This window comes from Cyclobacteriaceae bacterium (assembly GCA_030584025.1).
In the GTDB taxonomy this organism is placed as follows: domain Bacteria; phylum Bacteroidota; class Bacteroidia; order Cytophagales; family Cyclobacteriaceae; genus UBA2336.
In genome coordinates this window covers 1038086-1095756 of sequence record CP129487.1, presented here as the reverse complement: position 1 = coordinate 1095756, position 57671 = coordinate 1038086, and the positions used below count along the sequence as shown (strand labels likewise).

Below are 57671 nucleotides of genomic sequence, written 5' to 3'. Positions count from 1 at the left end.
AAAATGGATATAAGGTATTGATGCCTGCATTTGAAGGCGAACTGCTTGACCTTCGCCAAAAGCACATCAACAACCTGCGCAACTTTGATACAGCCATTATCTATAAAGGAAAAGTGAACGATCAATGGGTGCGGATGAAGGTGTTGGACTTATTAAAGGCACCGGGTTTTGGAAGAAAGAAACCCATTAAAGGAAAAGCCGTACTGACCAGCATCAACTCAGGCTTAAACCTGGATGCCTTCAAGAATCAAAACCTGCGCGTGGTTCAGGCAGATCCACGCGATGTTGCTGATAAAATAAAATCGTTGTTGGAAGAATTTAATAACTAAAATATACGCTACACGCTTGAAGCCTGAGGTTTAAAGCGTGTAGCGAAAAAGATCCTTAATCAAAACGTCTATGCCACAATACGTTGACGAAAAGGTGTCGGTGCTAAACCCGTTTCCGGGTTTGCGCCCCTTCAAAATTGAAGAGAGCCACCTGTTCTTTGGCCGGGAAGGCCAAAGCGATGAAGTGCTCCTGAAACTTTCCAAAAACCGGTTTGTAGGTGTGATCGGTCCTTCTGGAAGCGGTAAGTCATCCTTTATATATTGTGGTGTGCTGCCTATTTTATATGGCGGCTTTTTAACTGATGCCAGTCCGAATTGGGAAGTTGTGGTAACCCGCCCGGGTGCCGGCCCCATTGATAACCTGGCGGAGTCTTTATTAAAGAGCAATCCAGAATATCAGGAGGCTGAAGTTGAGGAACAAAAAATCAAGCGTACCATTTTCTCTACACTGTTGCGAAGCAGCTCATTGGGATTGGTGGAAGCTGTTGAACAATCACGAAGATCAGCCGATGTTAATTATTTAATCCTGGTCGATCAGTTTGAAGAACTCTTTCGCTTTAAGGACAGCACCGATCCGAATTCGGTAAACGAAACGCTGGCCTTTGTAAACCTGTTGATGGAGGCGGTGAATTATCCGGATGCACCGATTTATGTGGCCATTACCATGCGTTCGGATTTCATTGGCGACTGTGCACAATTTCCAGAGCTGACCCGTAAAATCAACGACAGCCACTACCTGATTCCACAACTTACGCGTGACCAGAAACGCAGGGCCATTGAAGGACCTGTAGCTGTAGGTAGCGCTACCATCACACCCCGATTGGTTCAGCAACTGTTGAATGATCTGGGCGACAACCCCGATCAGTTACCCATTCTGCAACACGCGCTTATGCGTACGTGGAGTTACTGGGCCAACTACCGCGATTACGAAGAAGAACCGCTCGACTTAAAACATTACGAAGCCATCGGTACCATGTCGGAGGCGTTGAGTATGCACGCCAACGAAGCCTATGACGAACTCACGGAATCACAAAAACACATTTGCGAAGTACTCTTTAAAGCGATTACCGAAAAGAGAGGTGAGAACTTTGGCATACGCAGGCCAACACGCTTAAATGAAATTGCCGCCATTGCCGATTGCTCGGAAGAAGAAGTGGCCGAAGTGATTGAAAAATTCCGGGAGCCCGGCCGCTCTTTATTAACACCGGCACATGGCACGCCCCTCTCCTCCAAATCCATGGTGGATATTTCGCATGAAAGCCTCATGCGCATTTGGGTGCGGTTGAAAAACTGGGTGGACGATGAAGCTGATGCCGTACAAATGTATTCGCGTTTGGCCGAAGCAGCAGCTATGTACCAGGTGGGCAAAGCCGGTTTATGGCGCCCACCCGATTTGCAATTGGCGTTAAACTGGTTAGCGAAACACAAGCCTACCTTGGTGTGGGGCCAGCGTTACAACCCCGCATTTGAACGAACGATGATCTTTCTCGAATACTCGAGAAAAGAATTTGAAACCGAACAGCGCATACGCGAACTGGAGCAGAAGCGTAAACTGCAACGCGCGAGGATTACGGCTTTGGTGTTTGGTACGCTTACTGTAATTGCGCTACTATTTTTGGTTTATGCGTTTATTCAGAAAGCTGAGGCTGAGGATCAACGCAACAGAGCTGATGATGAAAGACAGCGCGCAGAAGATAACTATTTAGAAGCTGAAAAAGCTCGTGCAGTTGCAGCAGAAGAACGCGACAAGGCTATTGCTGCTCAGAAAGCTGCTGAGGACGCAAAACTAGCGGAAGAACAACAGCGTATAAAAGCTGAAGAAAACGAACGAATCGCTAGAGAGCAAGAAGCTGAAGCTCAGAAACAAAGATTACGGGCACTAACAAATGAAAAATTAGCAAAAGACAATGAACAGATTGCTTTAACAGAAAAAGAACGTGCCGAACGTAATGCTGCAGAGGCTTTACGCCAACGCTACATCGCACAAGCAAAGGCTATGGCGCTTAAATCGGTTGAATTGAGTAACGACCTCCAGCTTGAAGGCCTGATGGCGCAGCAAGCCTATCTGTTCAACACCAAATATGGTGGTGAAGCGTACGATAACGATATCTACAACGGACTATTCTTTGCGTTACGCAATAACGAACATCCCTTAACCAACAGTCTGGCTGGCCATGACTATGGAAATGCCCGTACGATGGTTACCCATCGTGGTGATTCACATATCTATACAGGCGGAAGCGATGGCAAAATCATTCGCTGGAATAACGAAGGAGGCATATGGAGGCCTTCGGAAATGGTTCCTGCTCGCAATACGTACCAGGTCTATAGTATGGATATCAACGCAGACGAAACGTTACTAGCTGCAGCCGGATTGCATACACCCAATGAGTTGGAAAACTACATTGAGTTGTATTCGTTCGATAACATGAAGGCTGCCCCACGCAAGATTACCGGGTTCCGCTATAGTATTGAAAACATTCACTTCACGCCTGATGGCAAGGGCTTATATGCACGCGACAACGGTGGGCACAGCATCAAGTTCTCTGATTTTACCACTACAAAAGAAGTGATCAAGCCAACTGTAAAAATTAACTCCACTGATTTAAGAGCCGATGGATTAAAACTGGCAGGCGCAGGAAATGACGGCATATTATACATCTGGGATGTCCGCGATAACTACAAGGCCACTGAAATCAAATTAGGGGGAAGCCTCACTTCGGTAACATGGCATCCAACCGAAGATTTGCTTGTGGTTGGTGATAACCTGGGATTGATCAGGCTTATCAAAAACGGAATTGTGGTGCGTACACTATCAGGTCACCGTGGACCGATTGAACAAATCAAATACAACCACAGTGCTACCTTCTTTGCTTCAGCCAGTAAAGACCGCACCGTACGCCTGTGGAACGTAAGTAAACTCACTATACCTCCCATTGAATTAAAAGATCACCTCGATTGGGTGTGGACACTTACCTTTTCACCTGACGATGAACAAATCATGGTGGGCTTGCAGAGTTCACAACAAACCATCGATCGGGATAAACTACGCAATGAAGCGAGTATCCGTGCGTATCCCACAAAAATTGCAACCATGTCGGATATTTTGTGTGAGAAGTACATAAAAGAAAATATGACGAAAGAAGATTGGGAAACTTACGTACCCGGTCTTGACTATGAATCTACTTGTCCGAATTATCCACCCAACAATAAGTAATTGAACGCATGAAAAGACTTCTACCCCTCACACTCTTACTTACTGCTGTTGGATTTGGATATGTCCACGCACAGGATTGTGCCCAAACGTTACGCCTGGCACGGGCTACGTATGAGCAGGGCCGCTTACGTGAAATTGAAGGGCAATTAAAAACTTGTTTGGAGGGCGGCTTTAAAAAAACAGAGAAGCAACTAAAAGTTGAAGCCTATAAGCTGCTAACCTTAAGCTACATCTACCTGGAAGAACCTGAGAAAGCCGATCAGGCGATGCTGAACCTAAAACTTACCGACCCGTATTACGAACCCAACCCTGCTGTTGATCCGGCAGAGTTTGTAGCATTGTATAATTCGTTCAGAAAAGATCCGATCTATAGAATTGGTGTTCGACTTGGCGGCAATTTCAGCAGGCCAAATGTTCGTGAATTAAATACCGCGATTGTATTAGGTCCCGATAGCGAATATAAATCGCAGTTTGCCTTGCATGTAGGCGCAGCTATCGATCTCCCCATAAAAGAACGGCTTACGCTTCACGGAGAAATTTTATTTGCTCCACATAAATTTGAAATTGATCAAAAAGTAATCCGGGGAACTGATCCCGATACCGGAGAGGAATTAACCAATGGATTTGAAGGCATTGAAACACAAAACTGGCTGGAAGTACCGTTAGGGATCGAATATAACTTTCTTAAAAGTACATCAAGAATTGATGAACGATACCACCCGTATGTAGGTGCAGGAGTTGTTATTGGCTACTTGCTTCCAACGCCCTCCATAACCGCAGTGCGAACCCGCGATGATGAAGCGTCCATTCCTGAGTCTGGGATTGATCTTGATCGGGAATCGATAAATATCAGCGCGTATGTCTCAGCCGGAATCAAAAGCAAGATTGCATCCGGCAGGCTGGTGATTGAAGTTCGGTATCAGCAGGGACTAACCAACATCAGTTCACCCGAAACCGCTTATAGCAATCAAAAGCTAATATGGGAGTACGGTTATGCTGACTCCATTTTTAATCTAAATGCATTTTCAATCAATGCGTCCTACATGCAGGATATCTTCAAACCCAAAAAAATCAGACATAAATGAGATCCTACTTTTTAAATACGATTTTATTCATTGGGTTAATGGTTAGTGTGGTGACCTGTACCAACCTGGAGGATGCCAAACCGTCCGGGCGATCAACGTATGTTAAATTTTTTGAGTTTGCTGAAAGTGCATTTGCCGCAGATATTGAACCCATACCCGGAGGAAGTTTTGTGGTACTCATTAATACAACTATTGAATTTACGGATAGTACAGCGCAACTCGCACAGGTCCTTGAAGTAGATGCAAACGGAAACCTGATTGCCACCCGAAGTACCATCCCCAACTTTATCGGAAAATCCATTAAACCAATCATCATCAATAACCAGGTTACCAACTACATTGTGGTGAGCGACAGTACTTCTGTAGATCCCTCCGCTGAAATAGCGGCCAACGTAGTTACATCAGCCCTACGCCTTCAGGTTTACGACAATCAGTTTTCAATCATTAACGATACCATCATTTTCAATAACAATGAAGCCATTAAGCCCGACTTTTTTGGTGGTCCTGTTGCTGCCAATGAAAATGGAGACTTTGTTGTATTAACTTCTTTTAAAGGAAGTGTGCAAAATCAGGTAAATGCGCCTGAGCAGCAACGCTTAATCGGCTTTAACAGCCAAACACAAACGTTTTGGGTAAAAGATATTCCCTTGCTGGATCAAACCTTCCAACTTTCAAAAAGTATCCATTACTACAGGGACACTATTATTTGGGCAAGTGCGGTATCAGATATTGTAGGTGATTTTAATACCAGCTATGTGGCTATACCAGTAGTTGAACCCAACACAGACCCCATCAACTTTGACCGTATCGGAGAAAATAGCCTTCAGTTATTTGTTCCGACAGACATTGCTCAATCTAAATTTCCTGAATTAGGATATGGCATTATCGGAACCTATAGCGAAACAACCAATGGCCAAAAAGGGAACCTTTTTTTTCTGCGCGTCCGTCCGAACGGAAATATCTACCCTCAAAGCGATCGGTACTTTGATGCCATTGAATCCTTTAAACCCGATTCAACAGACATTTTCAAAAACCTATCCTCCATTGTAGATGAAGGCAGCGCCATCTGCAGCACCACGGATGGCGGCTTCTTATTGGCTGGAAGTTTCTCGACCACTCCACAAAAAGGTAATGGCGGAAAAGACATGCTCTTGATAAAAGTAGATGCCTTTGGAAACATGATTTGGCGAAAAACATTAGGGGGTACAGGTGATGAAACCGTTACAGCTGTGTTGGAAAGAGAGAACGAAAACTTGATTGTGTTTGGAACAAATACACAAGGCAATTATAGCTCCATCTTTATGATGCGCATGGATAAAAATGGTGAATTGAATAAGTAACAGACTATGAAGAAGGCTTTATCGATACTCACATACAGCATACTCTTACTCCCGCTAATGGCATGGGCTCAACCGGAGCCTACAAACCATGTTACCGGGTTTACAGCCACAGCCACCAGCCCAACGGCAATTTCCTTGTCGTGGACGGACGCTGTCCCTGGTAGTAATGCTCCTGAATTCTATTTGATTCTGGGAAGGAAATTACCAGGTGGTGTTTTTGCAACCGTTCCCGATCAAGACACAGAAGTACCGGCTGATGCAGACTGGAGTGATGATAATTTTGCCGCCATTGTTGCTTATGGAGACCCTGATGCATTGAATGTGACAGGACTCGACCCCGAATCAGAATATGAATTTGCCATTTATCCGTATCAACGAACAGGCGGTTCGGGAGGTAGTTCAGACTATAAGGAAACAGGAGCTCCCACTGCAAGTGATTTTACGTTTTCAACAGCACCTTCCGGACATTCCACAACCTTCACAGCAACGCTTGATGGAAACACCACCATTGACCTTGCCTTTGATGCTGCGAACACACTGACCGATGCGGATGGCTATGTGATTTACCGAAGACCGGGCAGTTCGGCAACGCTTACCGGGTTAAATGATGGGACTGCTGCACCCGGTACTTTAGGCGGAACCACAACCCTGGTATACACCACCAATAATTCAGAAACTACATACTCCGATACCGGACTTGACGGAGGCGTAACCTATCACTATGTATTGGTGCCCTTCAATTACAATGGTGCAGATGATGATACCTATAATTATTTAACTGATGGCTCGGAACCGCGCGCCAATGCCACCACAGTTTTGGTCATCACCATGGCGCAGATTTCCGGTGGCGGAAGTAACATCGCTGTCAGTCCATTGAACAGTGGTGCCACTGACCAGGCTATTCTGGGTTTTTCCATTACTACCAACGGCCCGACAACATTTAACGCCATTAATATCGATGTATCTACAACACCGGTTGGCAAATTTACCAACCCCCGTTTGTTCAAATCTGCTAATGCATCCTTTGGTGGTGATATAAGCATCCGTACGGGTGCATTATCGGGCTCTCAAATCAATTATGCGGCATCCATCAACGATAACTTAACCGCTGGAACAACCAACTATTTTGTAGTAGTGGATGTTGCGGCATCTGTAAACGGTGCTACACCCAGCATTCAACCTTCCTTCTCGGAGAGTGATGTCACGTTTACATCCGGTAGTACAGCAGCCATAACGGTGACCGGTATTGATTATTCCTTTGCTGATGTCAGTCCACCAATCATTGTATCAGAAACCCCAGCCGACAATGCCACCAATGTACCTGTTGGCCTGAATACATTAACCATCACCTTCAACGAAGATGTGGTGTATGATGGCGACAACGCAGATGCAGATGAAATGATAAGGATTCGCGATATTGATAATACTACTTTCATCGATACCATCGAAGTGGCCAATGTAAGTGTTGCTGGTAATGTGGTAACCATAACATTTAGCGCAGCATTAGACCCCGATACCGATTACGCAATTCGGATAGGCAGTTCGGTGTTTAGGGACGCAAATAATAATTATTTTCCAGGCATTACCAATAACTCTGATTGGAACTTTGAAACAGAGCCACCACCATCCATTTCTGGTTACTCTGCGGACCCGACCTGTATGGGTGAAACGATTACCATAAATGGTACGGGTTTCGGTGGTACAACACCGACCGTTACGGTTAATGGTATTAATGTAGTTCCACTTGGTAGTACCGCAACTACAATTACCATTGTTGTACCTACGACAACATCTGGTAATGCGACCGTGGTTGTTACCAATACCGGTAATGGCTTAAATGACTCAGACAATACCTTAACCTTGAAAGAAGCTGTTGCCGCCAACCTGCCACTTTCCACAAATCCAGCTACACCAGTTGTTTCTCAAAATTACTCCATTGTGGTTTCCAATAGCCAACCAACGGTGAACTACCGCGTTCGTGAATTACCGGCAGGTTTTGCCGGTGGTACAACCCCGGGTAATGGTGGTGATTTAAGTTTAGGGAACTTTAATAAAGGAGCACCGGGAACCTTTCAATATGAAGTTCAGGCGCAATCAACGGGTTGTACTACGCGTACTTACGGACCGTTAGCTGTAGTAATTGCAAGTTTACTTGCTGATGCAGGACCAGACAAGACAATTTGCGCTGGGGATACAGTTTCTATTGGTGGAAATCCTACAGCGTCAGGCGGAACGGGCTTTCATCAAATAACATGGACTGCTCTTGATCCTGACCCTAGTCTTTCCGGTCAAAATGCATTTTCGAACCCTCGGGTTGCACCCTCGGCTACTACGAGATACAGGGTTGTTGTCGATGACAGTTCTCCCGCAACTCCAAGCGTAGATACTGTAGTAATTACCGTTAATCAGCCTACTCCACAAAACCTTCTTGAAATTCAATTAAATCCTACTAAGCCTAATGATATATATCAAAAAGATGATGAACCAGTTCAGTTGAACTATACTTTAAATGGCATACCAGGTGGATTTGCAGGTAATACAAGATTTGAAGGCCCTGGTGTCAACAGTACTTCGAATCCAAAATACTTTTATCCAAATGCTGGAAATGTTGGAAACAATGAGATTGTACTTTTTTTTGAGAATAACCAACAATGCATAACTACTGATACTGTAATTGTATTTGTACGAGATAACAATGTTTTTCTGACAGGATTAGACCCTCAGTATTGTGAAGGTGATATCGATAATAATTTAACAATCCAAACACCAGTAACATATCTTCCATTCAAATTTGATTTCGGTATTTTTGGAGGAGTCTTCTACATCCCTGGAATTAGATACATATATCAACCACCAAATGTCCGACTTCGGAATACTGACAATGGTACTCTCATCACTGCTCCAGGCGCATTTACGGTTTCAGGAGCTGGATCTCGAGATGTCGACCTAAACACAGAATTAACAGGTGCCGGATCGAGAGCTTTCGAAATTAAATACTTAATTCAAAGATTAGCATATAATGATCTTGATCCTGCAAATCCGATTGTTACTGATACTTCTTCCCAATTCATTCAAATACCATTCTTTGTTATTCCTAAACCAGTCATTACAAATAGAATAGAATCTTCCTATTGTGTCGATCAAACCCCATTTATATTAAACGTAAGTCCGGTGGGTGGATCTTTTACAATAAATGGAAACCCAGGAGGCGCAACATTCGATCCCGCTACCACTGGCTATCCTGATAATGTACCAATTTCCTATACCTATCAAGACCCTGAAACAACATGTGAGAACACTATTAACCACGTTATTACAATTAATCGATTGCCAGGTTTGGATATAGATTTTGAAAACGGATGTGAGGATGAACCAATTGCATTTACACCGGTATTTGACAACCCAAATGGAATTAATTTTCGGTATGATTTAGATGTTGGATCAAGTAGAGTGTTTAAAGTGGATAATAATACACCTCAAACATTCTTTAATTCCTACTCAGTTCCTTCAAATTATGAAATAGTATTGACTGTTACTACTGCCGCTGGTTGTGATACTGAAGTTGATGAAACGCTTATCATTGGTGAAACACCTGATGTTTCATTAAACTGGTCGAACGTTTGTGATGGTGATCAAACACGTTTTGCCTTAGCTTCTAATTTCTTTGATACCAAATTAAGTGATCTTGACAGTGTACTGTGGTTCTTTGGGGACACAGATGAACTTAAAGTTAAAAGCCCAGCCTTTTCAGATTCTGTCACCTCTCACTTATATTCTCAGACTGGAAATTATATAGGTGTTGTAGGTCTTAAAACAGATTTAGGTTGCGCGCAATACGATACTGTTTCAGTTTACAAAGTCAAAAAACAACTCGTGAATCAAGCGAGTGAATACCTCGAAAATTTTGACACAACGTTTGTGGCACAAGGTTGGCTAACGGGTGGAGAAAATACATCTTGGGCCTGGGGCATACCAAGTGACAGTTTAATCAATGATGATTCAGGAGGAGGTGGTGCTGCCTGGGTTACTGATCTTGGTGGTGTCTACAATACCAACGAAGACTCCTGGGTGCATAGCCCGTGTTTTGACTTGACCGAAATTAAACGTCCATACCTGCAATTTGATTTCCGTTCGCTCACGCGGGCCCTGGCCGATGGAGCCGTGTTGCAATACAATTATCAAAATACCACGGATGATGAAACCGATTGGATTCGCGTGGATGCCCCCAACGATACCGAAAACTGGTATAATGGTTCGGGTATCGCCAGCAATCCAGGTAACCAAAGTGTATTGCAACGGGGGTGGACAGGCTTGATAGACACCACAGCGTGGCGTACCACGGTTATCGCGTTGGATAATGTGGTGCAATCCATTCCCGCAAACCGCAGAGACCGCGTTCGATTCCGGTTTGCCTTTTCCTCACTGGCACAACAGAACACCATCCAACCACAGTTTGAAGGATTTGCCTTTGATAATTTTGAAATTGGTGAGCGCGACCGCGTGGTGCTGATCGAACAGTTTACCAACAACGGCTCTATCAATAATAGCCCCGCTGAACCAAACCGTGCAAGCAACACAGCCTTGAACACCTTTATAAACTCAGGAAATGGAGAAGCGGTGAAACTGGAGTATCACGTTGGCTTCCCAGGCCCGAATATGGATCCCTTGTACCTGAATAACGAGCAGGATATGAATGCGCGTGCGGCATTCTATGGTGTAGTGAATACACCCACTACCTTTGTAAATGCCAATACCGGCAACCTGGCCAGCATTTTCCAGAATGAAACCCTGCGTGCGGCACAAGTTACCATTGACACCATTTATACAACCAACACTCCGGCAGATCAGTTGAATGTAACGGTCAGGTTCACGGCCAACCGTCCGTTGCCCGCCAATACCCGGTTACATATTGCCGCCATTGAAACGCTTATCGATACGACCGCTGCACACGGCACCAATGGGGAAACTTCCTACCAATACGTGGTGCGCAAGTTAATTCCCAATGCGTTGGGTACCGTTTTCACCCAACCCATACCCCGCGATTCATCACGCACCGTAAGCGTATCGTGGACGCCAAAAGCGTATCGGTTAAATCGCTTAGGGATCATTGCCTTTGTCCAGAATGGCAGGGAAATCTACCAGGCACGCATGGATACTACGTTGCAGTACATACCACCAGCCAATTTGATTACCGGTATTGAATATCCTGCCTTTGCCGAAAAAATCCTCATCTACCCCAACCCCGCCAACCGCGAGGTTAATGTGGTGTTGCCGGAAAGAACCCTCACCCCTATTGCCCTTAACCTGATAGATGCCCATGGCCGCACGGTACATACCAATGGCTTCGCAACCGGGGAGCAACAGAAAACCCTTGATACCAGCGAGCTGGCTTCGGGGCTTTACATTTTGCAATTCAACACCCAACAGGGTGTGGTGCGCAAAAAGGTGATGGTGGTGCATGAGAAATAACCATGCAACAACCTTACAAATCCGGAATCCAATTCCGGATTTGTAAACCCGGTTGGTAGTCAGGCTTTTACATTAAACATTATCGGGTTAAAACACCGTTCGCCCATTGCAGGTGTACCCTACTTCCCCTATTTTTAACCCTCCAAAATCCCCTTGAATGGAAATTTTCTTACATGCCGAAACCTGGCTTGCCCTGCTCACCCTCACCTTCTTTGAAATTATACTAGGCGTTGATAACATCATCTTCATCTCCATTATCTCCAACCGGCTCCCGGTGGAAATGCGTGCAAAAACACGCAATATGGGCCTTATGCTGGCCATGGGGGTGCGCATTGTACTGTTGCTGGGCATTACCTGGGTAATTGGCTTTGTTGAACCCCTGTTTACCGTAGGTGATATTTTACCCCAATTCTTACATCGCTTTGTAGACCCTGAACATGGATTCAGCGGCCGGGATATGATCCTTGGTTTTGGCGGACTTTTCCTCATTGCCAAGAGTACCCGCGAAATCAATCATGAAATTGAAGGCGAAGAAGATGAGGTTAACCCATCTATGAAACCCAAGGTGAATGTTTCAGGTATCATCCTCCAGATCATTCTTATCGACATCATCTTCTCTTTCGATTCTATTCTCACTGCCGTGGGCCTAACCAAGCAGGTAACGCTGATGATCATTGCCGTTATTATTTCCATTGGTATTATGATGGTTTTTGCCGGTAGAATCAGCGAGTTCATCAACAAGCATCCATCCATGGAAGTGTTGGCGCTCGGCTTTTTAATTTTGATCGGTTTTATGTTGTTCCTGGAAGGATTACACTACGAAATTCCGAAAGGGTACATCTACTTTGCGGTAGCGTTTTCCTTGCTGATTGAGATGGTGAACATTCGCATTCGAAACCGGGAAAAACGAAAACGGGAAAAAGCGCGGGAGGAACGAAAAGCGAAAGAAGAAAAAATTAAAGAAACACATGCCTGATATCGATCGCCAATACCCGATTGGAAAATTTACACCCAAGGAAACGTACACCACAGACGAATTAACATCGCTGATCAACACCCTTGAAGCACTGCCAGAAAAACTGGACGCAGTCTATAAATCGTTAACCCTTCAACAATTGGATCAACCCTATCGCACGGGTGGGTGGACAGCCAGGCAGGTTATTCATCATCTTGCGGATAGCCACATGAATGCCTACATCCGTTGCAAATGGATGCTCACGGAAGAAACGCCACTCATCAAAGCGTACCATGAAAAAGCATGGGCCGAAACACCCGAAACAAAAGCAGACCCCAAACTTTCGATTGACCTGATCAAAGTACTTCACAAAAAATGGGTGGTTTTACTTCGCGCCTTAACTGAATCTGATTTAAAAAAATCATTCATTCACCCGGAAACACAAAAACACGTTCGCTTCGACAGACTTGTTGCACTGTATGCATGGCATGGCGAGCACCATCTGGGGCATTTGAAGTTGATTTAGGATTTAGGATTTAGGATTTTAGATTCCAGATTGAAGATTTTATGACAACTGAAATTGCCTCGGGTCAAACTCCAAAATCGACAATCCAAAATCCAAAATTGAACTACACTCCTCCCTTTCTCCTATTCAATCCCCACCTGGAAACCATATACCCGGCCCTGGTTAGAAGGGTGTCGCTTCAACCGTATATACGTGAACGGATCACAACACCGGACAACGATTTTCTTGACCTCGATTGGTTGAGACAAAATTCATCCAAGCTGGTCATCATTTCACATGGACTGGAGGGCAACACACAGCGTGCTTATATAAAAGGAATGGCCCGGATTTTTTTTCAAAACGGTTTTGATGTGCTCACCTGGAACTATCGCGGTTGCAGTGAGGAAATGAACAGGCAATTGCGGTTTTATCATAGTGGCGCTACGGATGACTTGAACACAGTTGTTGAACATGCCTTAAGTCAACAAATGCATCAGGAGATTTACCTGGTGGGCTTTAGCCTGGGTGGAAACCTGACGCTTAAATACCTTGGCGAAAGTCGTGCACGCACACCACTGATTAAAAAAGCCGTTGCGTTTTCTGTTCCGGTTGATCTGCACACAAGCTGTTTGCAAATCTCCAAACCCGGCAACTGGGTATACTCCAATCGCTTCCTTAAAAGTTTAAAGAAGAAGGTACTTCAGAAAGCGCAATCGATAAAAGAACTGGATACACAAGGGATTGATCGCGTAAAAACACTGATGGAATTTGATGACCATTTCACCGGGCCGGTACACGGTTTTAAAAATGCACTCGACTACTACGAAAAATCCAGTGCGATAAAATACATGGCCGGCATTTCTGTGCCAACCCTGATGGTCAACGCTAAAAATGATCCCTTTCTGAGTCCGGAGTGTTTTCCCGTTGAGCAATTCAGGCAGCATAGCTTCATTCAAATCGAAACTCCAAAACATGGCGGACATGTGGGCTTCGCACGATTTAATAGTGATAATATTTATTGGTCGGAGGAGCGTGCGTTGAGGTTTATTGCGGACAATCAAACATGACCGTTCCCTAGTCAGACTTCGACTTGCTCAGACTGACATAGAGGTTAATTGTCATGCTGAGCCCAGTCGAAGCATGACGAACTCCTCACCAACCTGCTTCGTATCACAGAACTGATCAAAAAGTATTAACTTGGAACATCTGTTTCTAATTCCCCATGCTTGAACGCTACAGTTTAACCGCAACCGCAGATGAAGTAGCCGAGCGATTCGCTGCTGATGTACCCGAGTTTTATAAACCCCGGTATAATGCAGCGCCTACCCAACTGTTACCGGTTATTACCAGTGCTGATCCGCATGGTCTATCGTTATTCTATTGGGGCCGGCCTCCGCAATTCGCCAAGAACAGATCACTAAGCGAAAAAATCATAAACCTGAGGCAGGAAAACATCATGGAACGTCCGGTAGTTAAAAAGGCTTTGATGAAATACCGTTGTATTGTTCCGGCCGATGGATTTTATGCATGGAAAAAGTTGGGGAAAAAAACAGCCATACCCTACCGGTTTACCGCTACTGAAAAGTTATTTTCATTTGCGGGCATGTGGGAGGAATTTGAAGATGAAGGAGGCGCCATGGTACACACCTTCACGATTATTACTCTTCCCGCCAATGATGCCGTAAATAAAATTACTGATCGCATGCCCATGATCCTCGATAAAAGACTGGAAGCTATCTGGCTGAACCCAGCAGCATCAGAGTCAACTATACTGAATGCCTTAATCCCCTACCCGTCTGATAAACTTGAATTGTACCCGGTTTCTCCACGCATTAATGAAACCAAGCTGGATGTACCTTCCTTGATCATCCCCACTCCGCCTGCCGATCAACATGGCAACCTGACCTTGTTTGATTAATTTGTTTTGTCAACTGTCAATTGATGCTCATCAATTGATTAAAAACCATCATCCTCCTCTTCATCTTTTTTGGCAGGCTCTTCTTCGGGTTGAGGGGTTGTCTTTTTCTTTTTTGCAGCTTTATCTTTTTTCTTGAATAAGTTCAACCCTAAACCTTTCTTCTTTTTGGCAGGCGCCTCTTCGGCTACGGTCGTATCCCGAGGCGCATCATCGAATTCATCAAAATTAAATTCATCCATATCGGCTGATTGCTGGCGGGTAGAATCTGCTTCAACTGGCTTAGGCTTCTTCTTGAAAATATTTTTGAAAAATCCTTTCAACCCTTTCTTCTCTTTCTTCTTAGCCGCACGCGCTTTCTCTTCACCAATCTTCTTGGCCAGTTGTACATCCGGCAATACCAATACATCGCGTAAGTACCACATGTAGTTATCCTGCTCTACATTAAATCCAATTTCCTGAACATGATACTGTGGCTTTGCCGGAACACCCGGAACATATACCCGATCATATCTTCCCGTTGTGGAGTCATACGCAATGCTATCGCGATACGCATATTTCAATACACGCACTTCTCGATCTACGCTGATTACATATTCCGTTGGTTGTGCTTCAACAGTATCAGCAGGTTGAGTATCCACCACATACGTACTGTCGATAATGGATCGTGCAGCCGCATCCAATTCAGATGCAAGTGCTTCATCCCCCATCAGGATTGAATCCGGAACAACCGGGTTAACCGGTTTCATCACCACGGTTTGAAGGCTGCGGTTCTTTTTCTTGTAGGAGGTCGGTTCCGCAATAAGGAATTTGTTCTTACTGGCCGTTAAAACCTTTGGCGTTGAATCAGGGTTGAAATAGCTGTATTTCTGCCGTAAGGATTCCTTATCGTATATATACGCACTTTGATAGGCAGGGCAAATTACCTTTTGTGTGCAGGCACTCAAAAGCAGGGTAACTCCAACTACGACAAGAAAAGCCCTGACCATTTTATAGGTAATCTGACAAAAATAACGATTTTAAGCAGAAGTAATCCCAATTCGGGTTGAAATGTAACCTGCTGATTATCAAATTATTCGAGCCAAAACCCTGCTATGTGGGTTCCGGCTGGTAACTCAATAACCAAAGAAATAACGCTTAAGGATGATCAACAGACATACCAAAAACATAAGAATGGAGATTTTATTGATGGTATGCATGGCCCGTATGTTGAAACTGCTGGGGCGTGAGGGATCCTTCTTGCGGAAGAAGTAACCCAAGACTTCATTCATTTGAAAAAACTCCTTCAAGCGATTACCGGTTTTAGGAGGTGTATTTGGGGTGGTCTCGTTTGTCTTATCCATCTCAGTCATGTTCAACAGTTTCGGGTTGAAACCAGTTTCCGTCTTCTTTAATTAATCCAATCAGTTCATCTACTGCATGTACAGAAGGTACATTTCGCTTCACCACTTCTTTACCACGATACAACGTTATGCGTCCTGGTCCAGAGCCAACATAACCGTAATCTGCATCAGCCATTTCGCCTGGGCCATTCACAATGCAGCCCATGATCCCGATCTTCACGCCTTTCAGGTGATCGGTACGCTTGCGAATCATGGCGGTAGTCTCTTGTAAATCAAATAGTGTTCGACCACATGATGGACAAGAAATGTATTCCGTCTTCGACATGCGGTTGCGTGTTGCCTGTAAAATTCCAAATGAGGTTTTGTTGGCGATATCAGCCCAACGCAATTGTTCATCTTTACCTGAAATCCCTGTAACACTTGTCATGATACCATCACCAAAGCCATCGATGAACAAGCCTCCGGCATCGGTGGCAGCATATATACGGAAATTATCTTCCGAAACTGCAGGATACGTTCGCTGAATAACTACAGGCACATCAATGTCCTGCTGCACAAGTTCAAAAAATATTCTTCGAAGCTCGGCCATCGCGTGTTGGTTTTCACTGTACACGACTGCAACAAGCTTTGGAGTATTTTTCAACAATGCAATAAGTGATTCATTCATGTGCTGAATGGAGAATCGAACAAAATTTATTTCAGCATGTAGCGTTTCTGCTGTCAACAACTCATCTGGTTTGAACAGGGGCAGTTTATTAATCTTGTCTTCTGATTTTATCCATGCTGCGTAGTCACGAATCTCTTTCAGTCCATTGGGCAACATGAAATCAATAGGACGATTTCCGGTATAGACATAATCTGCACCTTGGTCATTCATGCGCCATTTGTCAGGCTCCGGAAGATAGAAATGCCCGATGCACTTTAAATCCTTATAATCGTTGATGTGTATCTCACTTAAATCAGCAATTACCCGAGGCACATGATGACCTCCGCCAAAATTACTTACCTCGCGTGTTGCTCTTCTGTTATACACAAACGGATTAATGGGAGATTCAGCAACCTCGGGTATGGGTTCGTGATTTGAACGGTGCGCATACCTGTCCACCATAATCTTTGCCACAGGCGCTTCCACTTCTGGCTCTTCGGTTAACGAAACACGCACCGTATCACCCAAGCCATCTTCCAGCAACGTGCCAATGCCCACAGCAGATTTAATTCGACCATCTTCACCATCGCCCGCTTCGGTTACACCCAAATGTAATGGATAAGGTTTCAGTCCTTCTTCATCCAGCTTTTGCACCAATAAGCGATAGGCCTGCACCATCACTTGTGGATTGCTGGCCTTCATGGAAAGCACAATGTTGTAGTATTGCAAATCTTCGCAAATGCGCAAAAACTCAAGCGCTGACTCCACCATACCGAGTGGTGTATCGCCATAACGGCTCATAATTCTGTCAGACAGTGAACCGTGATTGGTACCGATTCGCATAGCGGTACCGTACTCTTTACAAATCTTTACAAGTGGCGTAAATTTCTTTCGGATGCGATCCAACTCTTCCTGATAAGCAGAGTCGGTATACTCAATTGTCTCGAACCGTTTTTTATCGGCATAGTTACCCGGATTAACGCGCACTTTCTCAACAATTCTGGCGGCTAGCTCTGCTGCGTTGGGTGTAAAATGAATATCGGCAATAAGCGGCACGGTGTATCCGCGCTTACGCAATTCCTTTTTTATCTCATCCAGGTTTTGCGCCTCTTTTATGCTTGGTGCCGTTATCCGAACGTATTCGCATCCTGCCTCAACCATACGGATGGTTTGCTCCACAGAACCTTTTGTATCCATGGTGTCTATAGTGGTCATGGATTGAATGCGAATCGGGTGATTTGCACCCATGGGCACATCGCCTATCGTAACTTCAATAGACTTTCTGCGGCTATACTTTACCAGGCTGTTGCAATATTGCTTAATGGTGGCTATTTCAGGGCTCACGGAATGAATTTTAATGCAAATTTAACCCTAAACCGGGGGATTTTGTTTCGAATACCGGAAAATCAAATATCGCCCAATTGGGGGCGGATAATCAGCTCCTCCACCACACTTCGGCTGGAAAGGGCATGCGAGGCATAGATCATATCCGCCACATCCTCCACCTTCATAAAACGATCATCAGGCAGATCAACCCCTTCCCAGCTGGCCGTTAATGTAGCCCCGGGCATCACGGCCGTAACCCGTATTCCATGCGGCTTCAATTCTTCGCGCAGGCATTTGGTCATACCCAGCATGGCAAATTTGGTAATGGCATACGACCCCCCATTTGGATAGGCCTTTATGCTGGCAATGGAGCAAATATTGAAAATGTGCCCCATGCGGTTTTCTTTCATAGCAGGCAGTAATCCACGTGTAACGTGATACGCGCTATACAGATTTGCCTCTATCATGGCCTCCAGGGCCCCTTCGGCTTCCGTGGAGATTTCTCCCGGGATAAAATAGCCTGCATTATTTACCAATACATCAACCGGTCTGTTCAATGTGTTTACAAAATCACAGAAAGCGGTTACCTGTTTGCGCTGCGATACATCGGCTTGTAAGATATGAACCTCTCCCTTTGAAGATTGCGCATCCTTTAGTTGCTCAAGGTCACTCAGTTTGCGCGCACAGGTGGCTACATCAAAGCCCTGATCCATGAATTTTTCAATCACGGCCCTTCCAATACCTTTTGTACCGCCTGTAATCACCAATAGTTTACGCATATCAATAGGAGTATTATATTTGGTATCTTTGGCAAGATAGTGATAAGACTGTAAGAATGCTGATTTACTCACCTGATACTGCATGGGCTTTCTAAAGGAAATCGGGAAATATTTCATGTTTCTCGGGAATCTGTTTGTTAACCGGGAATCGTTCAAAACGCACTATAAGCTGGTTGTTGATGAATGCCTGTTGATTGGTGTCGACTCTATTCTGCTCTTCGTTCTTGTATCCACCTTTATTGGTGCGGTGTCAACTGTGCAAACGGCCTTTAACCTGGTGGCTCCATACATTCCGAAATACGTAATATCACAAGTAGTACGTGAAATGACGGTGCTTGAATTAGCCCCTACCGTAATGGCTATTGTATATGCCGGAAAAGTTGGATCCAGCATGTCGGGTAACCTAGGTACCATGCGCATTACCGAGCAAATAGATGCGCTGGAAGTAATGGGTATCAACTCAATAAACTATTTGGTACTTCCAAAAATTATTGCTTCCCTGCTGATGTACCCTATGCTGGTAATTGTTTCAGGAGTTTGCGCACTAACTGGAGGTTACCTGGTTGGGGTAATAACCGGTATTCTTGCACCTACGGAATACATTTATGGTATTCGTTATTTATTCAACGAATTCACTGTCACATTTGCACTCATCAAAGCCATCACCTTCGGGTTTTTGGTGGCGTCCATTTCCTCATACAAAGGTTACTACACAACGGGCGGTGCACTTGAAGTCGGCATTTCAAGTACAAAAGCAGTAACCACCAGCGTTATCGCCATTCTGTTAGCTGATTATGTTCTAGCACAACTCTTACTTTCTCCGGCATGATCGAGATTCAGCATATATCAAAATCATTTGGCGATAAACGAATACTCAAAGACATCAGTGGCGTATTCGAAAAAGGTAAACCCAATTTGATCATTGGAGCTTCCGGAACAGGTAAAAGTGTTTTACTGAAGTGCATTGTTGAATTGGTTAAACCCGATGAAGGTTACGTATTTTTTGATAATCGAAATTTTACAGAAGCAAGCCGTAGTCAGAAGATTGACATCAGGCGTGAAATCGGTATGCTGTTTCAGGGAGGGGCACTATTTGATTCCAAAACGGTAGAAGAAAACGTTCGGTTTCCGTTAGACATGTTGGCCGTTATGCCAAAAGATGAAAAAACAGATAGGGTTAACCTGGTGCTAAACCGTGTGGGGCTAAAAAATGCAAATAAAAAAATGCCTTCCGAACTTAGCGGTGGCATGCGAAAGCGGGTGGGAATTGCACGGGCTATTGTAAACAGTCCTAAATATTTGTTTTGTGATGAACCAAACTCCGGATTAGATCCTCAAACCTCCATTCTGATCGATGAACTGATTCACTCCATCACCTCCGATTACGAAACAACCACCATTGTTGTGACACACGACATGAACTCCGTGATGGGCATTGGAGAAAACATCACGTTCTTGTATCAGGGAGATAAGCTTTGGGAAGGCGGTAAGGATGATATTACGCACTCAGGAGTAAAAGAGCTGGATGATTTCGTGTTTGCCAACAAAGTCATGATCGCCATGCGTGATCAAAATGCCAACCCCTAAAATTTAAACCAGGCATAGCCCTTCAATTGGTGTGTAGTTAATACCGTAAGCATGGAAGTCGCAATTTGTATTTCCGGAGTGATGTCCTTCCGATCTATGTTCCGCGCAATCAATGACTGTCCGCAAACAAAAAGTTTAACACCAGCACGCTGCAATTCCTGATATAACCCAAGGTTTGGATTCTTGGTTTTATACTTTTCTTTATAGGCCGAGTTGTTTAAAATGGTATAGGCAGCCTCATTGTGCACGGCCACTACAACATGAATCTTTTCTTTCGGAACACCGGCAGAGGCATGCAGGTTGATCATCCGGGCAATATTGTTCAGGCCCAGGTTTAATTCTGAAGGATCAGCGCTGCCACCTGCCAGGTCAATTACAATTTTATACTCAAGGGTTGGGTCTGGCTTCTCAACGGCATCGGGTATCTCAAAAATTCCACCGTAGCTGGGGATTACCGGGAACACTCGTTCCTGTGCGGATGCACAAACGGATATCATCATCAGGCATGTTGAGATCAATAACTTCAACTTCATAGCTTATTCATTAATGGGTAATTCAATATAAAACACGGTGCCTCTTCCCTGGCTTGATTCAAAATAAATACTGCCGCCCATCTGCTCTATGCCCTGCTTGGCAATGGCCAGTCCCAATCCCGAACCAGATTTTTTTGTACTGAAGTGCGGCAAAAATATTTTATCCTGAAGCTGCGCATCGATTCCGGTTCCGTTATCCGTTACTGACAATACAATGCGATTGTCCTTTCGGGTAACAGCAACAACCACCTGCAGGTCAACATGCTCGCGCTTTGCTTGTAAACTGTTCAGCAGAATATTGGATATAATCCGTTGCAACAATTGTTGATCGGCTTGAATCCAGGCAGACTGAACTTCTGATTTAAACGAAACCGAAATGGTGGCCGTATGTAATTGAATGACGCTCCGAACCAACTCGATCAACTCAACCTTACGCATAACCGGCTCAGGCATTTTAGCAAACGTACTGAATGAAGAAGCGATTCCATCCAACGTATCCACCTGCGATAATAACGAGGCGATGGTTCGTTTAATTTTCTCTGCCATTTTGGGGTCTGACTCCTGTATCCGCTCTGCCTGTTGCAGCATGAGTTTCATGGGCGTCAGTGGATTTTTAATTTCGTGTGCTACCTGTTGCGCAATCTCGCGCCACGCGCGCTCACGTTGATTTCTTTCCAATTCCTGCTTACTGTCGCTCAGGCTGGCCAACATTTGGTTATACTCCCGAACCATGATTCCAATTTCATCATCAGATGACCACTCCATGGGCTGGTTAGATTGCGTCAAAGAAATCCGACCGAGTTTTTGGGTAATCATACGTAGCGGAAAAGTCAGCCACCGCGATACCCAGTAAGAAATAATAATCAACACCACAAAAATGGCCGTGAAAATGGAGAGGATATTAGCCAATACGGTAATCTGCATCCGCTCCAACAGGTATGCCGATTGATAAAATGGAATGCCAATTACCCCAATCAGGGAACCATCAAGCGGAGAATTCAATGCCGAATAGGCCACAAAGTACCGGAGTGATCCCACCTGCTCATCCATCGTAAATACACGCTCACCCTGCCGAATGCGTTTTAGCGCCAGGGGGTTAATAAAAGGCGCAAGCAATTGATTCTCAAATACCAGGTTTTGTGTAGTAAAACGAAGTCGCCCTTCGGCTGTAAACAGGTTGGCATCCAGACTGGCCAGCTTTGAAAGCTGAATAAAATTCTGCTCGCTGACTGATTCACCAGCCTGCTCATATTCCATAAAAAGATTACTGACTTCTGACGAGAAGTTTCGGGACTTCACTTCATATTCATTACTGAGTTGTTGCTGATTCGATAGTGCAGTTAGCCCGAGCGTTATCACACTTACGGTAATGAGTGGAATAAAAAATGCGAGGTTGAGGATAAGTTGTATACGTGTAGCCAACAATGGCTTTTCATGTCGAACGTAATCCGCCAGACCAATAATGACCAGTAAAACCAGCAATACAAAAAGCCCGAGGATGATTAAAAATGAAAAATCAGCTACCCGATAAATCAATGAGGGTGTAGGTGATGACACCACAATGCTTCGTCCGGTCGCATCGCGTGTGGCGGTGTGAAGAAATCCGGATTGGACGATCCCTTCTTTGAACAAGGCTTGTTGATCAAGCACGGAGGCAAACCCTGCCCGGTAATTAAATTCTCCCGATTGAACCTGAATTTCATCCTTATTCCAAATGGCATAACTGAATTCCTGCGCCCGGAACATCTCCTGAAAACGGTTGTCAACCAACAGCTCCGGGTAAACACTGTTTGGAATAACCCGCTTCAGCAATAGCTCAAGTACAATATAGCCTGCGCTGAACTCGCTTCGTTTAATCGGTATAACAGCCAGGTACTTTCGGGCAGATTCATTGTCGGGTCGGTTTATAAAATAAATACCTTCATACGTTGTGCGCAATGCCTCCCGGTCAAACTCCGAAAGCAAGGATGAGAAATTCTGGGGCCGTGATTCATTCAACGATTCACCATTGGTGCCATACAAGTAAATACCTACATTGTATTTATTGAAATATCCAGGTATAAATACTTGCCTGACCTTCTGTTTTACAGCCTCACGATTTGTAAAAGGGCCAGATAATCGGGATTGAATGAAGAAATCGGCTGCTATTTTCTCCATCGCTTCAGCCAATAAAAATTCACCAAAGTCATCCCGCTCAATTAAGAACGAATTCGCAAATCGGAATTGCTGCTGTGCACGTTCACCAATATTAAAATGATATAAACCCACCAGGCTGGAGGCTGAGAAGAAACCAAGGGCAACAAAAAAATAGGTAAACGTTTGATAGCGGAAAGGCCTTAGGCTTTGGTGTAATTTGAAATAAATAATTATCCCCACATAAGCGATGGTGAGGAATAATACGGGTAAATAATCCTGCCCGGTAGCTTCATTGATTAAAACAAAAATCAAAACACCAATGCCACTCGCAATTATTAATCTTACCCGTTTGGCCTCCAGCAGAAACAAGCGCGCAAACAATTGAATAAAAACAAATGCACTGATCCATGAAAGAATGACAGCCAGAAAAGAAAGTATCCGTAACAAATCGAAGGAAATGGATTCAGAAATATTCAGCGTGATGGCTGAATTATTATAGATTGTTTGAATCACCACAAACGGAAACAAACCACTGAACAGAATAACAACAGGTGCCAGCACCAACATCAGCAAATTCATGCCCGATGAATTCAGCTCCAGGAGTTTCCGCTTCATCCGTTGGGTATATGCTGCGAGTAAAAAACAGAGGATTGTTACCGTGACAGAATTCAATACCAGGTCGCCTAACGAAGGATTAAGTTCAGAGGACGCAAAAAACTTGGGATCGAACACCTCCGAAAAAATAAAATCACCAGGAAATTTGCCGAGGATCATAAACAGGCGCAGCAGCACCAACCCACCTGCAATAACTAGCAAGCCTCTTCCTGATCCTTTTAGTAAGGTGGTTTGAACCCGAATTAACAACCACACAAACACAGCAATAGCCAATACTATCAATGATACGCCTGCAAATCGAAAACCTGCATTAATGCCCGATCCCTCCAAAAACGTGCAACGAAAAAGAACCTTGTCGTTTAGTATCACCGGTTCCCCGGTGGCCGCATTCGGGTCAAAAATCGTTACTCGGTAATTTCCAAATAGTGATTCATTCCACCAGGGTTGCAGGTATTCATTCTGAATGGGATATTGTATATCCAACGGAATGATCGCCAACAGGGAAGCATGCTCCGTCCATGTCCATTTTTTAATTATAAAATCACCCGCTGACGTGCGTAGGTGCCGTATTGAAAAATCATCTTGCGAAAAACGAACAGGTGGCAAAAAATGATTGCCCGTCCATTGAATAAATTCCTGATCAGCCAGTATACAAAAATCGGTAAGGCCGACCGGTGTAAGCTCCACAACAGGGCCGTTACTCCATTGCTCCTTCCAGGTAACATTCAGTTCATCAAGTTGTGCAATGTGTTGTTCGAGGCGGTTTGCAATGTGAGGTGTTATGTGCTTTGCCTCAAGGGGGTTATCTGAAAGAGATAGTACCCAAGTGCCGATTAAGGTCAGCACAACTACGCTAATTAAAAGGGATAACTCGGTTTTAAACTTCGAAAGAAGCTGCATCCGATAAAGTTAAGAAATAACCCTAATCGCGGTAACGGGAATCGTATTTGATTCCACCAAACAAATAGAGATAAATGATTCGGGAATACCGGTAATTGAGTGGAGCGATGAGCAACATCACGGCAATGGATATTCCAACATAGGTCCATTCGGATGGATCCCAAAGCAGGTATAACAAGACACCAATAACAGCGATACATGCTACGGTTATGCCATACCCCACATACATGGCTCCCTGGTAAAATCCGGGTTCGGGTTCAAGCCTGATGCCGCAGTGCGGACAGGTTTCATTCATCACCATAAACCGACTGAGATTGGCAGGAGAATAAGTAAACATGTTGCCTTTACGGCATTGCGGACATTTACCCTGCAGCAGGGCCTTGCTGTAACTTTCTGGCATTCCTACTGTGCTTATACCAAACATACCCCAACACCATAATGGCCAGGTAGGGTAAACTTAACAGGTAAAGTATACCGGTATTCAAACCGGCTGCTATACCCACATCACCGCTACTCACATTTACTTCCAACTGGGTGCGACACATAGCACACTGTGCCCATGTGGCCGTACCAACCAGAAAAAATACCATCACTAAAATTAATCGCTTCATCATGAAGGGTAGTATGGACTGATAATCAAATATACAATGACGCCCGTTATAGCTACATATAACCACAACGGAAACGTGTACCGGGCCAAAGCCTTGTGTTTTTCAAAGTTGCCAGCCAAAGCACGACCCAGGGTAAACAATACTATCGGGATAACAATAACCGAGAGTAAAATGTGCGTGATCAGGATAAAAAAATACACATACCGGATAACCCCCTCCCCACCATACGAGGTTGAATCGCTGGTCATGTGATATAAGACATACATAACCAGAAAAGCAGCCGATAGTCCCAGGCAGATTTTCATCAGGCGCTCATGAAGTGCTCTTTTTCCGTTTCTTATTGCCCACACAGCCACGACCAGCAAGATGGCGGTAAGGCCATTAATGGATGCATAAATGGGTGGTAAAAAGGTAAAATCGTACCCATCAATCTTTACCCGAAACAACACAGCCACTACAATGGGTATAATTACCGATATGGCAATGATAAGTTTGCGATAAGGTTCGTGTTGCCTCATTAGTATTTCTTTAGGATTATTCTGGCTTCAACCAGAAGCCGGTCAATTTCCTCCCGGTTTTCTGCCTGGTAAATACCCCGTATTCTTCTTTGCTTATCAACAAGCAACAAGTCATAAGGTTCGTTCATGAAGAAATAACACGTGCGCAATTGCTTCAAACTGTCGGCTGAAATCCCTGAAACGGAGGCAATTTTAACTTCAGTAGGTGTAAAATCCTCCCGAAGTCGATCTTCAAATGCATTACGTTGCCCATCGCTTCCTACCACAATCAATGTCAAACTATCAACGGTTGATCCGCCTAAGCCCGCAACTAATTCAGCAGGTAAATAATATTGGCCTTGTGGAAATTCCGGGCACCCGCCAACAACAGGTGGGCCTTCTGCAAATAAGGGTTCTACCTGAAACTCATTCTTTCCGAAAAACTTAAGGAAAACAAAAATCAGCACGGGCAACGCCAGCGCCAGAATCAATAAAATAAGTTTAACACCCTTCATTTCAGAAATCACCAAAAAAGAAAGGCTTAAGTTGTTTGCTTAAGCCCTTCAACTGTTTTTAAAAGTTTTGCTTAACGCACCAAACCAATTTGAATGCCTTCATACACAAATGCCACCAGCATCCACACCACAAATACCATTGGAATCAAGATTGACCACAACAACACCTTTGCCTCATAGCGCAAGTGCATGAATTCACCCACAATGTAAGCGGCTTTCACAATGGTCATCAAAATAAAAGTCCACACGCGAAGATCTTTATACTCATGTGGAACCAAGAAGGCTACCGCAAATTCAAGGAGTGTTACCAAACCTAAAATTCCAGCCACTGTCCAGAGTTTTTTAATCTTAGCGGTATCCGGAGGAAGTACGGTTACTTGTGGAGTTTCTTCAATATGCGCCATGAGCTATAAGGAATTAATCGTTTTGAATTATACCAAGTAAAAGAATGTGAACACAAATACCCACACCAGGTCTACAAAGTGCCAATACAGACCAACCTTCTCCACCATTTCATAATGTCCACGTCTTTCGTAAACGCCTGTAACGGTATTGTAGTAAATCAGGAAGTTCAGCATCACTCCGCTAAACACGTGAAAACCGTGAAAGCCCGTGATGAAGAAAAAGAACGCTGCAAAATCCGGAGGACCGTACTGGTTGATCGACAAGTTCGCTCCGAAAATTTTTGTTCCGTCAGCCAATAAACTACCCCCATCGGTTCCATGAATAAAGTGGCTCCACTCCCACGCCTGACAGCTTAAGAATGTAAATCCACCAATGATTGTCCAGAGCATCCACTTTTCAACTGCACGTCTGTCCATGCGGTGACCGGCTTCAACCGCCAATACCATGGTAACAGAACTCATAATCAGGATGAACGTCATCAACCCCACGAAAACAAGCGGAGCATTCAGTCCATGGAAGAACGGCACGGCTTCAAAAACCTTTTCCGGGATTGGCCAGTATGCCTGTGAGAACACAAAATCTTCAACCGCTCCGGTATACTCCGGGTGTGAAGAACGCACCAGGCCGTAGGTGATCAACAACGCGGAAAAAGTAAAGGCATCCGAAAGCAGGAAGAACCACATCATGAGTTTGCCATAACTGGCGTTCATCGGAGAAACTCCGCCATCCCATGCTGATTTTCCGGGCGCTGGTACGGTTACGGTTGAGGTGCTTGCCATGGTATAAAAACAGGTTTTTGTTTAAGGATTCAATATTAAGAATATGAACAAATATAGCCAAAGTCCGCCCAAAAAATGCCAATAGGTGGCGCACATTTCGAGCTGATTCATGCTTTTGGAATGGACATTAAACCTGAAGGTATTTACCCACACAATCAGCACAAAAACAAGTCCGCTGACCACGTGTAATCCGTGGGCCCACGGAAAAAGCCACAGGAAAGAATGGGATACATTACTGCCTGAAAAGTACTGGTTTAACTCAACCATTTGGCCGTATGCAAGGTACTGTCCTACTAAAAATGCAATACCCAACATGAAGGATACACCCAGCGCTATTTTTAGCTGATCAATATTATCGCGCTTTGCCGAGCGAATTGCCCAGATCATGGAAATACTGCTCAAGGCTACGATAATCGTATTTACCTGAAATATCTGAGGCAAAATAATTTCAGCCCAACCCGCATCGGCACGCTTCACCAGGTAGGCACTCGTCCATGCACCAAACAACATCACCACGCTAATCATAAAAAGCCACAGCGCGAACTTTTTTGGGTTCATCGCCAACGGCCTCTTCGCTTCTTCTACAATTCGTAAATCTTTAATGTCACTGCTCATAACGCTCCCCTCTTTTAAAGTTTATCCATTAGATATGCAATCTGCACAATGGGCAGATAGAAAAACGATCCAAACATAATGCGCAACGCGCTGGCACGACTTCCGGTGCGCATCAATGAAAAAGTCTGCGCCAGGAATAGCACACCGCAAACCGTAACCACTACGGCAGAGTCAATACCGGTTATTCCAAATTTTGCCGGCAACAAACCTAACGGCAACAGGAATAACGTGTAAATCATGATCTGCACCGCGGTGTTAAAATCTTTCTTACCTCCGAAGGGAAGCAACTTAAATCCAGCCTTCTTATAGTCATCATCAGCTATCCAAGCAATTGCCCAGAAGTGTGGAAACTGCCAGATGAATTGAATACCGAAAATGATTAGTGCTTCATGAGAAATCTGACCAGTTGCAGCAACCCAACCCAAAAGTGGTGGCAATGCACCCGGAATGGCACCCACAAATACAGCAACTGAACCTACTCGCTTCAGCGGAGTGTACACAAAGCTGTATAAGATCATAGAGATCACCGACAGACCAACAGTTAACAGATTTGTGTACTGCATGAGTATGCCGATACTCAGCACAAAACAGATGGCTGCAAAAACAAGCGCTTCCTGAACTGACAACCTTCCGGTGGGCAGGGGCCTGTTCATAGTGCGGGTCATCAACTTGTCGAGATCACGCTCAATCACCTGGTTGATGGCAATGGATGAACCGGAAAGCAAAAAGCCTCCGATAAAAAGCATTGATAATGTACTCCAGTCGATAACCGGTGAAGCCAGGGTAAACCCAAATGCGCACGAGAAGGCCACCAACAAGGACAACCTGAATTTTAGCAACTCCCAATAGGCTTTAGCCTTGAAGAGTATCCATTGCAAACCGCTTAATGTATCGAGTTGACTGGTGATCATGCGTTATGATAACACGGGTTTAATTGTTCTGTTTAATTGCAGTGCCAGGTAAAATTCCACACCAAATGTGAGGGTTGCCAGCAGCAAATGAACCGGCTGAAGGAATGGCGGAACCGCAAAATAGGCCATCCCCATGCCACTCAAAATGGTGCCCAAAATTAACAGGAATAACGGTAGAACGAAACCCCGGGTAGGCTCACTTTTCCACAGATTTCTAAGCAAAACAGCATGAAAAATCAATATTACCCATGAAAATGAGCGGTGTATTATAAAGGTTATCCCGAGGGCCGAAATCCACTCGCTCCGGTCGCTTAATTGATTCGCCACTTCATCAACCACCTCACGCACCCGGGTACCCAAAAAGATCTGAACAAACACCAGAAACAAACACCCCAACAACCATGGTACGATACCCTGAACGGTAAATGAATTTCCTCCACGCGCCTTATGTACGAGATAAATAAGCAGGGCAACGATTACCATGGCAAGAAACATATGTACAGTGATGGTCCATGGCGTTAGGTTTGTTGAAACCACAATGGAGCCAATCCATCCCTGAAACCCAACCAACACAAATGTAAATCCGGACAGCCAGGTCAGCTTTCTATCAGATTTCCAAAACCGAATCGAATAAACGAACACAGCAAAAATCAAAAAGCCGATAGCCACGCCCACCAATCGATTCACATATTCAATCCAGGTTTTCACCGGATTGAAATCAGCCTCCTCTCGAATGTTCTCATCCGTTAAAATCTGGTTTGCTGTCTTTTCGAAACCTAATGCTGTAAGGTAACGGGCAAAACGCACATTTTTCTCATGGCGGTATTCCGAATAAAACTCCTTGTAATCGGCAGGCAATTGCTCAACGGATGTAGGCGGCACCCACTGCCCAAAACATTTTGGCCAATCCGGGCAGCCCATACCCGCTCCGGTACTGCGGACAACTCCGCCTACCAGAATCAAAATATAAACAGCAACGAGTGTAGAGAGGCTTAACCGATAAAAACCGCGGTGACCCATACGTGGTAAAACAAACAAGGTTAGCCTTTTGACTAACCTTGTTCGCTGTAGTGATTAGTGCTTATTTCCTTCAACAACAATGGCATCTCCGTTGGAGCTTTCCAACTTGATCAACTCATTTTCGTGAGGCAGGTTGGACTCAGGTGTTTCTGAGAACGGAACTGTTTGCGGAATAAAGTCTTCCTTAGCGTTAGGCTTGCTGTAATCGTAAGGCCAACGGTAAACAGCCGGGATTTCACCAGGCCAGTTGCCGTGCCCAGGATTGCGCGGTGTAGTCCACTCCAATGTGGTGGAGTTCCACGGGTTTGCAGGTGCAGGTCTTCCACGGAACATGCTGTAGAAGAAGTTGAACAGGAATATAAACTGTGCTGACAATGTCAGGATAGCAGCGATACTTACCAACGCATTCAAATCTGTGAAACCGCTAAAGGTTTCAAAGTTGGTGAATGAATAATACCTTCTTGGGAATCCGGCAATACCGATGTAGTGCATGGGGAAAAACACCATGTAAACACCCACAAACGTTACCCAGAAGTGAATGTAACCCAGTTTCTCATTCATCATACGGCCAAACATTTTCGGATACCAGTGGTAAATACCTGCCAGCATACCAAAGAATGAAGCACTACCCATTACCAGGTGGAAGTGTGCCACCACAAAGTAGGTATCGTGCAATTGAATGTCGATGGCTGAGTTACCGAGAAATATACCGGTAATACCGCCTGTTAAGAAGAATGAAACCAGACCAATGGAGAACAGCATGCCGGAGGTAAACCGGATGTTCCCTTTCCACAGCGTAGTTACGTAGTTAAAGATCTTCACAGCTGAAGGCACAGCAATAATCAGCGTTAACAGCATGAAAATGGAACCGAGGAACGGATTCATACCGGTAACGAACATGTGGTGCGCCCACACAATGAATGAAAGTATCGCAATGAATAGCATGGAACCAATCATCGCCTTGTAACCAAAAATTGGCTTACGCGAATTGGTGGCAATAATCTCAGAAGTGATACCCAAAGCAGGTAACAATACGATATACACTTCGGGGTGACCGAGGAACCAGAACAAGTGCTGGAACAGAATCGGGCTACCGCCTACGTTAGAAAGTGCTTCACCACCAATATAAATATCTGACAAGAAGAAACTTGTACCGAAGCTACGATCAAAAATCAACAACAAGGCCGCTGCAAACAATACAGGGAAAGACAATAAACCAATGATGGCGGTAAAGAAAAATGCCCAGATGGTAAGCGGCATACGTGTAAATGACATACCACGTGTACGCATATTGATTACCGTGGTGATGTAGTTAATACCACCCAGCAACGTACTCACAATAAACAAGGCCATGGACGTTAACCAAAGCGTCATACCCAGACCAGATCCCTGGATAGCCTGCGGCAATGCACTCAATGGCGGATAGACGGTCCAACCTCCACCGGCAGGGCCTGTTTCAATAAAGAAAGAACTCAGCATGATCACGCTTGAGAGGAAGAAGAACCAATACGAAAGCATGTTCATGAAACCGGATGCCATATCACGGGCACCGATTTGCAAGGGAATTAAGAAGTTGGAAAATGTTCCGCTCAATCCGGCTGTCAACACGAAGAACACCATGATGGTACCGTGCATCGTTACCAATGCGAGATAGAACTCAGGGTCAATTTTTCCTTCTGGTGTAATCCAACCACCTAATAGCGGACGCATCCACTCCAGGCTCATTTCAGGAAAACCAAGTTGCAAACGGAATATCACGGAGAGTGTTCCCCCGAACAACGCCCAGAAAATACCCGTGATCAGGAATTGCTTGGCAATTACCTTGTGGTCCTGACTGAAAATGTAGTTCGTCCAAAAATTACCTTCATGATGCTCGTGCTCATGATCATCGTGGTGAACGTCAGTGTGTGTGTGAATATGTGTTGTTGCCATGTCTTGTTAAGTCTTAGTTCGAACCAACTGCTGTTCCAAAATCTCCTTGCATGAATTTTAATCCTGCCTCAGCCGGAATACCCGCTTTGATCATAGCCGACTCACGCAAGCCTGCCGGCACATTTTTTAAATAATCAGGATTTTGGCTTAACCAGGTCTCCTGCTCCGCTTTCCATTTTGCAAAATCTTCTTCGCTGTGTACGATCACGTTCATCTTCATCGAGAAGTGACCTTTTCCGCAAATCTCTGTACAGGCGAGCTCGTAGTTAAACTCCGGATTACCGGTTTCCTCACGCATCTCTTCGGTTGTTTTGGTAGCCAGAAATTTAAACTGTGTTGGCATACCGGGTACGGCATCCATCTTCACGCGGAAGTGCGGAAGGAATACACTGTGCAACACATCTTTTGCACGAATCTTCAAGAGTACTTCTTTTCCTTTTGGCAGGTGAAGTTCCAGTGACTTAAAATCATCGAATGTTTTGTTATCGGTTAAGTCCAAACCGAATTCGTTGATCGCATCAATTTTTTGGTAATGATAATCACCCAAAACGGCATCCTTACCAGGATAGCGTGCTGTCCATGCAAATTGCTGGGCAATTACTTCAATTACCTCCGCATTTTCGCTTGCCGGAGAGGTAATATCATTCCATGCGCGTAGACCTGTAAAAATCAACAAGGCCAAAACAATCGCAGGAATAATCGTCCAGGCCAATTCGAGGTAATGGTTGTCTGGATAAAATTTAGCTTTTCTGCCCTCTTTGTATTGGTACTGATATAAGAACACAAACTTGATAATACTGATAATCACAAAGGCCACTACCGTTACCGCCATTGTGATCCAGAACAAGGTATCCGTCCACGCACCATGCTCAGAAGCAACAGGCAGCGTGTACGAATCAAAGTGAGCATAGGAGTACCAGAAGAAGCCTCCCAAACCAAACACCATAAACAGGATGAAGAGCATGGCATTTAGACCATTGCTGCTGTCTACCTCAGTCTCTTTCTTGCTTTTGGCTACGCTAACCAGTGTACTGATTCTGAAAATCAGATACAGGATCATCAGAACCAAAACAACACCAAGAACTACAATCAAAGTCGTCATAATGCTTTCAAATTAAATGTGGTGATGGAGACTTTCTTCTAACAGGGGATGATTCTTACCGAACAGAGGCATCTTCGATAAGCTGTTCAGTGTAATCCACAAGAAAGCAGCCATAAAGATTAAACCGGTTCCGATTTCTAAAAATCCTAACCCACCGTTGTTCTGCATTACACCAGGTGTAACCATGTTGTAAAAATCAAACCAATGCCCTACAATCACAATCGGACAAACCACTTTCAGCATAGATAAATGCCGCTTGGCGTCTCTTGTCATCAATAACAAAAACGGTAATACAAAGTTTAGGATCAGGTTGGTGTAAAATATCCAGCTATACGGACTGGTTTTCATCCGTTCAATAAAGTACACAGTTTCTTCCGGGATGTTCGCGTAGTAGATCAACAAAAACTGACCGAACCAGATGTACGTCCAGAAAATAGAAAACGCAAATACAAATTTTCCAAGATCATGGAGGTGGTTAGCGTTTACTACTTTCAAATAACCAGCATCTTTCAGATACACAACGATAAGCGTAATCATAGCCAAAGCCGTTACCCACCAGCTGGCAAATACATACCAACCAAACATGGTGCTGAACCAGTGTGTGTCAATACTCATTACCCAATCCCAGGCAGCAACTGATGAACTTACTGCGAAGAACACCAGGAACCAGGCAGAGATGCTTCTGTTCTTAAACCAATACTTTGTATCCGCTTCCAGATCTTCGGCCAGCATGTTCTTCTTGATCATCAGGAAGAACCAATACCACATGCCAAAGAAAATGATCATACGGGCGATGTAGAAAATAGGAAACCCACCGGCTTTACCTGGCCAGAAAAAGTAAGGTGCCTTACCATCAATAATTTCATCATAACCCGGGTTGGGTTGTGTTTTAGCCTCATCAACATACTCACCATATAAGGAGCTATGTGTCCAATGAAAAATATCGTGGTTGGTTACAAACCATAGCACAACGGTTACGGCAAAGGCAACTAAAATCCAGTGGCCCATAGCCAGCGGTATACGTTTAATGCCTGACGACCATCCGGCTTGCGCAGCATACTGAATCGCAACAAAGAACAACCCGATAATACCAAGGCCTACGAAGTAGATGTTATTCATCCACAGAGTTGTGTACAAACGCTTCACCCAGGTTGCTGATCCATGATGCTCCCCTTCCTCAGCACCCTCGCTGGCCGCAGCTGCATCCGCACTGGCTACCAGTTGTTCTGTGGCTACGTGTCCATGCCCTCCTGCATGATCATCATGTCCGCCACGCTGAGCCATAAAAAGCCCAAAAACAAACATGATTACTCCAGCCCCGAGCAACCAAAAGATTTTCTTTTTTGCTTCCTGGGTAAAGACAAATTTCTCTTCCACTATTGTTGAATGACCCATGTTGTATTCAGTTAACCCTGTTGTGCTTTGTTAAATTATTTCTGCAATGTTTTTACGTAATGTGCAACTTTCCAACGATCCTCCTGGCTCATCTGCGAACCATGTGGTGCCATCAAACCTTTACCCATGGTAATCACATGGAAGATGTGGCCCTCCGTAATGTTTTTATAGGCATCGCCTTTCAAGTTAGCCACACCTGCGTATAGACCACGCTCCACACCGTCAACGGTTACACCAGTAGCTACCTTGCCATCGCCTTCACCTTTTGCCCCGTGGCAGTGCTGGCAATACATGGTGTATAATGCTTTTCCGTCTGCCAATAAAGCAGCATCCACAGAGTCATACGGACTCTTCAATTTCGCAGCAATCTCTAAACTGTCTTTGTGCAGGCGATAAGGAAGAAAACCCATCTTATTGCGACTTACCGTATTTGGTGGTGGTAATCGCAAGTTCATCTTAAATGGATTCAGGTTGTTGGAGTTGTAGAACTCGGCATGACCATCTTCATACTCAATAGAGGTCAACCAACGCCCTTCATCCGGGTTGGTAATTTGGGTATACGGTTCGTAGGCTACGGAATGGTACATGTTTGGAGCGTACTCCAAACCGGGATTGTCGCCACCGGCTTTACAGCCTGCCAGCAACACCGCCACGATTAACCCGATAAATAATGATGCAGTTACTCTCATGGTATTCTTCATCGTACGATATTATTCAAAGCTTTTTTCGTTCACTTCAATAGCGCCACTTTCGGTAAGCAAGCGCTTCAATTCTTCTTTGCTCCTGCCTCCGTTTGCAGCCAGATCAACGGCCATCACGTGCATGTCTTCCGTGCTGCGAAGGTCAAACTGACGTGGCCATTTGTAAGGCTTCATATCACTTACAATCATGAAAGTTCCCACCATACCCAACGCGGCAAGCAATACGGTTAACTCAAACGTTACTGGTATGAAGGGCGGCAGAGAAGCAAAGTTTTTACCACCAATAATCATGGGCCAGTCGTAACCCAGCATCCAGATTTGCATGAGCAACGCAAGGCTTGTACCTGTCATACCAAAAAGGAATGCGGCAATCGGTAATCTCGACTTCTTATACCCTAAGGCTTCATCAATGCCGTGCACCGGAAACGGGGAGTACACTTCCTGGATTTTAACTCCACTGGAACGCACCTTCTTGATGCCGTCCAGCAGCACATCCTCATCATTGAAAATTCCTACTACAAAATGCTTATCTGCATCCATGACTTATTGTTTTTCAGAAGTTGTCTTGATAATACTTTTCACTTCGGCCATGTTGATTACCGGGAAGAACTTCGCAAACAGGAAGAACGCGGTAAAGAAAATACCGAACGTAAACACATACTGTCCTACATCGTACCAGGTTGGGTAGAACATGGTCCAGCTTGATGGAATGTAATCGCGGTGCAGAGACGTAACGATAATCACGAAACGCTCGAACCACATACCAATGTTCACAATGATGGAGAGTACAAACGTAGCCACAATGCTGGTTCTGATTTTCTTGATCCAGAACAATTGAGGCGAGATCACATTACACGTCATCATCGACCAGTATGCCCAGGCATACGGACCAACCACACGGTTATAGAAGGCATAACCTTCATACGGTACGCGTGAATACCAGGAGATGAATAATTCGGTGATGTATGCGATACCCACAATCGACCCCGTGATGATGATGATGATGTTCATCAACTCAATGTGGTAGATGGTGATGTAATCTTCGAGTTTGAAAACTTTTCGGGTTACCAATAGCAGCGTTAACACCATGGCGAATCCGGAGAAGATCGCACCCGCAACGAAGTATGGCGGGAAGATGGTAGTGTGCCAACCGGGAATTACCGATGTAGCAAAGTCCATGGATACGATCGTGTGCACGGAAAGTACCAGGGGTGTTGAAAGACCAGCCAGAATCAGGGCAACAGATTCGTAACGCATCCACGTTTTTGCTCCGCCCTGCCAGCCAAAGCTGAGGGCATTGTAAACTGTAGCGCGAATTTTATTTCCCTGCACAACGGCACGGTCGCGGATCACCGCAAAATCAGGAATAAGACCGATGTACCAGAATACCAATGAAACGGTGAAGTAAGTCGAAATGGCGAACACGTCCCACAACAACGGTGAGTTAAAGTTTACCCATAGTGAACCGAATGTGTTGGGAAGTGGCAATGCCCAGTAAAATCCTAACCACAAGCGGCCCATGTGGAAGCCAGGGAAACTGGCCGCACAGATAACCGCGAAGATCGTCATCGCTTCTGCCGCACGGTTAATGGACATTCTCCAGCGCTGACGGAACAGCAACAAGATAGCCGAGATCAGTGTACCTGCATGACCGATACCAACCCACCATACGAAGTTGGTGATATCCCACGCCCAACCTACCGTTTTGTTTAGGCCCCACACCCCGATGCCGTGCCAAAGCAACATGCCGCAAGCGTATGCGCCCCAGGCGAGCAAGGCAAGTGAAATTGCCATTGCCATCCACCAGAGTTTGGTTGGTTTGCCTTCCACCTGCCGGCTGATATCGTGCGAAACATCCTTAATGGTTTTACCACCGGTTACCAGGGGTTCGCGAACTGCTGAAGTTACTGCCATAGTATTTTACTTCTCTCGTTTATCGTTATTATGCGTTTGCTGAATCTTTGTTGCGTACTTTGGTGAGGTACCAGATGTTCGGCTTCACCCCTACTTCTTCCAGTACCTGGTAAGCACGCGGGTTGCCAGTTATCTTATCGATACCGAAAGGCTTCTCCGGATTAGCAGGAGAAATCTTCAACAGCTTGCTGATGCGGCTTTCTGGATCGTTCACATCACCAAATACAATCGCTCCGGTTGAACAGGAAGCCTGGCAAGCGGTAACCACTTCACCATCCTTAAGCGGCCTTCTTTCTTTCTTGGCCTGAAGTTTTCCGTTTTGAATGCGCTGTACGCAGAAGGAACACTTCTCCATTACACCGCGTGAACGTACGGTTACATCCGGGTTCAACACCATCTTACCCAAATCGGTGTTCATGGCCGGGTTCACATTTTCAAACTGGCGGTTATCGTGATACTTGAACCAGTTGAAACGTCTTACTTTATACGGACAGTTGTTGGCACAATAGCGTGTACCGATACAACGGTTGTACGTCATTTGATTTAATCCTTCTGTGCTGTGGGTGGTAGCGGCCACCGGACACACCGTTTCGCAAGGTGCGTTGTTACAGTGCTGGCACAACATGGGCTGGAATACCACCTCAGGGTTTTCGGCTGCCTCTTCCAGGCCGCGTACATCATGCACTTTCGCATCGCTGCTGTAGTAGCGGTCGATACGCAACCAGTGCATTTCCCTGCGGTTGATTACTTCTTCACGACCAACCAGTGACACGTTGTTTTCAACGTTACACGCTACCACACAGGCTCCACAACCGATACATGTGTTCAGGTCGATGGCCATACCCCAGTGGTGGTTCTTGTATTCGTGGCCTTTCCACATAGAAAGTTCGCCCGGAGCAACTTTATGCTCTGGATCTTTCCAGGTTGCCACCTTAGGCTGGAACTCGCGCTTCCAATCTGCCTTTGAGAATTTATTCAAGGTAGTTTCCTGCACAACCGTTTGACGGGCCATGTAGGTTTGGTGCGTTTGTGTGGTAGCAATCTGGTAACGTTCACCAGTAGCTTGCAACGTGGCACCGCCCACGCTATAGCTGAGCGATCCATTCACCATGCCAATGAGTGGATAAACATTCGTACCGATTCCATCGGCCACTTTACCGGCTTTGGTACGGCCGTATCCTAACGGAATACCGATTGTACCCGGAGTTTGACCAGGTTGAACGAGTACCGGAAGTTTAACCGGTTCCTTTCCGTTGATGGAGATAGTGTAATATTCTGTTTTCGCTTCCTTGAAGTTGATGTTCTTTGCATCGGCAGGTGCTACGGTTACATAGTGTTCCCAAACCGCTTTTGTAATCGGATCTGGAAGTTCCTGCAACAGCGGGTTATTGGCTTGTGAGCCGTTACCAACTGTTCCGTTTTCAAATACAAATACTTCAAAGCCATCACCTGTTTTGTAGGTTGAGGCGATAGCAGATGCAGCCGCGGCTACATCGCCAGCAAAAGAAACAGCAGATTCTTCTACCGGTAGTTCCAGTACACCGTTATACAGGCACTGATCCCACCAGGTCTGAAAATTGCCTGATTTGTAGAACCAGTTCTTCCAGTTATTCTTTACTACTTCGAAATAATCAACATTTGTTTCACCCGCCCAGATAAGGAAACTCTCCTGCGCTGCACGCGATTTGAAAATCGGGGTGATGGCAGGTTGTGCCAGGCTGTAATGATTCTTTTTAGGCTCGGCATCATTCCACGCTTCGAGGAAGTGGTGATCCGGAGCAATGTAATCAACAAGCGCAGCGGTTTCATCTTCTTTATAAGAAGTAGCAATCTTCACCTGAACTTTGCTCAAACCAGCCTCCAGTTGCGCACCCATCGGGTGATCGTAAACCGGATTACAGTTGTAGAAGATTACACCGGCAACACTGCCTGCATTAACCTCTTTAACAAAATCGGCCATAGCCTGATCATTACCTTGACGGTAATTCACAGGAACGTTCGGAAGGATGGTTGATCCGTAGCTTCCCAATAAATCGTTGATGGCGTTTACCACAACCTGAACCGACTTATCATTTGATCCGGCAACTACGAGTGCATTACCACGGCTGTTCCACAAATCTTCAGCGGCTTTCGCCAGATAAGGTTTATCTACCCCACCGCTGATGGTTGATCTTCCGGCTTTTGAAGCCAATAAATTATATAACTGAACAACCACAGCGCCTTCTTCCGAAGGTTTGATCTGTGTGCGGTAGTCAGCATTTGCGCCAGCCAATGACATACCGGTTTCGAACTGGTAGTGGCGCGACATATCTTTTTTATTCTCCCCTACTTCGCGGGTAGCGGCATACTGCTTGGTGAACTCAACAGGCGATAGCCATGAGGTAAGGAAATCAGCTGCAACGCTTACGATCACTTTTGCCTTGCTGAAATCGTAGGAAGGAATCATGGCCGTGCCAAATGATTCTTCGTTGGCTTTCAACATGCCGTAATGCGAGCTCTGATCGTACTGAACGTGTTGTGTAGTTGGGTATTTCGTTTTGAACTTCTCGATAACCGCCTTCGTGCTGGGGCTAAGAATTGAGTTACTTACAATTACAATCTTACCGTTGCTCAGGCTGATGCCACGCAACTTGTCGGTAATCTCCATATCCAGTTCATCCCAGGTGGCCTTGCGGTTTTCACCGAGACGTGGGAAACGGAGACGGGCGTTATCATAAAGCGAAAGAACAGAGGCTTCAACCTGTGCGCTGGTACCGCCTTTTGAAACACTTGAAAGAGAGTTGCCTTCAATTTTGATCGGGCGACCTTCGCGGGTTTTCACTACAATGCTGCAATAATCACCACCATTGGTATAGGTGGAAGCATAGTAGTTGGCCACACTTGGGGTGGAGTCCTCAGGCTTATTAACATACGGAATTGCTTTACGAATAGGCGCTTCGCAGGCAGCCAACGAAACCGCGGCTACACCGAAACCCATCATCTTCAAGAAATCCCTGCGGGAATGGCCAAGATCTTCCTCCGGTCCGGGAGCAAACTCGTTGTGGGCATGCTTCACAAACTCGGGATCATTACTGAGTTGCTCAAGGCCTTTCCAGTATATCTTCTTCGTAGATTCTTTCTCCATAATATGTATTAAAGCGAAGTCTGACTTAAGGTACGGTTATTCAATTCTATATTAATAGTGGCACTTGGCACATTCCAAACCACCAATGTCTTCCACCTTCATCGGTTCCTTGCTGGCATTGTTGTGCAGTTCAACCAACTTGTCGTAGTACGCGCTGCCTTTAGTGTTCACATCGGTCTTGCGATGGCAGTCGATACACCAGCCCATAGTTAATAAGGAGTACTGCTTCACCACTTCCATTTCTTCAATCGGGCCATGGCAGGTCTGGCACTCAATGTTACCCACATTTACGTGTTGGGCGTGGTTGAAGTAAGCCAAGTCGGGAAGGTTGTGGATACGCACCCACTCAATTGGTTTCTGATTCGGACCGAAGGTGAGTGTTTCGGGTTGCCAATCGGCAGCAGCCCAAAGTTTCTGAATTTGAGGCGATTCTGTTTTAACGGAGCGGTGGCAGTTCATACAAATATTCACTGAAGGAATAGTGGCGCTCTTGCCCACCATCACGCCCACGTGACAGTATTTACAATCAATTTCGTAAGCACCTGCGTGAAGTTTGTGCGAGAAAGCAATTGGTTGCTTGGGCGCATAGCCCTGCTGAACACCAACAGAGTACAGTGTATTAATCACCCACTTGAAGCCAAGCGAAGCAATAATAAAGATCATAATAAAGCGGAAGCCAGCGCTGCTGGTGATGCTTCCTACGGTATAAGGTGAGTGAACAACTTCTTTATCTTCTTCGGAAAGATCTTTCTGATCAAGGAAACGCTTAAGGGCGGAAACCAGAAACAGCAATACCATTACAAGAAGAGCCAATATCACCAACATCCCGATCAGGATGATATTCAGGTAACCGGCCGGAACACCGGAGCCGGTTCCACCTTCTCCACCCGCAGCTGCCGGAGTTGCGGCAACCGGAGGACCTTTTTCCGTTTCAGCCTTGATATAAGCCAACAGGTTCATCAGTTGATCGTCCTTCAAACCGGTGAAGGCGGTCATCTGCGTTTTGTTGTACTCGTTGTACAGGTTTACTGCGTATTCATCGCCACTGGCAATAACGGCAGCTGAGTTTTTAATGAATGCTTTGATCCAGTCGATAGACGGAGCACGGTCGTAGACATTAGCCAGTGCAGGACCAACTAATTTCTGGTGTACCCGATGGCAGGTTTTACAATTTGCGTTAAAGAGGGATTCCCCATCGGCAATAGCTTCCGGTGTAGTGGGAATTTCCTGTGCGAATGAAAGGGATAACGTAAAAAATAAAACGAGGGTGCTGATGCTTCGGGTGATGGAGTACAGGGATACTTTTATCATGATAGGTTTGTAGTGTCCGGTTTTACATCAAGGTGCACAAATCTACTATCGGAAGTCATTTTTTCAAACTTATTTCAGGTACGGGAAACAATTATTTGAACTGTTTTAATGGGTTTTCTTTGACTGTTAAAACTTCCAGAACCTTGACGAAGAAAAAGCTGAACAAATAATTTAGAATCAATTTAAATTGGTGAAATAATCTGCGAAAAATGACTCCATTTGAATATGTAAGCGTGCTCATTTCCCTGATTTTAGGATTAGGCATTGCGGTGATTCTAACCGGATTGGCGCGCATCATTAAACGGTGGGAATCGGTGGTGCCGTACGGACCGTTCTTTGTCTGGATTGTGCTCGTTTTTGTGTTACACATTCAGGAGTGGTGGGACACCTATCAACTCATGAACTGGTCGACCTGGAGCTTAACCATTTTTCTGTTTGTTATCCTCTATCCTATCTTGTTATTCATCCTGGCCAACTTATTGTTCCCGGTTAAATGGAAAGTACCCCTCGACCTGAAGGCCTACTACTTTTCCATTTGTCCGAAGTTTTTCTTTTTTACGATTTGCCTGACGTTAACGGCCTTGCTGCAAAATGTGTTTTTGTTAGACTACACCCTTTGGGAACAGCCTGTTCAACTAGGCGTCATTGTACTGTTTAGCATTCTGCTGATCGTTAGAACAGAAAAGTCATGGGTACATTATGCCATCGCGCTAGGCTTGCTCCTTATCCTGATCGGCAACCTGATTTTTTCTCCTCAACAACTAGTGGCCCCCTAGAATTTTTCTAGTCCCAACCCGAACAAAGCAAAATCGTACTTCACGGGATCAATGGGGTCCAGCTTACGCAGATTATCGGTTAGCTCAACAGCCATTAGCCAGTCCGTTTGCTTGCGTTTGATCAGGCGCAACTTGCGAGCAACCCGCTCCACATGTACATCGCACGGGCAAATCAATTGGGCCGGCTCAATTTTTTTCCAGATACCAAAATCAACTCCCCTATTATCTGAGCGCACCATCCAACGCAAATACATGTTCAGGCGCTTACAAGCCGACTTGCGTTCAGGGGTAGCGATGTGTTTTTTGGTTCGTACAGGAAAATCCGGGAGGCTAAAGAACAGGTTGTGAAAATTAATGAGTCCCCTTTCTACAGTCTGCTCCCCTGGTGAACCAGAAAATGCATCTTCCAGGGAATTGTGGCGTTGATAATACCACTTCAGAAAGGCAATGAAATAGAGCGCATCCGTAGCGTTGAATGTTCGGTGTCGAAAATCAAGAAATGGTTTCAGGTCATGTTCCTGGTGGTGTAGCATAAAGTTATGCGGATCATGATCCATCCAACCCAACAGCTTGCGACAATTATTAATGATGGTTACGCGCTGCCCCCAAGCCAACGTAGCAGCAAATAACCCGGCAATTTCAACGTCTTGCTTTTTTGAAAACTGATGTGGAATCAGTATCGGATCAAAATCAATGAAACCGGGTTGGTTGTATTGTTCAGCTTTCGCATCCAGCAATTCTTTTAGTTCCAACAGTTTGGTTAATCCGGTTTTCCTCATTGCAGCAAATGAGGCGTTAAGTACTGATAAAGATCACTTTGTTGAAAGTACAAATACCTTAAATTTCTGAAAACAAAATCTGCAATGAGTACCGAGCTCAATTTGGTAGAATTATTAGCCGGTATTGGTATTTTCCTTTTCGGGATGTACCAGTTGGAAGAAGCGTTGAAGCAACTCTCCGGTGGCACCTTCCGAAAACTTCTTCGCAGGTTTACCGAGAACTGGTTTCGTAGCGTGGTGAGCGGAACGGTTGCTACGGCCGTACTTCAAAGTAGCACAGCTGTTTCCTTAATGGTTTTAGCCTTTGCCGGAGCGGGTGTATTGGGCATGGAAAGTGCCATCGGTGTGATTATCGGTTCAAATTTAGGTACCACGCTCACCAGTTGGATTGTGGCCACCCTTGGGTTCAAAGTAAAAATTGAGTTACTAGCATTGCCCTTCATCGGTGTGGGTGGTTTAGGGTTGATCTTTTTTGGAACCTCCGGGCGTGGGGCCAACATCTGCAAATTTTTAGTTGGCTTTGGCTTTCTGTTTATAGGCCTCGATTACATGAAAACCAGTATCGATGGCATTGCCCAGCACTATGACCTGGCTGCATTGAAGCATTATCCCGGAGTCGTGTTTATCCTGATCGGATTTTTACTAACGGCCATCATTCAATCGAGTTCAGCGTCCATGGCTATTATTCTTAGTGCCATTTATTCCGGTGTACTCGCCTTCCCCATGGCTGCGTACATGGTAATTGGTATAAACGTGGGAACAACCCTTACCGTGCTGATCGGGTCGTTGGGGTCGCAAACAATCAAAAAGCGTGTGGCCGTAAGTCATTTGCTATTCAACGTAGTTACGGCTGTAATTGCAATTGTCCTATTTCCATTTCTAATATATCTGATTCAAAAAATCGTCCATCTGGAAAATGATCCGGTAACAGGCATTGCGTTGTTTCATACACTGTTTAATCTGATTGGCGTAATTATTTTCCTGCCCTTCATTGGCTTTTTTACTAACCTGATTGTGCGTGTTATCGGTGAAAAGAAAGTTACCCTTACCCATTACCTGCACACCCTAAAACCCGATGTTACGGAAGCCGGCATTGAAGCCTTGAAAAATGAAATTCGACACCTGGTGGTAGAAGTGATTCGCTATCATTTACGGCTATTGAAACTTACCCGTAGAGAACCCTTTCAATCGTTTTTGAAAAAAGAAGAACCAGCTATCACCAAAGATGTGGCACCTGAGGAGCAATACCAGAATATTAAACTGCTGGAAGCTGAAATCTATACGTTTGCTTCTGGCCTGCAGATGCACGAACTCCGCGATGAGGAAGCGCGCGAATTAAACAAACTCCTGCACGCCACACGCAATGCGGTGGCCTCCGCTAAAATTTTAAAAGACGTACAGCATAACCTGCAGGAAGTCGAGGCATCCGACAATGCAGAAATTGAAAAGCTGATGGTGCACTTCAAGGAAAAGTGGGTCACCATCCACCAGGAATTTATTCGCGTATTGGAAGAAAAAGAAACGAGTACCAACATCAGTATGATTCACGGACTAACCCTTAAAAATAAGGAAGATGATATCGCGTTTACGCAATTGATTACCAACGTTATTGCCTCGCGAAAAATCAACCAGACCGATATACCCACACAGATAACCCTTAACCGTGCGTTTAATATGTCGGTGCGGCAAATGATTCATGCCTTACGGGATTTGTTGTTTACTGAACCAGAAGTAGAGATTGTGGAGAAATTGAGCGAGACGGCCAAGTAAGAATTACGGTGCTTTGGTTAAGCCATCCACCCCACACAGATAAACCACGGGAAAAACGTAAAATATTTGGTACCTTAAAGGTGCATTTCAGGTAATTATGTCAAAGAATTTAAGCTATCTGGCCGGAAGAAAGGGTGTTGATAAAACACTTTTCGAAGAATTGGGTATTGCTGCCGAAACGGGTACACCTTCCATCGAAAAAATGGAAGCCTTGAGAAAGGAATTTCTGGTTGGCAAAGCGAATGTATTTGGTACAGCCACGTTCTATGATTTTCTCAAACCCGAAAATCAAGGTAAGAAAGTATACATCTGCAATGGCAGTGCTTGCCTGTGTGCAGGAACACAACCTGCACTGAAAGAAAAATTACAAAACCATTTCAAGGAAGAAGAAATCGGGGAAATGTGTTGCCTCGGCAGGTGCCACGAGAATTCGGCATTTCACATATCCGGTAAAAATTATTCCGGAAGCGCAATTGACCAACTTGGTGAGATCAAGAAAAACAAAACCGTTATTACTGATCGTTATCACATTGCCTCAACCGGCACACCCATACTCACGCAAAAATTTCCGGGCATACAAGCGTATTACAAAACATTAAAAGATTGTCTTGCAAAACCAATTGACACGCTTCAGGAAGAATTAAAGAAATCCGGACTGCGCGGGCGTGGCGGTGCCGGCTTTCCGATTGCAATCAAACTGGAATCGTGTCGGAATACACCAGCCGAACAGCGCTTCATCGTTTGCAATGCAGATGAAGGCGACCCGGGCGCATATTCCGATCGCTACTTGCTGGAACATCAACCGCACGCGGTGTTGATGGGCATGATCATCGCGGGTTACCTAGCCGATGCTTCAATCGGTGTGCTTTATATCCGGGCAGAGTACCCTGAATCAATTGATGTAATTGAAAAAGCTATACAGGAATTATACAAGCATAATTTTGTTGGCGAAAATATTTTTGACTCCGGTTTCTCATTCAACTTCAAAGTAATCAAAGCACAGGGTGCGTACATCTGCGGAGAGGAAACTGCGCTGCTCTCTTCTATTGAAGGTCAAAGGCCGGAAGTTCGTGTGCGACCACCTTACCCGGCTCAACAGGGGTTGTTTAACTTACCTACTGTAGTCAACAACGTTGAAACGTTAGCCAACCTGCCTTGGATTATGCAAAACGGAGGTGAAGCATTCGCTTCTATTGGTCTGGGGAAATCAACCGGAACAAAATTGATTTCGTTGGATGGCTATTTCAACAAACCCGGTATTTATGAAGTAGACATGGGCACGCCTCTGAGTGTTGTATTAAATGAACTGGGTGGCGGCTTCCGTAAACCCGTTAAGGCCATGCATATTGGTGGGCCCTTGGGTGGATTGGTGCCCGTATCTAAAACCAGCGACCTCACGATAGATTTTGAGTCGTTTGCCAAAAACGGATTCCTTTTGGGGCACGCATCGATTGTCTGCATTCCTGAAGATTTTCCGATTCTATTATATATAGAGCATTTGTTTGAGTTCACGGCACACGAAAGCTGTGGAAAATGTTTCCCGTGCAGGCTTGGCTCAACACGTGGAAAAGAGATGCTTGAAAAAGCCCGAACCAGTGAATACAAAATTGATCGCGCATTGATGGATGATCTATTGGAAACACTCGAGATCGGATCGCTATGCATGCTTGGCGGTGGATTACCACTGCCGGTGAAGAATGCGTTGCACTATTTTGAAGATGAATTGAGTGCATATTTTGAAAGTAACCACAAAGGTCACAAAGAAAATATACACAAAGGACACTAAGTTCCTTGTAGCTATAGTTATCAAGCAAGAATGACTGAAAACGAAATTGCTAATAAAGTTATTGGACTATCAATAGATGTTCATAGAGCGCTGGGGCCAGGATTGCTAGAAAGTGCATATAAAGAAAGTCTATACTACAAGATTCGAAAAGAGGGCTTATATATTGAAAAGGAAAAGGCGATGCCGCTCATCTTTGAGGAAGTAAAACTGGAGTGTGGATATAGAATTGATCTTGTTGTAGAAAATAAATTGGTAATTGAGACTAAAAGTGTTGATGCATTGAATGATATTCATTTAGCCCAAACTTTAACTTATCTTAAGCTAGGTAATTATAAGCTTGGACTACTGATCAACTTTAATGTTTTGTTATTGAAAGAAGGGATCAAACGTATAATCAATGGGCATTTATAAACGACTAAAGTCAGAAAGAAATCTACGCAAAAATCACCAGGTTCTTTGTGAACTTTGTGCAAATCTTCGTGCCCTCTGTGGTTAAAAAAGAATCTTATGGAAGCGGTGAAGACAACAGCAACAATCAATATTCACACCAACGGAAACGGTTCGGATAAAATTAAGGTGGCATACATCAATGATAAGCCTTATGAAATCAAGGAAGGTGAAACCGTATTGTCGCTGGTACGCAGAAGTTTAGGAAAAAACCGGGTGCCTACTCTTTGTGATGCACCTAACCTGGATCCCTTTGGCTCCTGCCGGGTATGCAGTGTGGAGGTTGCCTTGCAACAAAACGGCCCACTTAAAACAGTGGCCTCCTGCCATACGCCTGTTTCACCTAACACTTTTATTTATACCGATACAGAGAAGATCACCCGTCTCAGAAAAAATATCATCGAGCTCGTACTCACCGACCACCCCTTGGATTGCCTCACCTGTGAAGTGAACAACAACTGCGAACTGCAAACCGTAGCCGCCCAGGTGGGCGTTCGCGATGTGCGTTATCCGGAAGGCAAAACACATCTCGATCGCAAGAAAGATTTAAGTCACCCGTACATGACTTCTGATCTTTCAAAATGCATCAACTGTTTTCGGTGCGTGCGCGCCTGCGATGAAGTGCAAGGCGAAATGGTGTTGAGCATGGCCGGTCGCGGATTTGATAGTCGGATTATTAAAAGTTTTGATGATAATTTTCTGAATTCCGATTGCGTGAGTTGCGGTGCCTGCGCACAAGCCTGCCCTACATCAGCAATCTCCGATGTGTTTGAATCGAAAAGCATCAATGTTCAGAGAAAAGTACGAACCGTATGTACGTATTGTGGTGTGGGTTGCAATTTGGAAGTAGCAGTTAACGATGAGAAAATAAAATCCATTCAGGCGCCTTACGATGCTGAAGTAAACCAAGGGCACACGTGTTTAAAAGGAAGATTTGCTTTTTCCTTCTACAACCATCCCGACAGGTTGCGCACTCCGCTGATAAGAAAGAACGGTGAACTTCAACCGGCCACGTGGGACGAGGCATATGATTTCATTGCAGAAAAGCTTAACCATATTAAAAATACCTACGGCCCCGACTACATCGCAGGTATTTCATCGGCACGCTGCACCAATGAAGAAAATTACCTGATGCAAAAATTCATCCGTGTGGTGATCGGCACCAACAACATTGACTCCTGCGCGCGCGTGTGCCACTCACCCACGGCTTTAGGCATGCAACGCAGTTTTGGAACCGGTGCAGCCACAAATTCCATTGAAGATTTAAAGTATGCGGATTGTATTCTAATCATTGGTGCAAATCCAACAGACGGACATCCGGTAACGGGCGCCAAGTTCAAGCAGTTTGCGATGAAGGGCAAAACCACGATTGTTATAGATCCACGCAGAACAGAACTCGCCCGATACGCTACCTATCACTTACCGCTTCGACCCGGAACCAATGTGGCCATGCTCAATATGATGTTATACTACATCATTACCGAAGGATTGGAGCATAAGGAGTTCATAGAATCGCGAACAGAAGGATATGCAGATTTTAAAAAACAAATTCTGAATGTAGATATCAACGAACTTGAACGCATCACCGGTGTCGACAGAAATCTTGTTCGCGAAGCAACACTGGCCTATGCTAAATCAAAAGCAGCTATGGCATTTCACGGCTTAGGTGTTACCGAACATTCCTACGGAACATACGCCATCATGCTGATCACTGATCTTGCCATGATAACTGGAAACATTGGCCGAATAGGTGTTGGCGTAAATCCATTACGCGGTCAAAACAACGTACAAGGTGCAGCCGATATGGGCTGTCAGCCACACCAGGGTGCCGGATATTTCGATGTAACCCATCCGGAATACCACAAGATGTATGAGGATTTTTATGGCGTTAAACTTCCGAATCATATCGGCTATAAAATTCCACAGATGTATACCGCATCGCTGGATAACAAACTTAAAGCGCTTTGGTTGATGGGCGAAGATTTGGTACAAACCGATCCGAACACAAACAAGGTAGTGGCCGCGTTGAAGAAGTTGGATCTACTGGTAGTGCAAGAACTCTTTATGACCGAAACCGCCAAGCTCGCAACCGTTGTATTGCCAGGAGCCTCATTCCTCGAAAAGAGCGGAACGTTTACCAACGGTGAGCGAAGAATTCAGCGCGTGAACAAAGTGGTTGAGCCTATTGAAGGCACTAAATCTGATGGACAAATTGTGGTGGATATCATGAACAGGATGGGTTACGCGCAACCCGATTATGATCCGGATACTTTACTGAAAGAAATTTCACAAATCGTTCCGTTCTTCAAAGGCGTAAAGTGGAGTGAACTGGGCGAAAACGGAAAACAATGGCCGGTGAAAGAAGACGGAACGGATACAAAAATTCTGCATACGGAAACATTCAAACGCGGCAAAGGTAAGTTCCACTATTTCGATTTTCAGGAAAGCCAGGAAATCATCAACAACGGAAAAGAATATCCGTACATCATTACTACTAACCGCGAATTGGAACATTACAATGCGGGCACGATGACACGCAGAACCAAAAACGTTGAGCTTTTAACTGAAGACGTATTAATGATCAATCCGGCCGATGCCGCAAAACATTTTATCAAAGATGGCGATATGGTTTGCGTAGAATCTGCGCGGGGCAAAGTGGATTTAAAAGCCCGCATCACCGATGAAGTAAAGCCCGGCATCTTAAGTTCTACCTTCCACTTCCCTGAAATCGGGTTGAACGTAATTGGTTCCGATGAACACGATAGCGAAGCCATGTGCCCGGAATACAAAGTGATTGCCGTGAACATTCGTAAGAGCAAGGGAATCAAAAAAGCTGTAATGTTGTAAAACCAAAATCCAAAGACCATAGGTTAGTACACGAACGCAAAACTTAGTGAACTTTGTGTGCAGTTCTTTTGTGCGCTTTGTGGTTAAAAAATAAATATCATGCGAAAACTCATTCTTCGATCCATTGCCCTCATCATGCTGGCAGCCCTCAGCTACGGTATCTATTACGCCTGGATCGCCTTCCCCATCATAACCGGTTATGGTGCCAAAATTTTATGCTCCTGCACCATGCTGGTTGGTCGGGCTGAACAGGATGTAATTGACAACGAACTGGGATCAGGGCTACTCAAGCTCGGATCGTTTAAGGCTAACTATACCGATTCATCGGCAACCGCCAGTGTTTTTGGGCTAGCCAAACGCAAAGCGATTTATAGAAAAGGACTCGGTTGCACATTGGTTAACGGGGTGACCGAAGAAGAACTTCGTGCACAAAACTGGAAAATTGCCACTCCGGAAAATACACGTCAAGATACGCTTGCCTGGCCCATGGGCGACCGAACTTCCGATTCACTTGATTTGAGTGAATATAATATGGAGTTGCTTACAAAAACAGTAAACGAAGCTTTTGAAGAACCCGGTGAAGAAAAGAACAGACGAACCCGCGCAGTGCTTATTATACACCATGGCAAAATTATACTTGAAAAATATGCTAATGGGTTTGATCAAAAAACTCGGCTCATGGGCTGGTCGATGACGAAAAGCCTGACCAACGCCATGATGGGCATACTGGTACGCGATGAAAAACTTACCGTAAACCAACCCGCTCCGATTGAGGATTGGAAAAATGATGAACGATCAGCCATTACCATTCACAATTTGATGCAGGCATCTTCAGGTTTGGATTGGCAGGAGGATTACAGCGGCCCCAGCACGGCTACCAACATGTTGTTTAAAAAACGTGATGCCGGAAAATATGCCCTGTCTGTTCCATTAAAGCACAAGCCCGGTCAAGTATTTTATTATTCCAGTGGCACAACCAATATCCTTTCATGGATTATCCGGCAATCGGTTGGCGATGAAACCTATCATCGCTTTGCTTATGAAAATGTCTTTCATAAAATCGGGATGAATTCGTTGGTGATTGAACCTGATGCTGGCGGAACATTTGTTGGTTCATCTTTTTCGTATGCCACTGCCCGCGACTGGGCGAGGTTCGGCTTGTTGTATCTGAACGATGGCTATTGGACAACCGGAAGAATACTTCCGGAAGGATGGGTAGAGTACACCACCACACCAGCCAAGGGCGCAAAACATGGAGAATACGGAGCACAATTCTGGCTTAATGCCGGTAATCAGAATGATGTTGTCGATAGAACCTACCCGGATGTTCCCTCCGATATGTTTTATGCTAGTGGATATGAAAGTCAGAATGTATTTATCATTCCCTCACACGATCTGGTAGTTGTAAAACTTAGTTTGACAACCGGCAATGCCGTTGATGACAATCTATTCTTGAAAGAAATTATTCGCGCTTTACCCGATTAGTCTTTAACATTTGCGGCAGCAGACGGTTAAAAGGATCATAAACCTGAACATGTCTGCAAAGAAATCTTTTGTACTCATCGGTGGTAGTTACGGCATAGGTGCTTCGTTGGCTGATATTCTGTTGAAGCAAGGACACGATATAACCATTTTAAGCCGAACAAAACCTGAACAATCTGATATTCGATACATTTCGTTTGATGTCGCGAATGATTCTATCGACCTCACGCAACTTCCTGAAACCATTGATGGCGTGGCGTACCTGCCCGGTACCATTGCATTAAAACCTTTTCATCGGTTTACAGATACTGAGTTTTTAGCCGACCTACAACTAAATACTCTAGGCGCGGCACGAGTTGTTCGGGAGTTGTTACCCAGATTAAAAGCCGCAAACCACAGTTCAATTGTTTTTTTCAGCACCGTGGCTGTTCAGCAAGGCATGCCCTTTCATACGTCTGTGGCTATGGCCAAAGGTGCATTGGAGGGGTTGACTAGATCGCTCGCAGCTGAGATGGCTCCAAAAATTCGGGTAAATGCAATCGCTCCGTCTATCACGGATACACCGTTAGCTTCAAAAATCCTGTCGAGCGAGGAAAAGAAAAAAGCATCCGGGGATCGCCATCCACTTAAACGGGTAGGCGAATCAATTGATATTGCACAAGCTGCCGCCTGGTTACTCAATGATCAAAGTAGTTGGGTTAGCGGACAAATCATTCCAGTGGATGGTGGTATGTCAACATTGCGCGTTTAAGCTATGCCGACCATTACATTCAAAAATAAAACCATCTCCTGCAAACAAGGAGAAATTCTGCGTGATGCGTTGCACCGGCACAAACTCAATGTGCATAATGGTCATGCGCGAATACTCAATTGTCGTGGGTTTGGTTCGTGTGGAACCTGTGCGGTAAAAATTTTAGGCAAAGTCAACCCACACACCATGAAAGAACAAATAAGGCTAAGCTTTCCACCACATTGTCAGGATAATGGTTTACGTCTGGCTTGTCAGGTATCCGTAACGGAAGACCTGGTGATTACAAAATACCCTGGGTTTTGGTGCGAGCAGGTGAAATAAAAATCACCAATCAAAAAATCAATAAACTATACAATGCGGTGAGGATGTGTATAGATATTAAATTTTTCCTCACGCGCAAAACCAACTAATGTTATGCCACTGGTTTGCGCCAGGTTCACAGCCAGACTGGAAGGCGCACCCACGGCAACCAAAACAGGAATACCAGCCACTGCAGCTTTCTGAACCAACTCAAAACTCGCACGGCCACTCACCACCAGAATAAAATCAGATAATGGAATTGATTCTTTAAAAAGCATAGCGCCAATTACCTTATCCAATGCATTATGCCGACCAACATCTTCACGTAGCAACATCAATGCTCCTTGCTGATCAAATAATCCCGAAGCATGTAATCCGCCTGTGTGCTCAAAAACATGTTGTGCTTCACGAAGTTTATCAGGTAACGATTGAATAAGCTTGGCAGAAACTGACCAATTGGTTGTGACCGGAGCGCATTGAACGGTAACCGCTTCAATGGATGATTTGCCACAAACACCACAACTGGATGTGGTATAAAAATTTCGTTGAAGTTTCTGAAAATCGGGAGTCAGGCTTGAGTTCAACTCAACACGTACTACATTATTTTCCTCCTGCTTGCCCAGGTTTTCGCAGTAGCGGATATTCTCAATCTGCGAAAAAGAATGAACAATTCCTTCGGTAAAAAGAAATCCGGCCGCCAGTTCAAAATCATGACCAGGCGTACGCATGGTTACCGCCAAACTTCGTTGCTCCCGTTGATCGGTCGGCCCAAAACCCAACCGGATTTCCAACGGTTCTTCAACGGCTACCAAATCAGGCTTTGGAAAGCTACCCGAAACAGTCTTTTGAATAATATGTACAGAATCTACTGACAATAGAGCTCAATTTCTAGTACCCACAGAAGTTACTTCTTCATTTTTAAGATCCGCTTTAGCGCCAGAATGTCTTGTTGATCAACCAGACCTTTCTCTGAATCCCGGCCAATTTTCTCTTTGTTCGTTATTAAATCTCTGATGTCAATAACCTTTATTCTCAAATCATCAATTTTTCTGGTCACAGCATTTTCGAAAATATCCTCCAAAGAAATACCTTTTGAGAAATTTAAAATATCAACCGCATCTGGTTCCATGCCGAAAGAAAATACTTGTTCAACAAGAAAGTCTTCCGCGTGAATATTCTTACAATCTACGCCAAGGTTTTGAAATGCTCTTACTACCCGTTGGCCGTTCTCCTGTGTAGGTCGTACCAAGATATCCAAATCAGAAGTGGTCCTGCGAACACCATGGATAATCGATGCATGCCCTCCTATTAAAACAAAGTCCACACTGTTAGCAACAAATTTTCTCAGAACACGCTCATGCACCCGGCTAAAGAAACTCATACATATGCTGGTCTTTTCTTCACCTTAAGTCCTTTAAGCTTTGTTTGGTTATATAGCTTACCCCAAATTCTTTTTCGTAACTGTTCATGAATGCGCAGACGTTGTGCCGGTGTGAGTTTAAGAAAAGCCTCATCTTTCATTTTTTGCTCTTGTTCCGGGCTAACTTTAATGACCTTGAGCCTTCTTGATTTAGCCATAATTTAACTTTCGTTATGTCTAACAAATTTAACTCTATCAAGTGACAAATCACATCACAGTCTACGACAATCCACTAATCCTTCCATCATTATCAATATCCATCCCCAAGGCAGCGGGAACATTCGGTAAGCCCGGCATGCGCAGAATATCTCCCGTAATCGGGATTACAAAACCCGCTCCGGCAGCTACTTCAATTTCACGCACGGTAATGATGAAGTCTTTTGGACGACCAAGTTTTTTGGCATCATCGGAAAAACTATTTTGTGTTTTGGCAATGCAAACCGGAACACCATTCAAACCGATCCGCTCAATCTTCTTTAAATTCTGTTTTGCCTTGGGCAAAAACTCCACATCTTTTGCTCCGTAAATTTTTACAGCAACCGTTCTGATCTTTTCTTCCATGGATGACTTCCAGTCATACACCGGCCAATATTTTCCATGAAAGTTATCGGCAGCTTCCGCTACTTTTTTGGCCAGATCAACCATACCTGCTCCACCTTTTTCCCAACCTTCCGAAAGAGCAATGTCGACACCCAGTGATTCACATTTCTGAATAACCCACTGAAGTTCTTCATCCGAATCGGTGACAAACTTATTCAACGACACCACGGCAGGCACGCCAAATATTTTTGTGTTCTCAATGTGCTTTTCAAGATTGGCAAATCCTATTTCAAGTGCTTTTACGTTTGGCTTGGTCAAGTCCTCACGGGAAACACCACCATGATATTTCAACGCGCGAATGGTTGCCACCAACACAATGGCATGCGGAGAGTAATCGCCATACCCACAAACAATATCAATAAATTTCTCAGCACCCAGATCGGAACCAAAACCGGCTTCCGTAATCACATAATCCGACAAACTCATGCCCATGCGCGTGGCGATAATCGAATTTGCGCCTTGAGCAATGTTGCCAAACGGTCCCCCATGAATAATGGCAGGATTTCCTTCCAGTGTTTGCACCAGGTTTGGCTTAATGGCATCTTTCAATAACAACGCCACCGCACCTTGCGCATTTAAGTCGCGGGCGAAGACTGCTTTTTGTGCATACGTATCACCGATATAAATATTCCCGATTTTTTCTTTCAGGTCATTCATGTCTTTCGCCAGACAAAGAATCGCCATGATTTCTGAAGCAGCGGTGATGTTGAATCCTGTTTCACGTATCATCCCACCATTCTTTCCTCCTAAACCGGTAATCATGTTGCGCAACGCACGATCATTCATGTCCATCACGCGTTTCCATTCCGCGGTGCGCGGATCAATACCCAATCCACCTCCGGGTTTTTGAATATCATTATCAATTAAAGCTGCCAACAGGTTATTGGCTTTTTCAACCGCAGCAAAGTCACCGGTAAAATGCAGGTTAATATCTTCCATCGGCACAACTTGTGAATATCCCCCACCGGCTGCACCGCCCTTCATACCAAACACCGGACCTAATGATGGCTCGCGCAAAACTACCGTAGTCTTCTTCCCGATTTTATTCATGCCCTCACACAAGCCGATTGATGTGGTGGTTTTACCTTCACCAGCCGGGGTGGGTGTCATGGCTGTGACCAATATCAGTTTGCTCTTTTTTAGTTTGGCATCATCACTCAACTTCAGCGGAAGCTTGGCTTTGTATTTACCATATAACTCAAGATCGTCATCCTTAATATTAAGTTTGGCAGCAATTTGTTGGATAGGTTTCAGGGTTGCCGCTTGTGCAATTTCAAGATCGGTTTTGTACGCCATAGGAATTGAATTAACCGTTCGAAAGTTAAAACTATTTACTTTGTAACCTAAATGACGATTGTCAGTTCCGCAAAATGAAGCGCGTAAAACCCGATCAGTTTCACTTTAAAAAATTCTCCGTTACCCATAAGCGGAGCAGCATGAAGGTGGGCACCGATGGTGTTTTGCTGGGTGCATGGGTTGACGTAACCAACGCTCAAACAATCCTAGATATTGGAACGGGCACTGGCGTGATCGCCTTGATGCTTGCACAGCGAACACCTTCATACGTACAGGTTGATGCTGTTGAACTTAACCCTGATGCTTGTGTTGACGCTCAGGAAAACTTTTCTCAAGCTCCGTGGAATGATCGTCTGCATCTTTATACGCAGGCTATTCAGACTTTCTCTCCAGAAAAAACATACGATCTCATTGTTTCCAATCCTCCCTACTTCATCAACAGCTACAAACCAACCGATTTACACCGCACCACCGCACGACATACCGAACAACTCAGCTTTGAAGAATTGCTATCGGCTGTGCTACGCTTATTAAATGCAAGCGGTCGGTTTGCCGTGGTGCTTCCTGTAACGGAGGGCAAGGCTTTTGAAAAGCTGGCGCTGGACAGGGCCTTACACTGCATTCGAAAATGGAGTTTCCGCACCCGAAACAACAAACCGGTTGAGCGTCTATTAATGGAATTTTCACGAGAAAGCCGGCCATGCGAAACCGGAGAAATTCTGTTGTACGAATCGGGAGAAATTTGGTCTGATGAGTACCAAAACCTGATGAAAGACTTCTACCTGAAAGCCTAGTTCAAAATAAATTAACTGATTATCAGTACGTTACAAAATAAAAAATAGATGTTTAAACATTTATTTTTCAGATTGTGTTAAGCTTACATGTTCAAAAACTGATTAAACAACCAAAAACTCGTTATGAAAAAGATTTCTGTTTTAATGTTGGGGCTGCTTATTAGCGGCAGCATGTTGGCTCAAAGTACCTGGACGATCGATAAGGTACACTCTAAAATCGGTTTCAGCGTATCACACATGGTGGTATCTGAAACAGAAGGTTCTTTTAAAGATTACACCGGATCAGTAGTTTCCAAAACTGATGATTTCAGCGGTGCTGAAGTTTCCTTCACAGCAAAGGTTGCTTCTATCGATACTGAAAATGAAAGACGCGATGGTCACCTGAAATCTGCTGATTTTTTTGATGCTGAAAAATTCCCTGAAATCAGTTTCAAAGGAAACCTGGTAAAGGAGGGTAACAAATACAAGTTGAAGGGTGATTTCACCATGAAAGGTGTTACCAAGAAAGTTGAATTTGATGTTACCTATGGTGGTAAAATCGATACCGGCCGTGGCGAAAAAGCCGGCTTTAAAGTATTAGGTTCAATCAACCGTCAGGACTATGGCGTAAACTGGGCCAACAAACTGGCCAGTGGTGAAATGGTAGTAGGTGACGAAGTAAGTTTGAATATTAAGATTGAATTGGACAAGCAGCCAAATAGCTAATCCATTTCATGAAAGGCTGTTTCAATTTAAGTTTGTCGAATGAACAGGCAAACGTTTTTGAAGCAGCCTTTTTCTTTTCTCCACAATGAAGATTGAAGACGAAATAAAGCAGCAAAAATTTATTAATCCGCATCAAAAGGCGGTAATCAATTTATTGTTTACCTCTAACTGGCTGGTAAACCAACAGCAGCACTACTTCAAGTCTTTTGGTATTACGGGGCAGCAATTTAATGTACTGCGTATTTTAAAGGGGCAACATCCCAACAGCATTTCGGCTAAAGAAATCAAATCGAGAATGCTGGATAAAAATTCTGACATGTCACGCATGCTTGACAGGCTCAGTGCGAAAAATCTGATTGTAAAGAAATCATGCCCGAAAGATAAGCGCGCCAGCGATGTAAACATC

50 protein-coding genes (2 of these 50 running past the window's edge) are annotated in these 57671 nt (G+C 44.7%); 22 read left to right on the top strand and 28 right to left on the bottom strand.

Annotated elements, in window-relative coordinates; translation table 11 throughout:
• The 9 genes from QY309_05320 to QY309_05280 all read left to right on the top strand — a co-directional run.
• Positions 1–329 carry the 3' end of a hypothetical protein gene (locus QY309_05320; protein WKZ60902.1) on the top strand. Its footprint begins 1111 nt before the window's first position, so 329 of the gene's 1440 nt are visible here — the last part of the coding sequence; the start codon falls outside the window, past its left edge; it ends in the stop codon at positions 327–329.
• 70 nt (positions 330–399) lie between these two features.
• Entirely contained in the window at positions 400–3546 is a 3147-nt protein-coding gene (locus QY309_05315) for a High-affnity carbon uptake protein Hat/HatR (GenBank protein ID WKZ60901.1), read from the top strand.
• Between the two features lie 8 nt (positions 3547–3554).
• Positions 3555–4631 (top strand): porin family protein, encoded by a 1077-nt coding sequence (locus QY309_05310; GenBank protein ID WKZ60900.1) that lies wholly within the window; start codon positions 3555–3557, stop codon positions 4629–4631.
• Complete coding sequence (locus QY309_05305; protein ID WKZ60899.1) at positions 4628–5971, top strand: hypothetical protein; 1344 nt, start codon at positions 4628–4630, stop codon at positions 5969–5971. The genes QY309_05310 and QY309_05305 overlap by 4 nt, the downstream gene beginning before the upstream one ends.
• 6 nt (positions 5972–5977) lie before the next feature.
• Positions 5978–11440, top strand: a complete 5463-nt coding sequence (locus QY309_05300; protein WKZ60898.1) for an Ig-like domain-containing protein — start codon at positions 5978–5980, stop codon at positions 11438–11440.
• A 157-nt stretch (positions 11441–11597) separates the two neighbouring features.
• Positions 11598–12416, top strand: coding sequence for a TerC family protein (locus tag QY309_05295; protein ID WKZ60897.1), 819 nt, complete (start codon positions 11598–11600; stop codon positions 12414–12416).
• Positions 12409–12921: a putative metal-dependent hydrolase gene (locus QY309_05290; protein ID WKZ60896.1), complete on the top strand. Its 513-nt coding sequence runs from the start codon at positions 12409–12411 to the stop codon at positions 12919–12921. Before QY309_05295 ends, QY309_05290 begins: the two co-directional genes overlap by 8 nt.
• Positions 12922–12962: 41 nt before the next feature.
• A complete protein-coding gene (locus QY309_05285) occupies positions 12963–13967 on the top strand; it encodes an alpha/beta fold hydrolase (protein ID WKZ60895.1) in 1005 nt (334 codons plus the stop codon).
• 155 nt (positions 13968–14122) lie between these two features.
• A complete protein-coding gene (locus tag QY309_05280; GenBank protein ID WKZ60894.1) occupies positions 14123–14818 on the top strand; it encodes an SOS response-associated peptidase in 696 nt (231 codons plus the stop codon).
• A 38-nt stretch (positions 14819–14856) separates the two neighbouring features.
• On the opposite strand, the gene QY309_05275 is transcribed toward QY309_05280, so the two are convergent.
• The 4 genes from QY309_05275 to QY309_05260 all read right to left on the bottom strand — a co-directional run bounded on the left by QY309_05275 (position 14857) and on the right by QY309_05260 (position 18909).
• Positions 14857–15804, bottom strand: a complete 948-nt coding sequence (locus tag QY309_05275) for a hypothetical protein (protein ID WKZ60893.1) — start codon at positions 15802–15804, stop codon at positions 14857–14859.
• A gap of 126 nt (positions 15805–15930) precedes the next feature.
• A complete protein-coding gene (locus QY309_05270) occupies positions 15931–16158 on the bottom strand; it encodes a hypothetical protein (GenBank protein WKZ61727.1) in 228 nt (75 codons plus the stop codon).
• A gap of 1 nt (position 16159) precedes the next feature.
• Complete coding sequence (gene ispG / locus QY309_05265; protein ID WKZ60892.1) at positions 16160–18148, bottom strand: (E)-4-hydroxy-3-methylbut-2-enyl-diphosphate synthase; 1989 nt, start codon at positions 18146–18148, stop codon at positions 16160–16162.
• Positions 18149–18210: 62 nt separating this feature from the next.
• Positions 18211–18909, bottom strand: a complete 699-nt coding sequence (locus tag QY309_05260) for an SDR family oxidoreductase (protein WKZ60891.1) — start codon at positions 18907–18909, stop codon at positions 18211–18213.
• Between the two features lie 82 nt (positions 18910–18991).
• On the opposite strand from QY309_05260, the gene QY309_05255 reads away from it, so the two are divergent.
• Positions 18992–19738: an ABC transporter permease gene (locus tag QY309_05255; GenBank protein WKZ60890.1), complete on the top strand. Its 747-nt coding sequence runs from the start codon at positions 18992–18994 to the stop codon at positions 19736–19738.
• Positions 19735–20496 carry an ATP-binding cassette domain-containing protein gene (locus QY309_05250; protein WKZ60889.1) on the top strand — a complete coding sequence of 254 codons (762 nt, stop codon included), beginning with the start codon at positions 19735–19737 and terminating at the stop codon, positions 20494–20496. Before QY309_05255 ends, QY309_05250 begins: the two co-directional genes overlap by 4 nt.
• On the opposite strand, the gene QY309_05245 is transcribed toward QY309_05250, so the two are convergent.
• From QY309_05245 to QY309_05155, 19 genes are read right to left on the bottom strand one after another with little or no spacing between them, the layout of a single operon-like run.
• Positions 20493–21029 (bottom strand): DsrE family protein, encoded by a 537-nt coding sequence (locus QY309_05245; GenBank protein ID WKZ60888.1) that lies wholly within the window; start codon positions 21027–21029, stop codon positions 20493–20495. The two genes, QY309_05250 and QY309_05245, sit on opposite strands and share 4 nt — an antisense overlap.
• 3 nt (positions 21030–21032) lie before the next feature.
• The gene (locus QY309_05240; protein ID WKZ60887.1) at positions 21033–24680 is read right to left on the bottom strand and encodes a HAMP domain-containing sensor histidine kinase; all 3648 of its coding nucleotides are present in this window, start codon (positions 24678–24680) and stop codon (positions 21033–21035) included.
• Between the two features lie 22 nt (positions 24681–24702).
• On the bottom strand, positions 24703–25080 hold the full coding sequence (locus QY309_05235; protein ID WKZ60886.1) for a DUF983 domain-containing protein: 378 nt from the start codon (positions 25078–25080) through the stop codon (positions 24703–24705).
• Positions 25043–25294 carry a hypothetical protein gene (locus tag QY309_05230; GenBank protein WKZ60885.1) on the bottom strand — a complete coding sequence of 84 codons (252 nt, stop codon included), beginning with the start codon at positions 25292–25294 and terminating at the stop codon, positions 25043–25045. The genes QY309_05235 and QY309_05230 overlap by 38 nt, the downstream gene beginning before the upstream one ends.
• Positions 25291–25809 carry a DUF420 domain-containing protein gene (locus QY309_05225; protein ID WKZ60884.1) on the bottom strand — a complete coding sequence of 173 codons (519 nt, stop codon included), beginning with the start codon at positions 25807–25809 and terminating at the stop codon, positions 25291–25293. Before QY309_05225 ends, QY309_05230 begins: the two co-directional genes overlap by 4 nt.
• Positions 25809–26318 carry a hypothetical protein gene (locus tag QY309_05220; protein WKZ60883.1) on the bottom strand — a complete coding sequence of 170 codons (510 nt, stop codon included), beginning with the start codon at positions 26316–26318 and terminating at the stop codon, positions 25809–25811. Before QY309_05220 ends, QY309_05225 begins: the two co-directional genes overlap by 1 nt.
• Before the next feature lie 56 nt (positions 26319–26374).
• Positions 26375–26707: a cytochrome C oxidase subunit IV family protein gene (locus tag QY309_05215; protein ID WKZ60882.1), complete on the bottom strand. Its 333-nt coding sequence runs from the start codon at positions 26705–26707 to the stop codon at positions 26375–26377.
• 27 nt (positions 26708–26734) lie between these two features.
• Positions 26735–27487, bottom strand: a complete 753-nt coding sequence (locus QY309_05210; protein WKZ60881.1) for a cytochrome c oxidase subunit 3 — start codon at positions 27485–27487, stop codon at positions 26735–26737.
• 21 nt (positions 27488–27508) lie between these two features.
• Positions 27509–28102: a cytochrome c oxidase subunit 3 gene (locus QY309_05205; GenBank protein WKZ60880.1), complete on the bottom strand. Its 594-nt coding sequence runs from the start codon at positions 28100–28102 to the stop codon at positions 27509–27511.
• Positions 28103–28116: 14 nt separating this feature from the next.
• On the bottom strand, positions 28117–29013 hold the full coding sequence (gene cyoE, locus QY309_05200; protein ID WKZ60879.1) for a heme o synthase: 897 nt from the start codon (positions 29011–29013) through the stop codon (positions 28117–28119).
• 3 nt (positions 29014–29016) lie between these two features.
• Complete coding sequence (locus tag QY309_05195) at positions 29017–30033, bottom strand: COX15/CtaA family protein (protein ID WKZ60878.1); 1017 nt, start codon at positions 30031–30033, stop codon at positions 29017–29019.
• A 54-nt stretch (positions 30034–30087) separates the two neighbouring features.
• Positions 30088–31965: a cbb3-type cytochrome c oxidase subunit I gene (locus QY309_05190; protein WKZ60877.1), complete on the bottom strand. Its 1878-nt coding sequence runs from the start codon at positions 31963–31965 to the stop codon at positions 30088–30090.
• Between the two features lie 13 nt (positions 31966–31978).
• A complete protein-coding gene (locus QY309_05185; GenBank protein ID WKZ60876.1) occupies positions 31979–33067 on the bottom strand; it encodes a cytochrome c oxidase subunit II in 1089 nt (362 codons plus the stop codon).
• A 12-nt stretch (positions 33068–33079) separates the two neighbouring features.
• On the bottom strand, positions 33080–34462 hold the full coding sequence (locus tag QY309_05180) for a quinol:cytochrome C oxidoreductase (GenBank protein WKZ60875.1): 1383 nt from the start codon (positions 34460–34462) through the stop codon (positions 33080–33082).
• A 35-nt stretch (positions 34463–34497) separates the two neighbouring features.
• Positions 34498–35163: a cytochrome c gene (locus tag QY309_05175; protein WKZ60874.1), complete on the bottom strand. Its 666-nt coding sequence runs from the start codon at positions 35161–35163 to the stop codon at positions 34498–34500.
• Positions 35164–35172: 9 nt separating this feature from the next.
• Entirely contained in the window at positions 35173–35703 is a 531-nt protein-coding gene (locus QY309_05170) for a DUF3341 domain-containing protein (GenBank protein WKZ60873.1), read from the bottom strand.
• A 3-nt stretch (positions 35704–35706) separates the two neighbouring features.
• Positions 35707–37077 (bottom strand): polysulfide reductase NrfD, encoded by a 1371-nt coding sequence (gene nrfD / locus QY309_05165; protein ID WKZ60872.1) that lies wholly within the window; start codon positions 37075–37077, stop codon positions 35707–35709.
• Between the two features lie 28 nt (positions 37078–37105).
• The gene (locus QY309_05160; protein WKZ60871.1) at positions 37106–40201 is read right to left on the bottom strand and encodes a TAT-variant-translocated molybdopterin oxidoreductase; all 3096 of its coding nucleotides are present in this window, start codon (positions 40199–40201) and stop codon (positions 37106–37108) included.
• A 51-nt stretch (positions 40202–40252) separates the two neighbouring features.
• Positions 40253–41512, bottom strand: a complete 1260-nt coding sequence (locus tag QY309_05155; protein ID WKZ60870.1) for a c-type cytochrome — start codon at positions 41510–41512, stop codon at positions 40253–40255.
• Positions 41513–41721: 209 nt separating this feature from the next.
• Between QY309_05155 and QY309_05150 the strand changes: the two genes are divergently transcribed.
• On the top strand, positions 41722–42288 hold the full coding sequence (locus QY309_05150) for a hypothetical protein (protein ID WKZ60869.1): 567 nt from the start codon (positions 41722–41724) through the stop codon (positions 42286–42288).
• On the opposite strand, the gene QY309_05145 is transcribed toward QY309_05150, so the two are convergent.
• Positions 42285–43067, bottom strand: a complete 783-nt coding sequence (locus QY309_05145; protein WKZ60868.1) for a TIGR02757 family protein — start codon at positions 43065–43067, stop codon at positions 42285–42287. The two genes, QY309_05150 and QY309_05145, sit on opposite strands and share 4 nt — an antisense overlap.
• An 84-nt stretch (positions 43068–43151) precedes the next feature.
• Between QY309_05145 and QY309_05140 the strand changes: the two genes are divergently transcribed.
• The 7 genes from QY309_05140 (at position 43152) to QY309_05110 (ending at position 52471) form a co-directional block, all read left to right on the top strand.
• Positions 43152–44837 carry a Na/Pi symporter gene (locus QY309_05140; protein WKZ60867.1) on the top strand — a complete coding sequence of 562 codons (1686 nt, stop codon included), beginning with the start codon at positions 43152–43154 and terminating at the stop codon, positions 44835–44837.
• Between the two features lie 97 nt (positions 44838–44934).
• Positions 44935–46623, top strand: coding sequence for an NADH-ubiquinone oxidoreductase-F iron-sulfur binding region domain-containing protein (locus tag QY309_05135; GenBank protein WKZ60866.1), 1689 nt, complete (start codon positions 44935–44937; stop codon positions 46621–46623).
• Positions 46624–46653: 30 nt separating this feature from the next.
• On the top strand, positions 46654–47034 hold the full coding sequence (locus tag QY309_05130) for a GxxExxY protein (protein ID WKZ60865.1): 381 nt from the start codon (positions 46654–46656) through the stop codon (positions 47032–47034).
• 96 nt (positions 47035–47130) lie between these two features.
• Entirely contained in the window at positions 47131–49917 is a 2787-nt protein-coding gene (gene fdhF / locus QY309_05125; GenBank protein WKZ60864.1) for a formate dehydrogenase subunit alpha, read from the top strand.
• 99 nt (positions 49918–50016) lie between these two features.
• Positions 50017–51402: a serine hydrolase gene (locus QY309_05120; GenBank protein WKZ60863.1), complete on the top strand. Its 1386-nt coding sequence runs from the start codon at positions 50017–50019 to the stop codon at positions 51400–51402.
• A gap of 49 nt (positions 51403–51451) precedes the next feature.
• Positions 51452–52150 carry an SDR family oxidoreductase gene (locus QY309_05115; GenBank protein ID WKZ60862.1) on the top strand — a complete coding sequence of 233 codons (699 nt, stop codon included), beginning with the start codon at positions 51452–51454 and terminating at the stop codon, positions 52148–52150.
• Positions 52151–52153: 3 nt separating this feature from the next.
• Positions 52154–52471: a 2Fe-2S iron-sulfur cluster-binding protein gene (locus QY309_05110; protein ID WKZ60861.1), complete on the top strand. Its 318-nt coding sequence runs from the start codon at positions 52154–52156 to the stop codon at positions 52469–52471.
• A 26-nt stretch (positions 52472–52497) separates the two neighbouring features.
• Here the strand turns inward: QY309_05110 and fdhD are convergent, their stop codons facing one another.
• The 4 genes from fdhD to QY309_05090 all read right to left on the bottom strand — a co-directional run bounded on the left by fdhD (position 52498) and on the right by QY309_05090 (position 55766).
• Positions 52498–53325: a formate dehydrogenase accessory sulfurtransferase FdhD gene (fdhD, locus tag QY309_05105; GenBank protein ID WKZ60860.1), complete on the bottom strand. Its 828-nt coding sequence runs from the start codon at positions 53323–53325 to the stop codon at positions 52498–52500.
• A gap of 29 nt (positions 53326–53354) precedes the next feature.
• Entirely contained in the window at positions 53355–53831 is a 477-nt protein-coding gene (locus QY309_05100; GenBank protein ID WKZ60859.1) for a hypothetical protein, read from the bottom strand.
• The gene (locus QY309_05095) at positions 53828–54028 is read right to left on the bottom strand and encodes a hypothetical protein (GenBank protein WKZ60858.1); all 201 of its coding nucleotides are present in this window, start codon (positions 54026–54028) and stop codon (positions 53828–53830) included. Before QY309_05095 ends, QY309_05100 begins: the two co-directional genes overlap by 4 nt.
• A 61-nt stretch (positions 54029–54089) precedes the next feature.
• Positions 54090–55766: a formate--tetrahydrofolate ligase gene (locus QY309_05090; GenBank protein ID WKZ60857.1), complete on the bottom strand. Its 1677-nt coding sequence runs from the start codon at positions 55764–55766 to the stop codon at positions 54090–54092.
• A gap of 74 nt (positions 55767–55840) precedes the next feature.
• Between QY309_05090 and QY309_05085 the strand changes: the two genes are divergently transcribed.
• The 3 genes from QY309_05085 to QY309_05075 all read left to right on the top strand — a co-directional run.
• Positions 55841–56560 (top strand): methyltransferase, encoded by a 720-nt coding sequence (locus QY309_05085; protein ID WKZ60856.1) that lies wholly within the window; start codon positions 55841–55843, stop codon positions 56558–56560.
• Between the two features lie 123 nt (positions 56561–56683).
• Positions 56684–57265 carry a YceI family protein gene (locus tag QY309_05080; GenBank protein ID WKZ60855.1) on the top strand — a complete coding sequence of 194 codons (582 nt, stop codon included), beginning with the start codon at positions 56684–56686 and terminating at the stop codon, positions 57263–57265.
• Positions 57266–57350: 85 nt separating this feature from the next.
• Positions 57351–57671 carry the 5' portion of a MarR family transcriptional regulator gene (locus QY309_05075; protein ID WKZ60854.1) on the top strand. The gene runs 120 nt beyond the window's last position, so only the first 321 of its 441 coding nucleotides appear in the window; it begins with the start codon at positions 57351–57353; its stop codon lies beyond the right edge, outside the window.

Bases quoted from the DNA above. Each gene is read 5' to 3' on its own strand.
- QY309_05315 (WKZ60901.1), top strand. From the start codon at position 400: ATGCCACAATACGTTGACGAAAAGGTGTCGGTGCTAAACCCGTTTCCG.
- QY309_05310 (WKZ60900.1), top strand. From the start codon at position 3,555: ATGAAAAGACTTCTACCCCTCACACTCTTACTTACTGCTGTTGGATTT.
- QY309_05305 (WKZ60899.1), top strand. From the start codon at position 4,628: ATGAGATCCTACTTTTTAAATACGATTTTATTCATTGGGTTAATGGTT.
- QY309_05300 (WKZ60898.1), top strand. From the start codon at position 5,978: ATGAAGAAGGCTTTATCGATACTCACATACAGCATACTCTTACTCCCG.
- QY309_05295 (WKZ60897.1), top strand. From the start codon at position 11,598: ATGGAAATTTTCTTACATGCCGAAACCTGGCTTGCCCTGCTCACCCTC.
- QY309_05290 (WKZ60896.1), top strand. From the start codon at position 12,409: ATGCCTGATATCGATCGCCAATACCCGATTGGAAAATTTACACCCAAG.
- QY309_05285 (WKZ60895.1), top strand. From the start codon at position 12,963: ATGACAACTGAAATTGCCTCGGGTCAAACTCCAAAATCGACAATCCAA.
- QY309_05280 (WKZ60894.1), top strand. From the start codon at position 14,123: ATGCTTGAACGCTACAGTTTAACCGCAACCGCAGATGAAGTAGCCGAG.
- QY309_05275 (WKZ60893.1), bottom strand. From the start codon at position 15,804: ATGGTCAGGGCTTTTCTTGTCGTAGTTGGAGTTACCCTGCTTTTGAGT.
- QY309_05270 (WKZ61727.1), bottom strand. From the start codon at position 16,158: ATGGATAAGACAAACGAGACCACCCCAAATACACCTCCTAAAACCGGT.
- QY309_05260 (WKZ60891.1), bottom strand. From the start codon at position 18,909: ATGCGTAAACTATTGGTGATTACAGGCGGTACAAAAGGTATTGGAAGG.
- QY309_05255 (WKZ60890.1), top strand. From the start codon at position 18,992: ATGGGCTTTCTAAAGGAAATCGGGAAATATTTCATGTTTCTCGGGAAT.
- QY309_05250 (WKZ60889.1), top strand. From the start codon at position 19,735: ATGATCGAGATTCAGCATATATCAAAATCATTTGGCGATAAACGAATA.
- QY309_05245 (WKZ60888.1), bottom strand. From the start codon at position 21,029: ATGAAGTTGAAGTTATTGATCTCAACATGCCTGATGATGATATCCGTT.
- QY309_05240 (WKZ60887.1), bottom strand. From the start codon at position 24,680: ATGCAGCTTCTTTCGAAGTTTAAAACCGAGTTATCCCTTTTAATTAGC.
- QY309_05235 (WKZ60886.1), bottom strand. From the start codon at position 25,080: ATGCCAGAAAGTTACAGCAAGGCCCTGCTGCAGGGTAAATGTCCGCAA.
- QY309_05230 (WKZ60885.1), bottom strand. From the start codon at position 25,294: ATGATGAAGCGATTAATTTTAGTGATGGTATTTTTTCTGGTTGGTACG.
- QY309_05225 (WKZ60884.1), bottom strand. From the start codon at position 25,809: ATGAGGCAACACGAACCTTATCGCAAACTTATCATTGCCATATCGGTA.
- QY309_05215 (WKZ60882.1), bottom strand. From the start codon at position 26,707: ATGGCGCATATTGAAGAAACTCCACAAGTAACCGTACTTCCTCCGGAT.
- QY309_05210 (WKZ60881.1), bottom strand. From the start codon at position 27,487: ATGGCAAGCACCTCAACCGTAACCGTACCAGCGCCCGGAAAATCAGCA.
- QY309_05205 (WKZ60880.1), bottom strand. From the start codon at position 28,102: ATGAGCAGTGACATTAAAGATTTACGAATTGTAGAAGAAGCGAAGAGG.
- cyoE (WKZ60879.1), bottom strand. From the start codon at position 29,013: ATGATCACCAGTCAACTCGATACATTAAGCGGTTTGCAATGGATACTC.
- QY309_05195 (WKZ60878.1), bottom strand. From the start codon at position 30,033: ATGGGTCACCGCGGTTTTTATCGGTTAAGCCTCTCTACACTCGTTGCT.
- QY309_05190 (WKZ60877.1), bottom strand. From the start codon at position 31,965: ATGGCAACAACACATATTCACACACACACTGACGTTCACCACGATGAT.
- QY309_05185 (WKZ60876.1), bottom strand. From the start codon at position 33,067: ATGACGACTTTGATTGTAGTTCTTGGTGTTGTTTTGGTTCTGATGATC.
- QY309_05180 (WKZ60875.1), bottom strand. From the start codon at position 34,462: ATGGGTCATTCAACAATAGTGGAAGAGAAATTTGTCTTTACCCAGGAA.
- QY309_05175 (WKZ60874.1), bottom strand. From the start codon at position 35,163: ATGAAGAATACCATGAGAGTAACTGCATCATTATTTATCGGGTTAATC.
- QY309_05170 (WKZ60873.1), bottom strand. From the start codon at position 35,703: ATGGATGCAGATAAGCATTTTGTAGTAGGAATTTTCAATGATGAGGAT.
- nrfD (WKZ60872.1), bottom strand. From the start codon at position 37,077: ATGGCAGTAACTTCAGCAGTTCGCGAACCCCTGGTAACCGGTGGTAAA.
- QY309_05160 (WKZ60871.1), bottom strand. From the start codon at position 40,201: ATGGAGAAAGAATCTACGAAGAAGATATACTGGAAAGGCCTTGAGCAA.
- QY309_05155 (WKZ60870.1), bottom strand. From the start codon at position 41,512: ATGATAAAAGTATCCCTGTACTCCATCACCCGAAGCATCAGCACCCTC.
- QY309_05150 (WKZ60869.1), top strand. From the start codon at position 41,722: ATGACTCCATTTGAATATGTAAGCGTGCTCATTTCCCTGATTTTAGGA.
- QY309_05145 (WKZ60868.1), bottom strand. From the start codon at position 43,067: ATGAGGAAAACCGGATTAACCAAACTGTTGGAACTAAAAGAATTGCTG.
- QY309_05140 (WKZ60867.1), top strand. From the start codon at position 43,152: ATGAGTACCGAGCTCAATTTGGTAGAATTATTAGCCGGTATTGGTATT.
- QY309_05135 (WKZ60866.1), top strand. From the start codon at position 44,935: ATGTCAAAGAATTTAAGCTATCTGGCCGGAAGAAAGGGTGTTGATAAA.
- QY309_05130 (WKZ60865.1), top strand. From the start codon at position 46,654: ATGACTGAAAACGAAATTGCTAATAAAGTTATTGGACTATCAATAGAT.
- fdhF (WKZ60864.1), top strand. From the start codon at position 47,131: ATGGAAGCGGTGAAGACAACAGCAACAATCAATATTCACACCAACGGA.
- QY309_05120 (WKZ60863.1), top strand. From the start codon at position 50,017: ATGCGAAAACTCATTCTTCGATCCATTGCCCTCATCATGCTGGCAGCC.
- QY309_05115 (WKZ60862.1), top strand. From the start codon at position 51,452: ATGTCTGCAAAGAAATCTTTTGTACTCATCGGTGGTAGTTACGGCATA.
- QY309_05110 (WKZ60861.1), top strand. From the start codon at position 52,154: ATGCCGACCATTACATTCAAAAATAAAACCATCTCCTGCAAACAAGGA.
- QY309_05100 (WKZ60859.1), bottom strand. From the start codon at position 53,831: ATGAGTTTCTTTAGCCGGGTGCATGAGCGTGTTCTGAGAAAATTTGTT.
- QY309_05095 (WKZ60858.1), bottom strand. From the start codon at position 54,028: ATGGCTAAATCAAGAAGGCTCAAGGTCATTAAAGTTAGCCCGGAACAA.
- QY309_05090 (WKZ60857.1), bottom strand. From the start codon at position 55,766: ATGGCGTACAAAACCGATCTTGAAATTGCACAAGCGGCAACCCTGAAA.
- QY309_05085 (WKZ60856.1), top strand. From the start codon at position 55,841: ATGAAGCGCGTAAAACCCGATCAGTTTCACTTTAAAAAATTCTCCGTT.
- QY309_05080 (WKZ60855.1), top strand. From the start codon at position 56,684: ATGAAAAAGATTTCTGTTTTAATGTTGGGGCTGCTTATTAGCGGCAGC.